Below are 44602 nucleotides of genomic sequence, written 5' to 3' on the forward strand. Positions count from 1 at the left end.
ATTAAGACACTGCAAGGCTTAGTTCGGGATCCACAAGCATGCTATTAAATTCGTGGGGATCCCTCAGACTCTGACCCCACATTTCCAGATTTGACTAAACGCATAACAAAAATGCCACGCGTTGCGAATCACTCTTAAACAGTTTGTTAACTAGCGCCCTTGCATTAACCAAGCTTCCAAGTTTGAGTTTGAGTTAACATAACCTTTAAACGGTTTATATGGTGCATATTGAGCATAAGCTTTAAAAGGTTTAAATTGTTTAAAGCCTTTAAAAGGTTCAAATGATGTAAAACCACAATAGCTACTTTTAGTAAAACCCACACGACAACCACTATGATCCCATAAGATATTGCTTTCAAACCAACCTAAATGTTTGCCATTAAAACCATAAACATTGTTATTACCATCGATATACGCAACTGGTAAACCATTAAACAAATAGATCACTTGCTCAGAGCCGTCTGATATATAAGCGACAGGTATTCCTTGCGCATTAAATAAACTAATATCATCTGTTTTAACACGCTTATCCAACGTAGAGTTAGACCGTTTCACTTCACTGATATCAAGAAAGAAAAGATCATCACTATCTGGTGATGAGAATGAACAGAATATTCTTACATTTTCTCCAAGCATGGTGAAAATATCACCAGATTGAGAAACAATGTTAGTAACAAAAGGGGCATTAATAATTTCATCTCGACTTCCAGCGGACGCAAAGTTAAAGAGGTTAAATACTTCTTGGCGTAAGTGCTCAGGTATATTCTGCATTTGAGAATTAAATTGGTGAGTAATTAATACGTTCATTTTTGCTCTTCCCCAAATAATTTCTTAAATGCATCCGTTTCAGCAACTAACTGATCAATTTTCCCTTCATTAATTAATTTTTTTGAACGTTTAGCAACGTTTTCAGCAACTCGATTTCGAATACACGCCTCATACTGTTTAGGTGTAAACCCTTTTAATAATTCATTGTCACGTTTAGTCAACTCGACCTGATAAGCACAAGCGACAATGACGCAAAAAAGCACAACATAAAATGATACTTTCTTAGGCATAGCAGACCAATCAATATCTTGACCGGCTGCTACTTCTACAATTAGGGCGCTACTTGCGACCCCAACAACCGTGGCACATAGTAACGGGATTAAAGCCCGCAGCCAAGGATTACTATAAATGCTATCTGGCATAAATCGACCGATTAAACCTAATAAAAACAAGGATATTATACCATAACTTCTAAAGTTTAAATCACTTAGCTAGCTAACATTTATATAGTGCGGATGCCACGTATTTGGCAAAAAACGCGCAGAAATGAGCAAAGTGAATATTGGTATTGATGTAGAATCGAAAGTAATTGGTGATTATAACTTATCGATTAGTAAAAGTAGGCCTAAAGGCTCTTCATTGCTCTATCCAGCTTATTCACTGTAACTATTAAAGGGCAAAAGTTAGTTACAAGACTCACAAAAAACACCAATCCCCCATCGGAGTTGCCGAGGTCATTGAAGAACAATCGCGTGAGCGAGTCATGGATGACGAGGTAGCTTTAGTAGAGCCATGGAAGGCGATTCTGAAGCGATAGCTATTTTCGAAAATGAGTGAGGATCAACAACTTCGTCGGGGCGTCATGGTGGATGCAAGGAGGATAAGGACGAGCAGTCCTCCTTGCCCGTGTGTGAGCTGGAAGCTCACGACGTTAGTCAGGCGCAGCCTGATGCATTACCAATGTGGGGCGAAGCGCCACGACTTTAGCTGTTAGACGCAGTCTAACTTAAGCTCAAGCGCAGCTTGGTAAAAACCAGTTTTAGACAACGTCTAAATAAACATCGCTATCATGCCACCCACAGTAGCAGCCGCCTTAACATATTGGCCTGCAGAATATGATGGGTCACCGTTCTCATCAATCTCTTCTGGGTGATCGAGACCTAACGCGCCAAATACAAACGACTCAAAATCTCCATCTTCATCAGCTTCGGCTTTTACAGCCTTAGCATCAGCGGCAGAACTATTCGCTTTGGCAACGCCTTGCTCTGTGATGAGCTTATCTTGTGCCGCCGTTGATAATACCACTGTGGTGCTGGCGCCTGTATTTGGGAGCGGCTTAGCTAAGGCGCTAGCAGAAGCTGCATTGGCAGCGATATCTGGCACGTGACTGGCTGTGGCTTGCTGAGTAGCCGAATCAGCTGCAACGTTGGAGGTGATTTTAGCCCCTACATTGATACTTGTACTATTGACTACACCACTGATAGAACTCATCAAACCATCCTCTAATTAGTCCCTTATACTACATAGGGACATACTTGAGCTGATAGTAAGCAGTATTTCTATATCCGCAAAGCAGTATCTGCTCAAAATATGATACAAAACGTATCGAGACTAACTGCTTCATTAAACACTACATTAGGGCATAGGTTTTATTGAGAAACCCCGATGTCAATTCCGACTGTTAAGCACTAAAAGTCAAACTCGGCTCGTTGTACCCAAAGGGGCTCATAATGCTGGCCTTGCATATAAATTACGTCCACATTCAGCTGAGTCAGATTTTCAAACAAACCAATAAACTCGCCGCCACCATGGCTAACCGTCAAGTTAGTGGTGTACAAAGATAGCTGACTATCGTTAGCAAACTGCTTGGCAAAAGTGGCTAATGTTTGTTGATATTCGAGTAAATAGTGTTGATCAATCCAGCGACCTCCCAAATAAATTGCTGAGCTTGAGGCTTTAGCAATAATAGTGACATTCGAATAAAGAGGCTCTGCACTTAGCGCCTGATTAATCTGCTCAAATGGCTCGTTATCATCTTCCAATATCAGCAGGTGTAAATCACCTCTAAACCCCGACAGTAACGACTCTACTTGCTCTACTGAGCGGTCTAAGATGACTAAGTTGGCGCTTTCTACTGAATTGGCTAACTCGCTGCTGATTATAGTGACTTTGGTTGACTGTGCCTCGGCCACGGCATCATTCACAAATAGTAGTAAACAGAGTAATAGCAGCCAACAGAGCGGCAACTCACGTATAAAAGCCATTGCCGATTTAGCCAGTGTCATTTTAAGCGAGATATCCTTAAAAACATCCATGTCAGTAAGGCTGTCATTAAAGGTGGTGTAGCGGCTTATCTGCTTAAGTGGATTCATAGCGATCACCGTGCTGCAAGACTGAATACACCGATGTTGCATAGAACAAACCAAGTTAAAGCATACAAGAAATAAAGTTAACTTATGACTTCAATTCAGTGGCTTGCAAATACCTAAAAACAGAGATCACTTTTTAACTCGATACAAGTCTTAATCTGCAATGCAATTTACCATGAATTTTGTGTGGCTTTAGTATTGTTTTGTGGATGCTTTGGAGGTGATTTGGGGTTGTTTTTGGGCTGTAACAGTCTTGATGTCAACATAAATAATCCTCCACGCGGATGCGGTAGAGGACTTTGTTTTACTCTAGCGATTGGACGAATGCTGAGCCTAAGCTTTAACTTAAGCTTTAACCTAGATCGTTAACTTTGCTGTTTAACTTAAGTTATTCGCCTAAGATCTGTCGATAGATCTCAACCACCCGATCTGTTTGGGATTTTATCGCTTCAATAGGTAACACACTTTTTTTCTGCTGCAGCGTCAATCTATGGCTTTCATCACGCAGATGGCAGTAGGCTTGAGTTAATGCCTGCGCACTCTCGAATGGTATCAACTCAAGCTCAGCAAGCTCGGCAAAAATTCGCACATTATCAGACCAAAATGACAACGCCTTATGCTTATGACTGTGTGCCAGTACTAAGTATTGAGCAATAAACTCAATGTCGGCAATTCCTCCACTACTTTGCTTAAGATCGAACATGCCCGCTTCAACGTTTAAAAGATGATCGCGCATCTTAAGCCGCATTTCTCTCACATCTTTGGCTAAGATTGATATATCACGCTGATTTTCTAGTACTTCTTCTCTGAGTTCATTAAAGCGCATAGAAAGTGCATTATCGCCAAATATAAAACGGGCTCTCACTAAGGCTTGATGCTCCCATGTCCAAGCCTCCTTGCGCTGGTAATCACCAAAGTGTTCTATCTCACTCACCAATAGCCCTGATGCGCCTGATGGCCTTAAGCGCATATCCACTTCATATAGCTCACCTGAGTTAGTGCGCGTTGAGAAAAAGTGCAACACACGCTGGGCAAGCTTTAGATAAAAGTGACCGATATCTATGGCTCTATCGCCATTGGTCTGACCGGCTTGGCTGCCATTATGTAAAAACACTAAGTCAAGATCTGAGCCGTAACCTAGCTCAATACCGCCCGCTTTTCCGTAACCCACAACCGCAAAGCCCATCTCATTATCTTTTAGGTTTTCAGGTACACCATGGCGGGCACTCACCTGTGTCCATGCATGATGCACTACCTGCTCGATAATCGCTTCGGCCAAGAAAGTTAAGTGATTGCTCACCTCCATCACTGGCAGCACACCTGTCACGTCGGCGGCGGCAATCTTTAACTGCTGTGACAATTTAAATTGTCGCAGTGCTTCCATCTGCTGCTCTAAATCATCTTCTGGCACTCGCAGTAGATACTGACGCAGTTCGCTGCCGTAGTCGTCTAACGATGTGGTGTCATACAACTGGGCTGGATCGATCAGCTCATCGAGCAGCATGGGGAATTTTGCCAGTTGCTGAGCAATCCATGGGCTGGCAAGACAGAGGCTAACGAGCTGTTGTCTTGCCCCTGGGTTTTCACACAAGAGCTCAAGATAGGTGGTTCGGGTTAAAATTTGATCCAGTACCTTTGACACTGGATCAAATGCCTTAGATGGATGGGGAAGATTGGTAAACTCGCACAACAACTTGGGCATTAGCTTATCTAAAGTCTCCCGCCCTCGCGGTCCGATAGTACGGCGCACCACTGTTTCGTGCCAACTGTTAAGCATCGGCCACAGTTTTTCATCATCGATCCCCTGCTCTTCTAGAATAGAGAGCGCATGCTCATCTTCATAGGCGTTCCATAGCTGCTGGGTCCAGGTCTCGTTTTGATCTTCATGCAGATTACCGCCAACAGTTTCCAGAAAATGGCTGTGGATCTGTCTCATTGCCGTTTCAATCTGCTCTCGCAGATCCATTTCAGTATCGGCATTGAGGGCATAACATAAACGCTGCCAATCTAGCACTTCGCTTGGTAATGTCTGAGTTTGCTCGTCGTTTATCGCCTGTAATAAGTTTTCAACCCGGCGCAGTAACACATAGCTATTTTTAAGCTCATCGACAGCCAGGTATTCCAACTGTCCTAACTGGTATAAGGTTTCTATGGCCGCAAACAGGCTCTGCTGCCTCAATGCGGGCTCTCGCCCACCACGAATAAGCTGAAAACTTTGCACCACGAATTCGACTTCTCGAATCCCGCCAGCACCGAGCTTAATATTGTCGGTGAGCTTACGGCGGCGTACTTCTTGAGTGATTAACCCTTTCATTTTGCGCAGTGATTCTATCGCTGAAAAATCTAAATAACGGCGATAAACAAACGGCCTAAGCAGATCATGTAGCTCATCAGAATCGGCTGTCCACGGCCCGAGTACGCGCGCCTTTACCATGGCATAGCGCTCCCAGTCACGCCCCTGCTCTTGATAGTAATCTTCTAGCCCGCTAAAGCTAACCACTAAGGGGCCGCTTTCGCCATAGGGGCGCAGACGCATATCGACCCGATACACAAAGCCGTCAACCGTCACTTGATGAAGCAGATTAACCAGTCGCTGACCCATGCGAATAAAGAACTGTTGGTTTTCAAGCGCACGCCTACCACCTAAGGTTTCACCATGCTCAGGGAAAGTGAAAATAAGGTCGATATCTGAAGAGAAGTTAAGCTCACGACCGCCGAGCTTACCCATGCCTAAGATGAGTAGTTTTTGCGGCTTACCTTGGCTATCACTTGGGGTGCCTAGTTGCGCGCACATCTCGCGATATAACCAGTCGCGCCCGGTAATCACTAACGCCTCGGCTAGCGCTGACAGATCGAGCAAGGACTCTTGTAATTCACTGTAGCCAAGAAAATCACGCCAGGCGATACACACCATCTGTCGGTTACGATATTGACGGAAAATACGTTTTGCCTGCTCTTCATCGGTCACAGGTTCAAGCAAGCTTGTCAGTTCGCTATCGAAGGTTTGACGCTCAATATTATGCAGTTCGCGCTCAAATAATGCGGGGATCCAGTGCGAGTGACGACACAGCTGGCTTGCAATAAAATCACTTAACCCAAAAACCAGTTTGAGTTCCTGTTGCTGCTCATCTGTCAACGCCGCTAGCACATCTGCTGCGCTATCGGTGAGTCTTTGCCAATATCGCTCTGCGGTCTCAGCCATTTGAGTGCTGACAAGCTTATTACCCTGTGTAGCCGTGCGCATAATAATCCCTAACAATTTTGTACATCGACATATTATGTCATTAATGATATAGATAGAGCGTGAACAAATGTGAGCAGCTTTGGTCGAGGATGTTGGTCAGTTGAGTAAATTTAATTACTCAAGGCCATGAAAACAGGATCATTGCTATTTTTATGCTCTAATAGGCAATACTATACTCAAGCAGTGATAATTACAGTAAGAGCAAAATTATTTCTCTTGCGAATTCAATGTTTCAGCAACTGAAAAATCTTGTATGCTGGATAAATATAAATCGCTATAAAGTATCATTAAGCATTATGGCAATATGTCTTTGTTACATTCGGCATTTGGCCACTAAAAAGTAACATAATCGAATTTGGAGAAACTATGGCAGGAATGCTAAAGCGCGTTCTCACCGTCATACTGGTTTTCACCCTCGCAGGATGTGGTGATGATAGGCCAGAGCAAATTGCAAAGTATCAGCAGCTGACTCAGCAACGCCTCGATACCCTAAGCACTATGTTGAGCGACGGTCAGGTACGTAATGCTAATTTGCTAAAACAATACACTCAAGTATTGGAAAGGCAAAAACCAGACCTAAGCCCACTGCTCACAGAGCTTGCCACCGATGCCACTAACCGCGGCCCGATGTTTACCTCACTGACGCGGCGTTTGACTGAAGCGCAAAACCCGGCCAATTTTGTCGATCTCGATCAGCAACTGGCTGAAGTCGAAAACCTGTATCAAGCCGCAGATCCTAGCCTCTATAACGATATGCTGTCAGATCCACTTAACGTGGTTGCTGATATGTCGGGCGGCGCGCTCGCTCGAGTGAACTCCATCAGCCGTGAAGCCGCAGCACTTGCTAATGGCGCCGAAGACTTTGGTGCCGGTAGCCAGCTAGTGGGTAACCCCTCTTACGGTAACTGGCAAACAGGCTCTAATGGCATGTCATTTTGGGCTTGGTACGGCATGTACTCGATGTTCTCCAACTTAACTCGCGGCCCAATTGGTTACGATCGTTGGTCAAGTCGACGTAACTATAGCTATTACAATGATGTGGGACGCTACCGTTATACCTCACCGAAACAGGCTAGAGCCCAAACTCAAACCTATGAGCGAACAAAAAAGCAATTTAACTCTCAAGGTAAAAAGTTTGATAGCCCGTATGCTAAGTCACGCACAGGCTCAAGTAGTCTTTCGAGACAAAGTAGCAGCACCCCAAAAGCCAGTTCAACAGGACGCACTGCGAGCAGCAAGAGCAAGTTCCGCTCTAACTACTCTAAGGACAGCAGCTTCCGTAATTCCAGCAGTCGTACTACTCGCGGTGTTCGCCGAGGCAAATAATTAAGGAACTTTTATGACATTTTTAGAAAACTATGGCCTCACACTCGATCTACTGATTATTTTGGCCATCGATATCGCCATTGCAGTCTTGCTATTAACATTGATGCGCTATCTGCAAGGCTGGACAATTAAAGTAAATAGTCGCCACGAACTGGCAGAAAACGATAACTTTGCCTTTGGTATTAGTACTGCGGGTGCAGTGATGGCACTGGGTATTGTGCTCACAGGTGCGATAACCGGTGAAGCCGCCGAGTCCTATTTGGTTGAAGCCATTGGCATGAGTGCTTATGGTTTGTTTGGCTTAGTACTGATTAAACTCGGTCGTTTTTTGCATGACAAGATTGCACTTAATGATATTGATAAGAACGCTTTAATCCTCAAGGGTAATGTCTCTGTCGCGATTGTTGATGCAACCGCTGCGATTGCCACTGCGATTATTATTCGCTCGGTATTAATGTGGGCTGAAGACCTTACCATTTACACCTTTATCGCCATCTTTAGTGCCTTTGCGATTTCACAGCTGATGTTAGTGCTGCTCACTCGTGGCCGCGAGAACCGCTACGCTAAGCGTAATCAAGGCGCATCGATGCAAGCGGCCATTGCTCAGGGACATGTAGCGCTGGCGATTCGTCATAGCGGCTATATGCTTGCCATGGCATTTAGTTTTAATGCTGCCAGCCATTTCATTATTTTTGACCCGCATGCCTATGTCGCTAACCTCATCGGCTGGCTTGTCTTCTCAGTGGTGATGCTAGTGACGCTATCACTGCTAATCACCCTGATTAAAAAGTTAGTGCTGGCCAAAATCAACCTCTGCGATGAAGTTGAAAAACAACATAATATTGGCCTTGCTTTCGTTGAGATGGCTATTAGCGTTTCTATCGCGATAATCCTCGCCGCCTTAATGGCTTAAGTAAGATTAAGGGAGCGGTCGATACGCTCCCTTTTCTATTTACTGCCATTAACATATATCCGAGTGTGGCTATCTCGAATAAAAAACTCTCCAAAAATAATCTCCACTAAATAAGCAACTGACACTCAATGCAAACCGACTCAAGCAGCACGACGACTCCAACCAAAAATGACACCATAGAATCGGGCAAACTCGGCTGGTTCGACGATATCTTATTGCTCGGCATTATGGCCGTGCTCGCAGGCTGCGGCCTGATTTATGAATACCTGTTATCACATTATGCTGGCCGTATTCTAGGGGCGCTCGAAGCCGCTATTTACACCATGATCGGTCTAATGATCGTCTCTATGGGAGTCGGCGCTTTTGCTGCCCGTAAAATTCGCTGCGCCTTTACCGGTTTTGCCGTATTAGAACTGTGTGTAGCCCTATGTGGCTCACTGGCAATTTTAATCACCGCTGCCGTTATCGGCTTTGGCCAGCAATTACCCTTAATCATTGCTGATACCTTAGGTCTACCGGCCGATCAGCTACCCAACGGTGGCTTTATTGGCACTTTGCAAAAGCTCAGTGAATACTTGCCTTACGTATGGGGCGTGTTACTCGGCCTGATGATTGGTATGGAGATCCCACTGATCGCGCGAGTACGCCAAGCCCTGTCTGAAGCGCACCTGATGCATAACGCGGGTACCATTTATGGCGCAGACTATGTTGGCGCCGGTATTGGTGCAGCTATCTGGGTTGGCTTTATGCTGGCGATCGATATCCAACTTGCCGCCGCCTTAACTGCAAGCTTTAATCTGCTAGCAGGTTTTATCTTTATCTGGCGCTTCTGGCACCAAATACGTCATGTAAAACTGCTATTAGTGGGTCACTTTATTGCGACTGGTATTTTGGTATTACTTGCACTGCACGGCCCTCAATGGGAGCAGAACTTTAATAACTTGCTGTATAAAGACAAGGTTGTTTATGCCAAGGCAACGCGCTTTCAACAACTGACCTTTACTGAGCGTTTAAGAGGCAATGGACTGGGGCCTGTGCATTCGCTTTATATCAATGGTCGATTACAGTTCTCCAGCAGTGATGAGCATATCTATCACTCATTTTTAGTGCATCCAACCATGGCGGCTAGCGCTCGTCATGACAAGGTGTTGATCATAGGCGGTGGGGATGGCCTTGGTTTAACTCAAGTGCTGCAGTGGCAACCTCAGCAAGTGACACTGATGGATCTTGATAAGGAACTGGTTGAACTATTTAAAAATCCTGCCAGTGATATGCCTGAGCATTTGAGCCGTGCATTATTAGCACTCAACCAAGATGCACTTAACGACCCACGCTTAAGAATTATGTATGACGATGCGTTTAATGGGGTCGATAAATTGCTGGCGAAAGAAGAAAAGTTCGATGTCATTATCGTTGATCTGCCCGACCCTAGCCATCCAGATCTCAATAAGCTTTATTCCGATGCTTTCTATCTTAAACTCAAGGAACTAATGAGTAATGACGCTGCCTTAACCATACAGTCAACGTCACCTTATCATGCGCCCAATGCCTTTATTTCTGTGGCTAACACCTTGGAATTGGCGGGCTTTAATGTCGATCAGTATCATCATAACGTGCCAAGTTTCGGCGAATGGGGCTGGAGCATTGCCACTTTAGGTGGCAAAAGCGCTCGAAGTAGGCTAGAAAATGTGCAACAACTGCCTGTAGATGATCCTTGGTTTACCTCAGGATTGATGCATGCAGCTTTTGAGTTCCCTGGGAATTTTTACCAGAACAAGGCTCAAATTAAACCCAATGTTTTAGGTTCAAGCCAGCTGTATCAATACCATCAGCAGGCTTGGTTAGAAAATCAGTAGAGTTTATTTTTGAATCGTAAAGATAGCACTTGACATATTATGTCGCGGTGTTATCTTTAATCACAGACATAATATGTCAATAAGGACAAATATGAATATCCACACAATTGCCAACCACCTAAATGAACTTGGCGACAATAGCCAAACTGGCTTTCAATTTGATTGTTATCCAATAGATGGTGACGTGGAAGTCTTACAAGTTAACGTTGTTGGCCGTGAAGAGATCCCGGTATTTGTATCGGTCACGGACAACCAAATCCTTTGCATCAGTTATTTATGGGGCGAGGATGAAGTGAATCAAGAGCGTCGTAGTGAAATGTTTGAGACCATGTTAGAGCTCAACATTCCAATGCCACTGTCATCGTTTGCAAAAATCGACGACAAATATGTGGTTTACGGCGCACTATCAGTACATTCAAGTATGCAAGAGATTGAGCAGGAACTGTCTGTTCTATCTGACAATTGTCTTGAAGTTATCGACGAACTCGTCGACTACCTTAAATAAAGGAGCCACATTATGGGCATTCTAAACAAAATTCTTACAGCTTTCCGTGGCGGTGCAACGGAAGTTGGTCAAGGCATCGTTGATGCAAACTCAACACGTATTTTTGAACAAGAAATCCGTGATGCTGAAAAACACCTAACTAAAGCTAAGCGCGACTTAACTGAAGTGATGGCAAAAGAGATGCAAGCAAGCCGTGAAGTTGATCGTCTTAAGCGCTCTATTGCAGAACATGAAGGTTACGTGACTCAAGCACTTGAGAAGGGTAATGAGCCATTAGCACTTGAAGTGGCTGAGAAAATTGCCGAGTTAGACCAAGAGCTTAACGATCAACAGTCGGCAAACGATAGCTTTAGCGCCCATGCAACTCGCTTAAAAGAGCTAGTCCGTAAAACTGAGCGCCAAGTGACAGATTACCAGCGCCAGTTAACGATGGTTAAAACCACTGAAAGCGTACAAAAAGCAACTGCGACGATTACCGACTCATTTGCAGGTAGCAACTCTAAGCTACTCAACGCTAAAGATTCATTAGAGCGCATCAAGGCGCGTCAGCAGTCATTTGACGACCGTCTAAAAGCTTCTGAAACCTTAGCAGAAGAGAACAGCGACAAAGCACTGCATGACAAACTTGCTGAAGCCGGTATTGGCGAGCAAAAGTCTAACGCAAATGCTGTACTTGATCGCATTAAAGCGCGTAAAGGCTAAAGGAGACTGACGTGGGATTTCTAAGCAGCCTATTTGGCAAAAAAGAGGAACCTAAACGTCAACTTGACCATCCATCAAAACTCAACAAGGGAGATATGATCTCCCTTGATGACAGTTTTGCCTTGCCACCACAACTGCGTGGTCAGCAACTGCGAGTTGAAGCGATCAATACTTATGAGTATCAGCGCAAGCAACAAACAGAATGGGTGTTAAAAGGCCACAGTGGCGATGCTATTTTTCTGAGTCTTGATGAAGATGACGAAACTTACTTAGCCCTCTCGATTAAGGTCAATCGAGGCCTAGTTGAACAGCTTTTCGATCTTGATCAATTTAGCGAAATTTTCGAAGAGGCAGGTAAAGCGGAGCTAGATACGCAAACACTGTCATCAGACTTGAATGATTATGAACAGTGGTTATCACCTCATTATCATCAGGTTACTTCAGGGAGTTTTGGCTACTTTCACCGCCAAGATTACCGTGGTCTAAGGCCACCACAAGACGCAGATGGTTCGACTGGTGACCCATTTGAGTCTTATCAGTTGCTAGACGATGACGAAGATAAGGCTGTTGATGTTGAGGTGTATGAGGGTGGCGAAACAGACGTTATGTTAACCCTATACCGCCCACTGACTGATATTCGAGAATATTGGCCAGGCGCATAAATGAATGGTTCTAGACGAAAATCTAGAACCATTTTTTTCAGCTCCGATGAGTGGTAGCATATACTTCTTGGTATTAAGCATACTCCGCACGTTCTTTTACGGATGAAAATATTTAGGTACCGCACGCATGACCAAACAAAAAAATCCCTTACCCGCGCAGTGGCAACAAAACCAGAAAGCAGCCAAAGCGACGCAAATTGCCTTCGATATGGATGAAAAGTTCCAGTATGCTATTCGCAAGGCAGCGCTCGATGCAGGGGTAAGCCCATCTGATCAGATCAGAGAAATATTGGGCTTAAGTGTGACTAAACGCCCTAAGCGCCCTCGCCTTACCGTATCGCTTAGCTTGAGTGATTATGAGATTTTAGCTGGAAAATATAACCTCTTGGCAGAGCAACAACTTGAAATCAAAAAGCATGTATTAGATGATTTAATCCAATTTAGCGCTGATAAATAGGCGCAAACCAAGGTGCCTCATAGGCACTCGCCGGCACCTCAATAGATGGACCTAAGCGATGGCAAATAAAAAGCGCTGGCTAATGCAGCCCGATACGCCTCCCACCCCAATCCAACTGGCAATGATGCTGCTATCACTGCTGTCGGTTATTGTAGTGCTCGTGCTCACCTTTGGCCGATTGGATGGCGAAACAAGACGCTTATTGTTTCTGATAGATACCAGTATCTGTCTCATCTTCATGTCTAATTTCTTTTTTGAACTGTTCAGGGCTGATGGCAAGGTCGACTATCTAAAACATCATTGGATTGATTTTGTGGCCAGTATTCCGGCCATTGAAGCCCTTAGAATGGCGCGCCTATTCCAAATATTACGAGTCGTGCGCCTTATCCGTATGACGCGCTCACTTCTTGTTCCTATGCTTAAACAGCGCCGACAAGCGACCGTTGCCAGCCTATTGGTCGCACTTGTAACCATTTTAACCTTCTCATCTGTACTGATGCTAATTGTTGAAAGCGGTGTTGAAGGGGCCAATATCGACACAGCAGAGAGCGCGTTATGGTGGGCACTGGTGACCATCTCTACAGTGGGCTATGGCGACTACTACCCAGTGACGACTGCAGGCCACATTATTGGCGGAGTCGTGATAGTCTGTGGCGTGAGCTTTTTTGGTGTCATTTCAGGTTATATGGCGTCTGTTTTTGTTTCTCCTGATGAAACGGAAAAACTCGATAGCCACGCCGAAGAGCTCCGCTCTGAACTCAATACCAGCTTGATTAGGATGGAGAAAAATCAACAGATGTTGCTCGAGGAAATTTCTGAGCTTAAACAAGCGCTAAAACAAGAGTCTAAGCAAGTCAGTCATAACAAGCCTGAGCAATTTAAGTAGGCAATCTGAGTAGGCTATTTTTATAAAACCACAATAAAAAAGAAGAAAAAAGCCCGCATCAAGTAGCAATGCCGTTAAGTTAAGCCAACATCTGATTTATAAACAAAAACAAAGAACCCAGCATTAGCTGGGCTCTTTGTTTTAAAAGCGATAAACCACGAAGTGTTCATTTCTTTAAACTGAATGGTACTTTTAAATTGATTACGATTAACGCCAATACGGTTGATTTTTCATCGCGCTGCGACGAGAGAACTCCATCGCTTGCACTAAACTTTGCTCTTTATTTTCTAGCCAGTCGGTAATATCTAGATAAGCAATTTCGCTAATGAGCTTTAACTGACGATAAGCCGCTAAGGTACGGATCCCTAAAGCTAAGTCTTGCCAAGGTGCTCTAAATTGATCACGTGATTTAACAGGGTAAAGATCGCCATAGGCCACGCCAACAAAAATGCTGTCATCGAGTGCCTTCGCAACCGACTGGTAATCCGAGCTGCTCAGGTCGCTATCTAATGGCATCACATCTAAAATTCGCTGCCAGGACTTTTCCTGCATCTGGTTAGCAAAGTGCTTAAGCTCCAATTGCTTATTGATGCTAACTTGGTCGTCACTTATCTGAGTTAACAGGTCGACTAAATGCACCTGCAATCGACCGTAGCAAATGTCAGCCAGTAATTGCTCCACTTGGCCAATAATATCCAGATGCTGCAATTTAACTAAGGCGACATCGACTAAAGCTTGTTGTTGCGGTAATTTGGCGATCAGTGCGGCGTCATCATCAATGATGCCATATAAACTTAACGCTTCTTCAATGAAGTTGAGTCGACGCTCAACACAATGAAAATCCGCTTGAAAAGTGTCTTCGAGCAGTTCGAACTGCTTTAGGGTGTTTTTAAGTAATCGAATACAAGCTCGTAAACGATAACTCAGAATGGGCAATGCCTCTAGGGATTGTTGGTGATCGAGCAGCATAGACTCAATGGTTTGCCAGCGTTCTAACCCCAGGGTGAGTAGGTTAACCACAACTTGCTTTAGGCTCTGCTGAGGTTCGATTTTTATAAACTCAAGTGCAGCAATTGTTTCAGGCGCTGACTGCCCAGCTAAACGATAGCCTCGCTGCGCTTTACTCGCTTGACCTAAACGCACAGGAATTTCTCGACTCACGATGCCAGCGAGAGTTAATAATGCACTGGTATCGCCCGCCAATAGCTCAAACTCTAGCTCACAAATCGGCTCAACGGCTTGTTCAACACAGATTTCACCAATATCTAAAGCCACTTCAACTAAACTGTCATCAATAAAAATATGCCAACGCTGACGCTCAAAATCAGTATTGAACAAACAGTAGAGTGCAGACTGTGTTTGGTCAATATTCACACCCTCAGGCCAAATTTTACTCGGGAACAAATTTAATTGCGGAAATTTTTGATCTATATCAACATTATACTCAGGCCGAGAATGGATCCCGCCTACAACCTGACCTTTTGTTTTAATTGTTTGCTCTAAATGTTGATTAATGCCCCGGATCCGCAGACCCATGTCCCATTTTCTTAAGGTAAGCGCATTTGTATCAAAGTAAGCATTCGTTAGCTTTTCAATACCTTTAGCTTCGCAATTTGGTAAGCTATCTAGTAGTTTTATAAGGCTTTTCTTTTGCTTTTCATTAAAGAAAAGCTTGAGTTCAATCTCAGCTTCCATCGATGTACCATTCACCTTGTCATCAAAATTTAATCAATCTGCCATTAAAGTTACACATTGTAATATTTCTGCAATAATATCGTCGTAGGATCCGCTTTGCAGTTAGGATATAACTAGCTAGAATAAAAAACTGTCTATTTAAATAGAAAAACACAGTTTTATTACGCGGCCGCTTGAGTTAACATGCGCCCGCTTTTTCCAATAGTGGAATAACCAAAATAGGTACACGGCAATGCCAGTAAACTCTATTTTAGGCGTGTTTGCAAAATCGCCAATTAAGCCTCTTCAAGAGCATATCGACAAAGTATACGATTGTGCGTTAATACTTGTCCCATTTTTTGAAGCAACTGTCGCAGGAGACTGGGACAAAGCAGTTCTATTGCGTAAGCAAATTAGCTCTGCAGAGCAAGAAGCTGACTCACTAAAACGTGAGATCCGTTTAACTCTGCCTGGCGGTCTGTTTATGCCTGTAGAACGCACTGACTTACTGGAGCTACTTACCCAGCAAGATAAAATTGCTAACAAAGCAAAAGACATTTCCGGCCGCGTCATTGGCCGACAACTAGAGCTACCTCAAGTAATTCAAGAGCCATTTATTGCTTATTTACAGCGCTGTATTGATGCAGTGTCACTGTCAAAAGAAGCAATTAACGAACTCGATGATCTGTTAGAAACAGGTTTTAGAGGGCGTGAAGTGGATCTTGTCGCTAAAATGATCGCAGAGCTAGATTCTATCGAAGAAGATACAGATGATTTACAGATTAAGATCCGTAGACAACTATACTCCATCGAATCTGAATTAAATCCTGTCGATGTAATGTTCCTCTACAAGATAATTGAGTGGGTTGGTGACTTGGCAGATCTTGCTGAACGAGTCGGTTCTCGCTTAGAGCTAATGTTAGCTCGCGTCTAATCAAAAGATTATCAAGGTAACAACATGGTTGATGTATTAGTAACCAACGGCCCAGTGCTTATTGGCATTGCGGCGCTATTTGGTTTTTTAATGGCATGGGGTATTGGCGCAAATGACGTAGCCAATGCAATGGGAACCTCTGTTGGTTCAAATGCGATTACAATTAAGCAAGCGATCATTATTGCTATGATCTTTGAGTTTGCTGGTGCGTATCTAGCTGGTGGTGAAGTAACCAGTACGATCCGTAAAGGCATTATTGACTCTGCTTATTTTATCAATTCACCTGAACTACTCGTTTACGGCATGATTTCAGCGCTTCTTGCTGCTGGTATCTGGCTAATTGCAGCTTCTGCATTAGGCTGGCCTGTTTCGACCACTCACTCTATTGTTGGCGCCATTGTTGGTTTCGCTGCGGTAGGTGTTGGTGCTGACGCTGTAGCATGGGGTAAAGTGGGCGGTATCGTTGGTTCTTGGGTTGTCACCCCGGCAATATCGGGCTTTATCGCCTTTATGATATTCCAGAGTGTACAAAAGCTGATTTTCAACACCGATAATCCACTAGAAAACGCTAAACGTTACGTGCCTTTCTACATGGCACTAGCGGGCTTTATGATGTCACTCGTGACAATCACTAAAGGTCTTAAGCATGTTGGTATAAACTTCAGCACTGTTGAGGCGTATGGCTTAGCAACATTGATTGCAATTACAGTTGGTTTTGGTGGCATGATTGCGATTAAGCGTCTTAAAATGGACACTAAAGCAGATCGTCAAACACAGTTTGGTAACGTAGAGAAAGTATTCGCTATCTTAATGGTTGTCACGGCATGTTGTATGGCATTTGCTCACGGTTCTAACGACGTAGCTAACGCGATTGGTCCATTGGCAGCTGTTGTTTCAGTTGTTGAAAGTGGCGGACAAATCAACAGCACTGCACCACTTGTTTGGTGGATTCTACCTTTAGGTGCTGTGGGTATCGTTCTAGGTCTTGCCATCTTTGGTAAGCGTGTAATGCAAACCATTGGTAAAAACATTACTCACCTAACACCAAGCCGTGGTTTTGCCGCTGAGCTTGCTGCAGCCTCAACAGTTGTTATTGCATCAGGCACAGGTCTACCAATCTCAACCACACAAACTTTAGTTGGTGCGGTTTTGGGTGTCGGTATGGCTCGTGGTATCGCCGCAATCAATATGGGCGTAGTGCGTAACATTGTTGTATCTTGGGTTGTCACCCTTCCTGCGGGTGCTGGTCTTTCAATTATATTCTTCTATATCATTAAGAGTATTTTCGAATAACCTTGAGCAACATTCGTTTTACAAAAACGACGTAATCTAAAGGGGAGTTTGATAATTTTTGTATCAAACTTCCCTTTTGCGTTTTATCACTCTTTTGCCACTTGCATTACCCCCTTTAAATCCCTAGCATGTGGGCTAAATTTCGTAGATGAGAATAGATTGGTGTTAAGAATTCTAATTATTGCGGGAATGATGCTACTTTCCCCTTCTTTGCTTGCAGCAAACCAAACGCGCTACATCTCAGATGATGTTTATATCTACCTTCATGGTGGGCCTGGAACACAATTCCGTATTTTAGGCAGCATCGAAGCAGGCCAACCAGTCACTTCGCTTAATGAGACTCAAGGTGATTACAGCAAGATTATTGACGGTAAAGACCGTGAAGGCTGGGTGCAAACAAAAATGCTCAGCGCAAAGACAAGCCTGCGTGTAAAGCTACCTGCGATTCAGGCAGAGCTTAAGCAGACTAAAGCCGATCTCGAAGCAGCATTAAGCAGCAGCGATAACAATGCCCAAGAGCTTAACCAGGTGAAATCTCAACTTGCTGCCGCTCAAAAAGCCTTAGATAGCGCTAGCAACGAACGCGATAGCGCTAAAGCTAAGTTAGCCAGTATCCAAAAGAACGAACGTTTTGAAATGTGGAAGCAAGGTGGCTTTATTGCCATCGGAGGCCTAATTTTAGGTATTGTTCTGGTTTATCTACCTAAGCCACAACGTAAACCGAAAAATCGCTGGTAATAAATCAGCTAAACCGCATATAAAGCCAGCGTTAACCATACGCTGGCTTTTTTATTACCTCCTTCCCGTAATCGCCAGCCAAATATGCCGGAAAGCTGCCAGTAATCATTCAGTAAAACCGCATGTAAAACAGCGTTAACCATACGCAGGCTTCTTTATTATCTCTTCCGTCTCATCACTAACAAAATATGCCTGAAAGTCGCTGGTAATCATTCAGTGAAACCGCATGCAAAACAACGTTAACCATACGCTGGCTTATTTATTATCTCTTCTCCGTAATCGCCAGCCAAATATGCCGGAAAGCTGCCAGTAATAATTCAGTAAAACCGCATATAAAGCCAGTTTGATTAAAACACTGCTTTTTTTATCGCCTCTCCACAGCCCTTATGATATAAGGGCTAGCGCACCTTAACGCCAACCACAATCAAACGCGGATCACAATAAATATTACAATATTGTCATAGGTCACACTTTGTGGTTATAATCGGCGCGCGGAGGCCTTCGATTGTATACAAAAGAATAACAACAGAGGTTTTGTCGCAACACCTTATCCAAGCAATCAGCCCCAGTGGCCTAGATGGAAGCGATTAATATGTTCAAAGCGAGTGAAGTACTAGCTGGTCATTACGATTCAGCCGACCTCAACGAACTGTTCCAAGCGATCAGCGATAACTATATTGTCGATGAAGAGCAATATTTATCTGATTTGATAAAGCTAGTTCCTTCGAGTGATGAAGAGATCAATCGTGTGACGAGCCGTGCACACGAGCTAGTTAGCAAAGTCCGTCAATATGACAAAAAAGGCCTTATGGTCGGTATTGATGCTTTCCTTCAGCAATATAGCTTAGAGACACAAGAAGGCATTATTTTAATGTGTCTTGCTGAAGCCCTGCTTCGTATTCCAGACTCAGATACTGCCGATGCCTTAATCGAAGACAAACTGTCTGGGGCCAAGTGGGATAAACATTTAAGTAAGAGCGATTCAATCTTAGTTAACGCGTCAACTTGGGGGTTAATGCTCACAGGTAAGATCGTTAAGCTTGACCACAATATTGACGGCAAGCCAAGCAGCCTACTAAACCGCTTGGTCAATAAGGTCGGTGAGCCTGTTATAAGACAATCTATGCTTGCAGCCATGAAGATCATGGGTAAGCAATTTGTATTAGGCCGCACCGTTAAAGAAGCACTGAAAAACAGTGTCGATAAGCGCAAACTTGGCTACACCCACAGTTACGACATGTTAGGTGAAGCGGCGTTAACTAAAAAAGATGCACAAAAGTACTTCGACGACTATTCGAGTGCGATTGCCACCTTAGGCGCGCAAGAATACGATACCAGCTATGCCCCTCGCCCAACTATCTCGATTAAGCTTTCAGCCCTGCATCCACGCTATGAAGTCGCCAATGAAGATAGAACGCTAACAGAGCTATATGAAACGCTTATCTTGCTTATCAAGCAAGCGCGTAGCCTTAATGTCGGTATCTCTATCGATGCAGAAGAGATGGACAGGCTAGAGCTGTCATTAAAGTTATTCCAACGCCTATATAACTCAGATGCAGCTAAAGGCTGGGGTCTATTAGGTATCGTCGTTCAAGCATACTCTAAGCGGGCACTACCTGTACTGTGCTGGTTAACGCGTTTATCCAAAGATCAAGGCGATGAAATCCCTCTGCGCTTAGTTAAAGGCGCATACTGGGACAGCGAGCTAAAATGGTCACAAGAAAATGGCGAAGCCGGTTACCCACTTTATACCCGCAAAGCAGGTACCGACGTCTCTTACCTAGCGTGTGCTAGATACTTGTTATCAGATGCGACTCGCGGTGCTATCTACCCACAATTCGCCAGCCATAACGCACAAACCGTTGCGAGCATTACCGATATGGCCGGCGATCGTGACTATGAATTCCAGCGCCTACACGGCATGGGAGAAGAGCTTTACGATACGCTTTTAGCAGAAAGTGGTGTTAAGACCGTACGTATCTATGCCCCCGTGGGCGCGCACAAAGACCTTCTGCCTTACCTAGTACGTCGTCTACTTGAAAACGGTGCTAACACTTCGTTCGTGCACAAGCTAGTTGACCCCAAAACCCCGATTGAGTCATTAGTGGTACACCCACTCACCACACTCAAAGGCTATAAAACCCTGGCTAACAATAGAATCGTCTTACCTGAAGATATCTTTGGTAAAGAACGTAAAAATTCCAAAGGGCTGAATATGAACATTATTTCTGAATCTGCACCATTTTTTGCCGCGATAGACAAGTACAAAGACACCACCTGGTCAGCAGGTCCTTTAGTTAACGGTGAGACCTTGTCTGGCGATACTAAAGAAGTGGTCAGCCCATTCGATACTAATTTAGTTGTCGGTAAGATTGCCTTTGCTAACAATCAAGCGATTGAGCAGGCACTATCAAGCGCTGAAGCTGCCTTCCCAAGTTGGTGTAACACCCCTGTCGAGGTTCGAGCCAATGCATTGCAAAAACTTGCCGACCTACTGGAAGAAAATCGTGAAGAGCTAATTGTCCTTTGCACTCGCGAAGCAGGTAAAAGCATTCAAGATGGTATAGATGAAGTTCGTGAAGCTGTGGACTTCTGCCGCTATTACGCAGTGCAAGCCAAAAAAATGATGGCTAAGCCTGAGTTGCTTCCTGGCCCTACAGGTGAGCTCAACGAGCTATATCTGGAAGGTCGCGGCATCTTTGTTTGTATTAGCCCGTGGAACTTCCCACTTGCCATCTTCTTAGGCCAAGTCACAGCGGCTCTCGCTGCAGGTAATACCGTTATTGCTAAACCTGCCGAGCAAACATCTATCGTCGGTTACAGAGCGACTCAGCTCGCCCACGAAGCGGGTATTCCTAAAGACGTACTGCAGTTCCTTCCGGGTACGGGCGCAACCGTTGGCGCTGCAATTACTTCCGATGAACGTATTGGTGGTGTGTGCTTTACAGGATCAACAGGCACAGCCAAGTTAATCAACCGTACATTAGCCATGCGTGAAGGGCCGATTATTCCATTGATTGCCGAAACGGGTGGCCAAAATGCCATGGTGGTTGATTCAACCTCACAACCTGAGCAGGTCGTTAATGATGTAGTGTCATCATCATTTACTAGCGCAGGTCAACGCTGCTCAGCATTGCGCGTATTGTTCCTGCAAGAAGATATTGCCGATCGCGTACTCGATGTCATGCAAGGCGCAATGGAAGAGTTGACGATTGGTAACCCTAATTCAATTAAAACCGATGTAGGTCCTGTTATTGATGCGACTGCGGCGGCAAACTTAAACGCGCATATCGATCATATCAAGCAAGTTGGTAAGCTCATTAAGCAGGTTGAGTTACCTAAAGGCACTGAAAATGGTTACTTTGTCGCACCGACAGCGGTTGAGATTGATTCAATCAAGGTGTTAGATAAAGAGCATTTTGGCCCTATTTTGCACGTTATTCGTTATAAGTCATCAGAGCTTGAAAGAGTCATTGCCGAGATTAATTCGACTAACTTTGGCCTGACCTTAGGTATCCATAGCCGTAACGAAGGTCATGCACTAAAACTTGCAGACAAAGTCAGAGCGGGTAACGTTTACATCAACCGCAACCAAATTGGTGCAGTGGTGGGCGTACAGCCGTTTGGTGGTCAAGGCCTATCAGGCACAGGACCAAAAGCGGGCGGTCCACACTACCTAACACGCTTTATTACTGAAAAAACCCACACCAATAACATTACCGCAATTGGTGGTAATGCGACTTTATTGTCATTGGGTGATAGTGACGAGTAGTCGCTAAACATTCAGCTGACGATCTTTTAGTTAACTATCTTTCAGTTGAACATATAGACAAGATATTTGTCTGCATAAGAGCCGATTGCCCCCAATCGGCTCTTATATTTCAAGCGTAAATCTCATTATATCTATCAATCAATTCTAGTAAAAAATTTGCATGTTCAGCTAAATATACAGCTGTACTTTCATCACTCTTTAATTAATTGTATATTATTTTAGATAACGCTCTCAAATATTGTAAAATTGATGTACTTAAATAAAATGCTTGCTCTATAATCCTGCTGTTTTCAAGCTGTCTTTTACTCCACCTTTTTAAATTTACTGGTCTAATCAGCTAGTTCTCCCTAATTTTACTAGTGATAAATAAAATGAATCTAACGATAAAACATAAAATTCAACTCGCAGTTTTACTCACTATTGTCGCAATAAGTGCCACTCTTGCTAGCATTTCTACACGCCAACTTAGCGATGATACCGAGGCCGCCATTGCAGCGCGATTCAAACTACAAGCTGAAGCTGTGAGTAATAATATTTTTAGCTGGTTAGACGATAAAAAGCAGGTTGTAAAAGCCAATGAGTCACGCATTCAGCAAGGCTTAGATAGCGACCGAGAATTATTGTTTACCATTAATGGTGGTGGCTTTATCGATGTCTATGCCGGTTTTGATACTGGCGATATCATCTCAGGGGATAAGTCTCAGCCATGGCCAGAAGATTACGATCCTCGCACACGCCCTTGGTATAAGCAGGCTTATACCAGTAGCGAAATGATCACCACGCCGCCCTATATCGATATCACAGGTCAAGCAGTTGTGACCTTGGCACAACGCTTTAATGGCGCAATGAACGGTGTACTTGCCGCTGACTTGAGTATTGGCTTCATTACTGAGCAAATTAACAACCTTAGTATCGACAACGCTGGTTTTGCTTTCTTGTTAGATGAAAATAACAAGATCCTCGCATACCGCGATAGTAGCTACGCCCAACAAGATGCCAGCCGTCTGGCTCAAACGTTAACCCCATCCAATATTGAATCAATCCGCAATGGCTCCGCTATCACCACTATCGAGTGGCAAGATGGTAAAGAGAAGCTAATTCGCTTAACGCATCTGAAGGGTACTAACTGGACCTTAGGTTTAGTTGAAGATAAAACACTTGCCTATCAAATGATTGAACAACAAGTTATCAACTTACTTATGGTAGTTGCTGTGCTTGCATTTATTATCTTAATTATTGCGTCTTTCATTGTTAACCACATGTTTAAGCCGCTGCAGCAATTAACCGATGCGATTGAAACGTTATCAAAAGGTGATGGCGATCTAACCCAACGTTTTGCCGCAAGCAAACAAGATGAAATAGGCCTACTTGAAGCCCATATGAACCGCTTCCTTGAGAGTTTGCAACAGATGGTGAAGGCCATTTCTAGCGATACCGAGCAGTTAATCAAGCAGATTAACGAATCATCAAATATCGCTGCCAAGGCGAGCGAAGGGGTAAATGGCCAGCATCAAGATGTCGATCAAATTGCAGCGGCGATTCATGAAATGTCAGCAACAGCAAACGAAGTCGCTAACCATGCCGAGATGACAGCCAATGCGGCGCAAGTATCGACTCAAGCCTGCATCGAAGGCAATGAGGTTATCGTTAAAAACAGTGACTCAATTGAACTGCTATCTGAGCAGCTTAATGACGCTTCTAAAGTCGTTTCAACACTTGAAGAAAACGCTACAGAGATCAACCAGATCCTATCAACCATTCAGGCCATTGCTGAACAAACGAATCTACTTGCCCTAAACGCGGCAATTGAAGCCGCTCGAGCTGGTGAGCAAGGCCGAGGCTTTGCCGTGGTCGCTGATGAAGTGCGAGTACTGAGTCACCGCACTCAAGATTCAACCGAAGAAATTAGAGCTATGATCGCCACTTTGCAGCAAAACAGCCAACACGCAGTATCATCTATGACGTCTAGCACCAATATTGCTCAGTCTAGTGTCGAATTTGCTAACCAAGCCAAACACAGCTTAGAGCGTATTACAGACTCAATTACAGAAATCAATGATATGGCGACTCAAATTGCCAGCGCCGCCGAAGAGCAACGCGCAGTATCAGAAGACATCAGTCGTAATACTCAAGCAATTAGTGACACCTCAAATGAGTTGTCATGTCAAACCCAAGAGGTCAGCGACAACGCTCAGATGATGCTACAAACCTCTAGTGAGCTAAGCGATCGAGTTTCACGCTTTAAGATTTAATCATCACAACGATAAAGCCCTGTCACATTCAGGGCTTTATCGTCTCGACTCATAGATACAATAATCCCACCAGCCCAGTGACTCCTGAGTGACTCATCAACCATAAAAACGGCTTAACACATCCTTGCACCTGCTATAAGTGTCAACTATAAGTGTCTGTTTTAAGTACCAGCTTTACTGCCTGCATTAATGCCAACTATTGGTGTTAGACATTACTGAAATCATTGGTGTTAGTTATTGATAATTTGAGACAAACTTCTCATCACTGATACATTTAAAATGCTCATTTAAATATCATCGCCTATAATCCGCGCACATTTAACAGGATTATGTCCCCCCAATTTTCGCTCAGCGTAAATGGGCCCTTGTCCGTCAATATAATAATAATGAACCTCAGCATTAAGCACAAAATCCAGCTCGCCGTTTTGGTCGTGATAATCACCATAACCGCAACTCTCGCCTTTATCGCAAGCAAGCAGCTCAACCTGCAAACCGATCAAGCTGTCTCGACTCGGTTCACACTGCAAGCCGAAGCGCTCAACAATAATATTTTTAGCTGGTTAGCAGATAAAAAACGCATCATCAATGCCAATGAGGCGCGCTTAAGCAGTGCACTTAGCGATGATGGTGAATTGGCGCTAAGTATCCAGGCCGGCGGCTTTATCAACCTGTATATGGGATTAGAAAATGGCTTAGTGATCTCTGGCGATAAAAGCGTTGAGATCCCTGCCGACTTTGATGGGCGTACTCGCCCTTGGTATCAAGATGCTTACAACACCCATGACATCATCACTACACAACCTTATGTGGATCTCTCTGGTGATACCGTTGTGACTCTAGCCAAACGCTTTAATGGCGACATTCATGGCGTACTGGCAGCAGATCTGAGTATCGCTTACATCACGCAGCAGATAGCCGATCTAAATATTGCCAATGCGGGTTTTGCTTTCTTACTCGATGAAAACAACAAAATACTGGCCTTTAGAGATAGCGGTTACGCCCAACAAGATGCCAGCCACTTTGCTCGCAGCCTGACTCAGTCAAACATCTCAACTCTGCTTAACAACGGTGACATCACGACCCTAGAGTGGCAAGACGGCGCAGACAAGCTGTTACGCTTGACCCCATTGCAGGGTACCAAATGGACATTAGGCTTAGTCGAAGATAAAGAGCTTGCCTATCAGGCGATAACAAAACAGCTCCAGCAGTGTCTTATTGCTGTGGTTATTCTCGCCTTAGTGATTTTGATTATCGCCTCGGTGATCATCAATCATATGTTTAAGCCGCTACAACAGCTCACCAGCGCCATTGAGTCGCTATCTAAAGGGGACGGTGACTTAACCCAGCGGTTTTCAGCTCACCGTCAAGATGAAATAGGCATGCTTGAGCGCCATATGAATCGGTTCCTAGAGAGCTTACAGCTGATGATTCAAGCCATTTATAATGATACCCAAATGCTAATCAAGCAGATCAATGAGTCATCAGACATTGCGGTGCAAGCCAGTAACGGTGTCAATGCTCAACATCAGGATGTGGATCAAATTGCCACTGCAATTCATCAAATGTCAGCGACTGCGAGCGAAGTCGCCAATCATGCAGAGATGACCGCCAATGCAGCTCAAATTTCAGCTAAGGCTTGTCAGGAAGGTAATGAGGTTATCGTTAAGAACAGTGATTCAATTGAACTGCTATCAGAGCAGCTCAGCGACGCATCGCAGGTTGTATCAGCACTTGAAGCGAATGCCACAGAGATTAATAAAATTCTCTCAACCATTCAGTCAATTGCCGAACAAACCAACCTACTGGCGCTCAATGCCGCAATTGAAGCGGCACGAGCCGGTGAGCAAGGTCGAGGCTTTGCCGTGGTCGCCGATGAAGTGCGGGTACTGAGTCATCGCACTCAAGATTCAACCGAAGAGATCCGTGCCATGATCGCCACCTTGCAGCAAAACAGTCAGCAAGCTGTCGCCTCAATGGCCTCCAGCACAGGTATTGCGGATAGCAGCGTCGAGTTTGCTAATCAGGCCAAACAAAGCTTACTGCGCATCACCGATTCAATCACCGAAATTACCGATATGGCAACACAGATAGCCAGTGCCGCTGAGGAGCAGCGTGCGGTATCTGACGATATTAGCCGTAATACTCAAGCGATAAGTGATACATCGCACCTATTGTCCTCTCAAACCCAAGAGGTCAGTGATAATGCACAGATGATGCTACAAACCTCTGGTGAGCTAAGCGATCGAGTATCACGCTTCAGGATTTAATCTTCGCAATAATTTAAGCCTTGCCAACAAAAAGCCCAGATCCACTGGGCTTTTTGTATTATTGACAGAGCTTTTCTACTTAGCTATTTTTCGCTACCAATTAACCTAAGCGCTTAAACAGGCTAGCGTAGTAAGCATCACTCTCAAGCAGTTCACTATGAACACCACTCATGCGAATTGCCCCCTGATCCATTAAATGAATCGCATCCATCTTATTCATCGCAGTAAGGCGGTGGCTAATCATCAACATGGTTTTACCTTCGGCAAACTCGAACAACAAGCGGAGGATTTCACGCTCGGTACGCTTATCCAGGCCCTCTGTTGGCTCATCTAACAGTAAGATTGGTGCATCGCGTAATAAGGCTCTTGCCACACCAATGCGGCGCTGTTCACCACCCGATAATTGACGTCCGCCCTCCCCGAACCAAACATCTAAAGGCTTTTCAGCTTGTAATAAACTCTGCAAACCCACCTTTTTCAGTACAGCAATCAACTTGTCATCATCTTTACGGGTCGCGCCAGGGATCGCTATGGCTAAGTTGTCACGCAGGCTGCCACTGAAGAGATAAATGCGCTGACTGACCACTGACATAGATTGCCGTAATTGCTGCTCGGTATACTCACTCGCATCAAGGCCATCAATACAGACTTGGCCTTTATTAGGTAACCATTCTCGAGTCAGTAATGATAATAGGCTCGATTTTCCACAGCCCGTTTGCCCAAGAAGCGCCACCTTTTGACCCGCTGGGATCTTGAGGTTTAATCCCTTTAGTACAGTTTGCTCATCAAGGTAGCCAAACTCAATGTCGTTAAACTCGATATTTCCAGCTGATATTTCTGCCGTTTGGCTTGATGTAAATGTGACGCTTGGCGTTTGTTCAACCACCTCATTTAACCTTGTTGCTGCTGAGCTACAAGCTGATAAATGCTGGAAAGCGCCAGCGAGCGGCATCATCATCTCAATGGTTGCCATGGTTAAAAATACCACCATGGCAAGCCTTGGGCCCGGCGGTACCGCACTGCCTACACCCGACGCGGCTAAGTACAGCATCAATAACACCGCAAAACCGTGGCACAAAATCAAACAGGCTTGGCTTAATGCCGTGACTCGATTCATCGCATTTTGGCTATTGATCATCATGCTTTGCGCTTGATTAAGCCTGTCTCTATAAGCCTTCTGCGCGCCAAATAGAGTCAGTTCAGCCTGACCTTGTAAGTACTCCAGTAACTGTACTCGTAGTACTCGCTTGGTTTCTAGCTGGGCAATGCCTGGCTTACGCCCAAGAAAATAAAAGGTCGTTGGCAGCAATAACCAAACAGCGAGCAACACGCCACATAAAGTGCGGGCAAGCTCAGGATCAAAGTGGCCCACGAAAAAGTACAACGCCAGCATCATCAACAGTGATGCCGCTAACGGTGTGATTAACCTAAGATACAAGTGATCTAAGGTATCGATATCAGCAACCAAGCGATTAAGCAGATCGCCTTGGCGCACGCCCTGTAGGTTCTTGGCGCTCAGCGGGAGTAACTTATTCCATACCCAGCAGCGTAAGTCGGTAAGTAAGCTAAAGGTGGCTTCGTGTGTTGCTAGGCGCTCACCATAACGGCTTGCTGTGCGCACAATCGATAAAAAGCGCACTCCACCAGCTGGAGTAAAGTAGTTAAACATCTGCGCCGTTAGCACTGTTAATCCGGCAACTGCCGCCGCAGATAAAAACCAACCCGATAACGACAATAATCCAATACCAGCCATTAAGGTTGTCACACTTAAAAATAGTCCAATAAACATCATGAACCATTGGCTTTTAAAACGCTTGATATAGGGAAAGAGTGCTCTCATGACTTGGCTCCCTCTGACATATTATTCACTAGCGCTGCAGCATCAAACTCGCTCACGCTACTGGCTTCATCAAGCATCTGTTTAAACGTGCCGGCCTGAGTGGCAAGCTCAGTATAATTACCTTGCTGGACTATTAAGCCGTTATCTATCACCAAAATGTTATCCATCGCACTCAAGTTCTCGAGTCTATGAGTGACCATCACACATACCACGCCTTGCATAGCTTGGGTCAGTGTAGATTGTACCGCTTGCTCACTTAAGCTATCTAAACTGGCCGTTGGCTCATCGAGGATATACAGCTTAGCTTGCTGACCCAGTGCACGAGCAAGGGCTATTCGCTGCGCCTGCCCCACCGATAATCCCGCCGTTTGTTCCTGGATTGGATACGCTAACCCTAGCGGTTGCTGCTCGACAAAATCGAGGATCTGCGCCTTTGCTAACAAGCTATAAATAGCCTCATCAGATAACTCACGACCCATGGCGACATTGTCACGCAAACTGCCATGAAACAGCTGCGGCTCTTGCCCGAGCCATGCCAACTGCTTGCGCCAATCCTCCAGGGCTAACTCACTTAACTGTGTACCAGAGATCCGCAGCTCCCCTTGATAGGGTAGAAAACCGAGCAAGGCATTGAGTAAACTGGTTTTGCCAGCGCCGCTCGGGCCCACGATGGCCACATGCTCGTTAGCTTTGATCTGGAAACTAACAGGCCCGAGTAACAAACTGCCATCTAGGCTATAAACAGATAAATCTTTAGCTTCAATCTCTATCTTGTCGTCAACTGGCTTATTACCACCAAACTGCTCGGTTGGGTGGTCGAGCAATGTCATCAACTCTTCTGCCGCACCGATAGCCTGTGCTTTAGCGTGATAATGAGTGCCCATATCTCTTAGTGGCTGGTAAAACTCAGGCGCCAAGATCAACACAAATAAACCGGTAAACAAACTGATTGAAACGCCATAATGACCAAAGTTCAAATGACCTAAATAGCTAAAACCAAAGTAAACCGCCATTACTGCAATAGATACTGCCGCAAAAAACTCCAGTACCGCTGAGCTTAAAAATGCCATTCGCAGCACAGCCATAGTGCGTTCACGAAACTCTTCCGACGCCTTGCGGATCACTCTTGCTTCTTTCTCACCTTGGTTAAATAACTTGAGCGTCGACAAACCTTTTAATCGGTCCATAAAATGGCCACTTAAACGTGCTAACGCGCTAAAATTTTTGCGATTCGCATCTGCAGCGCCCATGCCGACTAAAATCATAAACATAGGAATAAGCGGCGCGGTGGCCAATAAAATCAGACCAGCGGCCCAGTTAATAGGGAATACCGCCACGAGGATGATTAGTGGAATGAAACCGGCCAACACCACTTGTGGCAGATAACGTGCGTAGAAATCTTGTAGATCTTCGACTTGCTCAAGCACTATGCTAGCCCAGCTTCCCGCGGGTTTACCTTTAATAAAGGCAGGCCCGAGTAGCGCTAACTTATCAAGCACTGCTGCGCGCATCTGTATTCTTAACCTAGCGCCAGCCTGAAAACTGGCACGCTCGCGGGCAAAGGCAAGCACCCCACGCACAACCGTCAGCAGTAACAGAGCCAAAAAATGGTCGATAAAATCGGACTTGGGCAGCTCATCAATAATGATCCCTTGAAGAACCGTCGCGATAAGCCACGCCTGACACATCAAGCTTAGCCCGGTTAACACACCAAAAAAAACTGACAAATTTAAGTAAAATCCACAGGCTTTTTTCTGTAACTTTAGCCATTTAGTAAGCTTTTTCTCTACTGTTTTATCCATGTGATTCCAGACTAAAGACAACTTGGGGATGAGTGGATGCTTTGCTCTTTACTGTGGCAAACCCAACATAAGCACGTTATTAAAGACTTTAACGTATCGCCTAAGTTCAATCACCCTTGAGCAAAAAACGAGAATGCATCTCAATATTGCCTGAGTATCGCAGGCATTAATCGCAGAATAAAACATCTATGCTGTAAATGTTATCGGACTCACAAAAATTGAGCTAGATCAATAAACCAAGCAGAAGACGATAGATATAAATTGCGATTTAAATACAAAAAAACCGCACTAAGCTAGGCTCATTGCGGTTTAAAGGTTGATTTAGAACGAGCTAAATCAATTAACGATTAACATCGTTATCGATAGGAGATTAACGCTCTGCGTCAGACTCGTAATCTGAGTTATCGTCATCATAATCACTTTTAGGCGCAGCAGCTTCACGTGCACTGCGCCATACTTCTGCAGCTTGCTCTTTTGCATCAGCAGCTTCGTTACGCTCATCACGTGCCTTAGCCTTACGCTCGTTACGCTTGACTAAGTTTTCTAAGAATGACTTAAGCTCAGTCTCACCCCAAGCTTGCGCTTCAGCTTCTGTAGCAAAACCTTTCTTACTCTTAGAAACAACGATCTTTCTCGCTGTTTGACGACGAGTGATTTGGCCAGTCCACGTTGCGCCATCTGCTACTATGCGAAAATCATACTTCTTAGTTTGTGTCATGTTACTTTTTATCCTAACAATAATTCTAATACTTGAGCCAAACACACTGTTGGGCCGAATAAACCTATTAAATATAGATCAATTCGCCAACGATATTGGTGAGCTCAATCAATACGCAAGAACAACAACCTAAGCATCACTCTCACGTTCATAATTCTGTTTCTAAACCGCACTGCCAATGTTCACCTTACACTGCAATACGCTTTACTTCATTCCCAACTCTAATTCACACAGCTTACAATTAAGCTTATAACCAAGCATGGCATTTCTACCCTCTTGATCTGTCACCCAATCTCGCCGCTCCCATGGAGGACGATGACGAACATGCTGAGTATGACCGCAAGACAAATTGGCAACCCAATGATCTTCATCATCTTTATGATAACTCACGATAGGCTGCAGCATGACAAACCGCCGAATTAGGTAAAATAGTTACCTAGAATTTACTGGTAAAAATCGGTAGATGAACTTTCAGGGGCGCGAGATTAACACATGCAGCGCTGATACAACATCTTTTAATTGCCCAAAAATCACACAATCGACGTTTTTTTTCAAAATTAGCCCATTTCAGTGCGTAACAGTTATCAATCCAGCCCAATATCTCCAGCCTAGAATCAATTTAGTGCCATACTCTTTATAACGTGGTTATTTGGTCAGTGATTGCTTAATAATTAGCGCTTTTTAAGCAGATCCTGTAAGCTGCACGGCCGCCAGCATCCGCAGGCCCCCTAAAACCGCTGCCAGTCGTACTTTAACGCCTATTTCGCAGCCGAAATGAGACCTATCTATGAGTTTTGCCTCACTGGGCTTATCAGCCCAAATTTTGAAAGCCGTTGCCAACAAAGGTTATGACACTCCTTCACCTATTCAGGCACAAGCAATTCCAGCCGTACTTGAAGGTAAAGACGTGATGGCCGCTGCGCAGACCGGTACAGGTAAAACAGCAGGCTTTACCCTGCCATTGCTAGAGTTACTTTCAAAAGGCACTAAGGCACCAGCAAAACAAGTACGCGCATTGGTATTAACACCCACTCGTGAGCTAGCCGCTCAGATTGGTGAAAGTGTTGAAGTCTATGGCCAATTTTTACCTCTGAAATCTGCGGTAATATTTGGCGGTGTTGGCATTGGCCCACAAATTTCTAAACTTAACCGCGGCGTTGATATTCTGGTTGCGACACCAGGGCGTTTACTCGACTTATATAATCAACGTGCAGTGAGCTTTAGCCAGCTCGAAGTATTGGTACTTGATGAAGCCGATCGCATGTTAGACATGGGCTTTATTCACGACATCAAAAAGATCCTGGCGATTCTGCCGGCTAAGCGTCAAAACTTGATGTTCTCAGCCACTTTCTCTGATGAAATTCGTCAACTCGCTAAAGGCTTAGTGAACAATCCTGTAGAGATCTCGGTTACCCCACGTAACGCGACCGCTAACACGGTACAGCAGTGGATTTGCCCAGTCGATCAGGGTCAAAAAGCCGCTGTTTTAGTCCAGCTAGTTAAGCAGAACAATTGGCAACAAGTATTGGTATTTAGTCGTACTAAGCACGGTGCAAACCGTCTTGCCAAGAATCTTGAAGCAAAAGATATTACTGCTGCTGCTATTCATGGTAATAAGAGCCAAGGCGCAAGAACCAAAGCTTTGGCTGACTTTAAGAGTGGCGCTGTGCGAGTGCTTGTGGCCACCGACATCGCTGCACGTGGCCTTGATATTGACCAACTGCCGCAAGTGGTGAACTTTGACTTACCAAATGTGCCAGAAGATTATGTGCATCGTATTGGCCGAACAGGTCGTGCTGGCGCTTCTGGCCATGCTGTATCGCTCGTTAGCAGCGAAGAGATTAAGCTGCTACGTGACATTGAGTTACTGATCAAACAGAACTTAGAGCGACGCCCTGTTGAAGGTTTTGAACCCACTCATGGCTTGCCAGAAACAGACTTAACGGGTAAATCACATGGGCAAAACAAAGGCCCACGTAATGGTGGTCAAGGCCGAGGTAACGAACGTTCTCGCAGCCCACATAAAGGCGCTAACTCGGGCGGTGCTAGCAATAAATCACCAAACCCACGTCGTCAAGGCAATGCGCAAAGCAGCGAAGGTGTGAAGGTTGAGCATAAAGATGGTCAACGCAGCGGCGAAATGGCACGTGGCCACCAGCCAACCGAAAACAAACCTAGACGTCAGCGTCGCCCTAACGCTGGCAGCTCTGCTAATGGTAATCCAAGCAATGGCGGCCCAGAGCGCAGCCAAAGCAAGCCATCGGGTCAGCGTCGTTCTCATTCAAATAGAAGTGCTAATAAGCCAAGCCAAAATAGCTAATATTTAAACTGGCCAGCAACAGATACAATGACCAAGACTCTCCATCCGTGGGTCTTGGCATTAGCGCCTTTGGCATAAGTGCTCCAGGCACAAATACCAAGACTACCCATAGGTGTTCGTATTAGCGCCCTTAGCATAAGGCTCTTGGCATAAATACCAAGACTACCCATCGGTGTTCGTATTAGCGCCCTTGGCATTAGCGCCCTTGGCATAAGTGCTCCAGGCACAAATACCCAGACTACCCATCCATGGGTCTTGGCATAAGTGCTCCAGGCACAAAAAAGCAGCGCCTAAGCGCTGCTTTTTTTATACCTAAAGCCACACCCAAATGCGCTTAACGCATTTCCCATGCACGGTATGAACGGCCTTTTAGCTTACCGTTAGTAATTTTATGCAGGGCTTTTTTAGCCACTTTACGGTTAACCGCCACGTAAGCGCGCATATCGGTAATTTTGATTTTACCGACTTCAGAGCCCTCAATACCATCCTCGCCCGTTAATGCACCAAGAATATCACCAGGACGCAATTTCTGCTTTTTACCACCATCGATTTGCAAGGTGATCATCACAGGTTGTACCGGGAAGGTATCTAACAAGTGCTCTGATGGCAGCGCTTCATTAACGATATCACGCTCAAGATAATCTTCGAGCAATGCAATCTTGTAGCCATCTTCATCATTGTAAAATGTGTGCGCCGAACCTTTACTGCCCGCACGGCCTGTACGACCAATACGGTGAATATGTACTTCAGTGTCGTAAGCCACGTGATAGTTAATCACAGCGTCCAATGCGTCGATATCAAGGCCACGCGCCGCAACATCGGTTGCCACCATGATAGACACACTCTTATTGGCAAACTGCAATAAGGTTTGGTCTCTATCTCTTTGCTCTAAATCACCGTGTAGAGCAACAACGCTAAAGCCGTCATTCTTCAATTGCGCAGCAACATCTTTGGTTTCACGCTTGGTATTACAAAACACCACAGCACTTTCAGGGCGGTATTGCAGCAGCAATAACTTCAACGCTCGCATGCGGTCGTTGTTATTACCAACCTCATAGAAGTGTTGTTCGATGGTGCTTGTTGCATGAGTCGAAGCCACTTTAACCAATACGGGTTTGAACATGATCTTATCTGCAATAGACTGGATCTGCTCAGGGAATGTCGCACTAAACAGTAGCGTCTGGCGCTCTATCGGCATACGCTCCATGATGCCTTCAAGCTCAACCTGAAAGCCCATCTCTAACATACGGTCAGCTTCATCGAGCACTAAAGTATGTACATTGTCTAGATCTAAGCGGCCGCGATCTAAGTGATCGATAATACGGCCTGGCGTACCAACAATAATGTGCGCGCCATGTTCTAATGAGCCAATTTGTGGCCCCATTGGTACACCGCCACAAAGGGTCAGTACTTTAATGTTATGGATACCACGAGCAAGTGTACGGATCTCTTTTGCTACTTGGTCAGCAAGTTCACGAGTTGGGCATAAAACCAGTGCTTGAATGCGAAAACGTTTAACGTCTAATTTGTGCAGTAAGCCCAAACCGAACGCTGCTGTTTTGCCTGAGCCAGTCTTACCTTGGCCAATGACATCTTCGCCATTAAGAATGGCAGGTAAGCTTTGCGCCTGAATCGGTGTCATCGACTCATAACCCATCGTTTTTAGGTTATCGAGTAATTCAACCTTAAGGTTAAGGCTTGAGAATGGCGCTTGGCCATCGGTGTTTGGGACTGATTGAGTCAAAGTATCTTTCCTAAGTATTCACTGCTGTTTAGGGCCGTTTACCCTCTAGGACTCGATACCTTAATCAGGTTCATCAAATCGCGCTTGGCAGTGATAAAATCATGGTGACAAGGCTCCAAACCATCAGGAGCAAAAGTTGTCGTTTGCTATCGCTATAAATTATAGCGCGCTATTGTAGCAGTTATTCTTTTAGTTGCAGCATGTCGAATATAGGATAACTAATAAATATATCGCTATCGCAGCCTTTTACGGCCTTTAGCGCCGAGTTTGGTTAACTTGGTGCCTCTATTACCTCGGCCGCAATAGCCCTGATGTAAATGAGCAAGCTCCTAACAACAAAATCCTAGCCACAAAAAAGCTGGCTATGTTTGCCAGCTTAATATTAGTCGTATCGAGGATGATTGCCGCATCAAATTTGCCAAGAGTGCATAGATAGTGCAAACAACTAATGTCAGTTACAGATCCTCGCCGCGTAGTGTTGCGCTTAATCTATCAACCCACCAATCAACCGCATCTCTAGCATCGTCGGTTGAGTCAATCATGGTGCTAAAGTCTTTACCGCCCGCTTTTCGGTCAATCACAGCCACGATAGGCTTACCCGTTTGCGCATCGCTAAGCATAAGCTCTATCGTCGCACTACCCACATTGGTATGCTCGCCAGTCACTACCTTTGAAATACTTGAGATCCCAAGCCCAAAAGGCAAAATACTGCTAGTGACGGCTAAAATTGGATTCGGGGTTTCAATATTGGTTAACGCCACGCTGACTCTAAGTGTTTTAGGCGCTTCACCTTTAGCGAGGGTTTGCTCCAGTTCAGTTTGGTTGATGATCTTAAAACGCTGACTGGCTTTTTGCTTAATTTTACTGATTAGATAACGTGAAACCTCAACAACATCCTCATCATCTAAGTTGTCGTAACGGGTTTTATCATCTAAAACTAACCAAGCTTGGTCAACGATGACGCTATCGTACTGACTAAGGATTTGATTAAGGTCGCTAACACTTTTTATTTTAGGTTGCGCCCAAATAAGGTCACTTCCACCGTCAGGGCCGGGTCGAAAATCGTCAAATGAACTAAACATCTGCGATGTTTCTATAATCCTGGATGGTGCCACAACCCGTTAGCAATAAAGTCAAACCCAGCAAAAATAGTCGTGTCACAGTCATGGTCTTTACTCACTTTAAGTCGATGCTAACCCGCCTGTTAGCAAATAATGAGCAAAGTTTACACCAACACACCAATAAAACACAGTAGAGCACACAATATGACAAACAGCACAGTACACAACCGTACACTCGCATTCCCATCTAAAAAGGTTGATCTATGGTTCAGCGACTTCGATTAATCTGGATTAAATACACCAATAACTGCACCGCTGGCTTTTTTAGCCACTTTTTCTTCTGTCTGTTGCTCACGATAATCGCACTCAACACACTCTACGGTTTCAATACCATTTTCTTTAAATAACACGATTGATTCTTTTGCTTGGCACTTCGGGCATTTAGCACCTGCTACAAAACGTTTCTTCACTTTTTTAGTTGTTGTCGTTGTTGTCATGATTTAAATTCCTTTACACATATGCCTAACATTTTGCCACAAAAGCTGCGTCATGACCGTACTTTTCTAGGATTCACCATAGAAGTAACCATGGGTTCTAAGCTATTATCTGTCCCCAATATTTGCTGTTACTCTGACATAAAGCCGACCTCAATGATCACCATCACTCAAGCTCAACTCGTTCGTGGCTCGAAAACCTTGCTCGATGAAACTTCATTAACCGTCTACCCTGGCCACAAAGTCGGTCTGGTTGGAGCAAACGGCAGCGGAAAATCTTCATTACTTGCGCTTATCTTGGGCAAAATCCATCTTGATAAAGGTGAGTTTACTATGCCTAGCGGTTGGCAGATGGCCACTGTGGCGCAGGAAACACCCGCACTTGACGTCTCAGCCATTGAATATGTCATTGATGGCGATACAGAATACCGCGAACTTGAAGCACTGCTGCATGCTGCACAAGAGGCCGACGATGGCCATAAAATTGCGCTCTTGCATGGCAAAATTGATGCGATTGGCGGTTATGCCATTCATTCTCGCGCCGCAAGCTTACTCGCCGGCCTAGGCTTTAGTGAGCAAGAGCAGCGCAATCCAGTGAAGAGCTTCTCGGGTGGTTGGCGTATGCGCTTAAACTTAGCTCAAGCACTATTGTGCCGCTCAGACCTACTGCTTCTCGATGAGCCAACCAACCACTTGGACTTAGATACCATGTATTGGTTAGAGGGCTGGATTAAAGCTTATCAAGGTACGCTTATTCTTATCAGTCACGACCGCGACTTTATCGACGGCATTGTCGATGAAATCGTTCATGTCGAAAATACTAAGCTGAACTATTACAAAGGTAACTACACCTCCTTTGAGCGCGTGCGTGCAGAACGGATGGCGCAGCAACAAGTGGCATTTGAACGTCAGCAAAAAGAGCGCGCTCATATGCAGTCTTTTGTTGACCGTTTCCGTTATAAAGCCAGTAAAGCTAAGCAGGCTCAAAGCCGCTTAAAAGCGCTTGAGCGTATGGCCGAGCTCTTACCATCACAAGCTGATAGCCCTTTCCACATGGCTTTTAGAGAACCTGAAGCCCTACCCAATCCTCTGGTGACCATGGAGCAAGTCTCTATCGGTTACGGTGAAACTGAGATCCTAAAAAAGGTACATCTCAACCTTGTTCCTGGTGCTCGTATCGGTTTATTAGGTCGCAACGGTGCGGGTAAGTCGACTCTGGTAAAGCTACTGTCGGGTGAGCTGTCACCGATGAAAGGCAAATATGAGACAAACCCAGGCTTAAATATCGGCTATTTTGCCCAGCACCAGCTGGAATTTTTAAGCTTAGATGACTCACCACTGCAGCATATGGTGCGCCTAGCCCCAAATACCAAAGAGCAAGAGTTACGTAACTTTTTAGGAGGCTATGGCTTTAATGGTGATATGGCTTTAGCGCCAGTTAGACCTTTCTCTGGTGGTGAAAAGGCGCGTTTAGTATTAGCGCTTTTGGTTTGGCAACGTCCTAACCTATTGCTACTCGATGAACCGACCAACCACTTAGACTTAGAGATGCGTCATGCGCTAACCATGGCACTACAGACCTTCGAGGGCGCAATGATTATCGTCTCGCACGATAGACACTTATTACGCTTAAGCTGCAGCGACTATTACTTAGTCGACCAAGGCGAAGTAAAAAGCTTTGAAGGTGACTTAGATGATTACCATCAATGGTTGCTTGATGCGGCAAAAACCGCAGGCAAAGAGGAAGACAGCGACGCGAGCACGCCGATTCAAGATAAAAAGCAGCAAAAGCGCTTAGAAGCCGAACTTAGACAAAAGCTGTCGCCACTTAAAAAAGTGCAGACTAAGCTGGAGAAAGAGCAGCAAAAAGCCAACGACCGTTTAAAAGAACTTGAAGGGATGCTAGCTGACACCAGCCTTTATGATGCCGATAATAAGGCTAAGCTTACCCAAGTGTTAGCCGAACGAACCACGCTTACCCAAGGGTTAGAGGAAAGCGAAATGGAGTGGCTAGAGATCCAGGAAGAAATTGAAAGTATTGAACAAGGTGTTCGCACTGAAATCTAACAAGAACCATAATTAATACCATTGAGTATAAGGGAAGCATTGCTTCCCTTTTTATTTGTCATACCATAGGTATCAATCTTCAACGATTATTTAGGCAACTGAACTTAATGACATTAGTAGATAACCTTCCCCCCAGCTTGTGGAGCGATTGCGATGCCATCTATGAGCAACACCAAAGCCTGTGTTTGCAGTTACAAGATGCCCACCAGCTCAACGTCAATCTATTGCTATTAGCGATTTGGCTCGATAAACAGCAGCACACTCTTGCGTTACCTCATTGGGAGAGGCTGCAGCAAACGATGTTTACATGGGAACAAAAGCTCTTACTGCCCTTTCGAAAATTAAGACGCCTAGGTAAAAACCAGCTTGAGAGTTCGGAATACCAACAGATGCTAAGCGTAGAGTTAATGCTAGAGCGTAAGTCTCAGGCGATGATTTCTAACACACTGCAAGCTATGCCATTAGAGTCGAATGACACAGGCCAAGGCGCAAATAATGTAAGCGACTATCTGAGCATATTTAACCTCAAAAGCGCTCACTATCCCTCATTGCAACTCAAAAGCGAGTAATACTCGCCGTTTTACATAACATGGTAGTTATGTTGTTAATCTCTCAGCCAACCGCGTCGCGTTTCTTGCGGTCATACCGTAAATAGACAGCTGTGGATTCGCGCCTAAGCTCGTCGGGAATATTGAACCATCCATCACCGATAGATTATCGAAGTAGTGCGACTCACCAAAGCTGTTCACCATCGACATGTTAGGATCTTCTCCCATTGGGCAGCCCCCCATGACATGCGCTGAGGCGACAACCGTTTTCAGTGGTGCGAGATCCATATTCTTTATGGCTTTCTTGGCCTCATTCCAGCTCGAAAGATACGGCATGCCTTCACTAATAGGCAGTACTTGCTGCGCACCTGCGGCAAATTGCAGCTCTGCCATACTCGCGTAAGCTCGCCTTGCTGCACGCCAAAAAGCTTCTGTGAGCGGGTAATCGAGTGTAAAGCCATGCTCGGTCAATTTAACCTGCCCGCCTTGGCTGTTTTCATGATAACCATCGCGAACCAATGCGATGGTCACTTGCAGTTGATTGAACTTCTCCATTAAATCCGCGTGACTTTTGCCATAACCAATGGTTTTTGAAGCGATCAAAATTGGATGAATTGGCGGGACTTCAAGCTTATAACCGAGTTCACCATCCGCGCCATTTTGCCATACAAACTGATCTGAATAGATGGATTGTGGTGCACCGCTGTGGCCATTAATTGGATCGCTAAACACGGCCCCGCTCAATAAGGTCGGATGTAGGAAAGTACGTTTACCAATAATTTCATGGGGATCAGGCAACTTAGATCGCAACATGATGGCCGGAGTATGTATGGCTCCCGCCGACAAGATATAATGTTTTGCCTTAAACATCAGTTCAACCGGTAACGGCTGCATGTTGCTATCAACCGCTTGAGCTTTTACCGCAAAAATTTTGTCATTATGATGCTCAAGTTTCATCACTTTAGCTTGACTCACTAACGTCGCACCGCGATCGAGCGCCGCAGGTATGGTGGTGACCAACATCGACTGTTTAGCATTGACTGGGCACCCCATGCCGCAGTAACCTGTATTCCAACAGCCTTTAACATTGCGCTTTATGACGGTGTAGTCCCAACCGAGCGTTTCACATCCCTGCTTTAATGCTTGGTTATTACGGTTTGGATCATAGGCCCATTGACTAATGTTAAGCCGCCGCTCCATTTTCTCAAACCATGGATCGAGTTCCTGACGAGAAAGCCCCACCACAGATTTGGCTTGAGCCCAATATTCAAGTGCTGGTTCTGGCGTGCGGATAGACGTTGTCCAGTTAACCGTTGTTGAACCGCCTACTGCACGCCCCTGAAATATGCCAATAGCCTTATCGCTTGTCTTCATTCCAGCCGCTTGATGATACAGATCCGGATAGGCGACACGCTCTTCCATGACAAAGTCTTTCGAAGATTTAAGCGGGCCTCCTTCAACGATAATCACTGATAGGCCAGCCTCGGTGAGAATTTCTGCTGCGACCCCGCCGCCCGCGCCACTCCCCACAATCACAACGTCAGCTTCTAAAGTTTGGTTTTGAGTCAGCTTAGCCGCATTAATATGTGCCCAGCCAGACTCTAAGCCCGTTACAATAGGATCTTCAATGGCCACAAGCTACCCCTTACCCAGCGTGTTGATTAATAACATCAGTTCATATCCTCAAGGAAAGTTGGCTTGGCATAATGTAAGCGGCTCCAATGTTCTGGGTTGGAGTAATAACTCGCCATCACTAATTCTCGCAATCCTTGATAAGCTGTCACCATCATGTCGATGAAGCTTGTGCGCCAATTTTGTAGCATCTCAATCAACTCAGGCTGTTTACGTAACATCAAAGGAGTCATACTGCCGGTCAAAATCAATAGACCTAAGCGTCCTTCGAGCATTTCAAGTAGTTGTTCAAGTTCTGCCTGGCTTTCTTGAGGAAGAATAGAAATAGTGTGCTCGATGGCATCTAAGGTACGATTTATCGCGTCACGCTTTAGTGTGGCAACTTCAGGCAAGGCGCCATCTAAAAACACCGGCACTAGCACGCTAAATAACAATCGATGCTTGTCATCAAGTTCTTTATTAACGCGGACATAATCCGACGAGTAATAATTAACTCCCAGCGCTAAACAGGCTGTCCCTGCTAATGCGGTCGTGATAAAAGTACGTCGTTCCATCGCGCCCTCTATTGTTATTAAGTACTTATAATTACGTGCTTATCATTGAGTGATTCTGAGTGTTTTAGCGCTAAAATATCCTCACTTACGCTGTCATTTAGATGCTGATTTACCCCGTCACTAAACGAAAAACTAAACAAATAACTCCGCGAGTCACTTTAGCCAGTTATCAGCCTTACAGCTGGAAACAAAGTCGATAAATGGTCTGATTACAATCTATGCTACACTCTGCTCACAATAACAATTAAACACACGTTTTAATTTTCAGCAATAGCCAATTATTATGAAGCCAACTTTTTCACCCCCTTGGTGGGCTAAAAACCCCCATGTTCAGACGATTCTCCCGGTACTCACCAAAGTGGACAGACCACAGTTAGATCGCGAAAGATTAGAACTGAGCGACGGTGATTTTATCGATCTAGACTGGCAAGGTACACCTGAAAACCATCGAGCTATTCTGGTCATTATTCATGGCTTAGAGGGCAGTGCAGAGTCGCACTATGCACGTCGCATACTGACGGCCAGCAAGGCAATTGGTTTATGTGCGGTTGTGCATCATCACCGCAGCTGTTCAGGGGAGCTTAATAGACTCGCTCGTGGTTATCACAGTGGTGATACTCAAGATCTTCAAACCACTTTACAACATTTAAAAGCACACCATCCAAACAGCCCACTGCTAGCGGTAGGATATAGCTTAGGTGGAAATGTTTTAGTTAAGTATCAAGGTGAGCAACAGCAACAAAGTTTAATCGATAAGGCCGTTGCAATCTCTGCTCCACTGCAGCTCGGGTCTTGTGCGAACCGACTGGAAAAGGGCTTCTCCAAAGTTTACCAAAGCTACCTAATTAAACAGCTGCAACAGAAAATGCGCGGCAAGTTATCAAGACCAGAACTCGCAGCAGTGATGCCAATTAACCATAAAGATATTGAGCAGCTCAATACCTTTTATGCCTTTGACGATAAGATCACGGCGCCACTCCATGGCTTTAACGATGTCGAAGACTATTACACCCGCGCTAGCGGCTTACCTTATTTAAGTTTGATTGCGAAGCCAACGTTAGTTATACACGCTAAAGACGATCCGTTTATGACCGACGCTGTCATCCCAAGCAACAATCAATTGTCTAATCAAGTACAATATGAACTACACGATAATGGCGGCCATGTGGGCTTTATAAACGGTGGCAGCCCTTGGCGACCTAAATATTATCTTGAACAGCGTGTATTGAATTTTTTAACTTCAGCGGAAACCTCAAAATGTTAGTTCCTTACGAATCTTTGTCGCAGTTACCTAGCGATACCTTTGATAACCTCATCAAAGAATACCTTATCAGCCAAGTTGAAGATGGTAGCTTTTCCGGCGATGGTCAGCACAGCATGGAAAAGGCTATTGTTCAATGTAAAGCGGCCCTCAAACAAGGTATTTTAGTCGTAGAGTACAGCGAAGAAGAGGAGTCAATTGGCATTAGGCGTAAAGAGGATATTGTCATTCACGACATGAACTACCAGTAAGCTTAACCGTTGAACTTGCTTGAGCTTACTTTGACCTGAGTTTGACCTTAGCTAAGCTAAGCCGTATAACTGAAGATTCTAAGTACAGTATTCTTACCTGAGTCACTATGATTAGTCGCTGCTTTGGCTAACGTGCAGGTGATCGTTAACTATCTTTATTTTGGGTAAAAAAATGTCAGCGAAACATCCTATTATTGCCGTCACAGGTTCGTCAGGTGCAGGCACCACTACCACTACGACGGCATTCAATCATATCTTTAGACAGCTCGGCATTAATGCAGCAATTGTGGAAGGTGACAGTTTTCATCATTTTACTCGTCCAGAAATGGCGGTAATGATCCGCAAAGAGAAAACTGAAAATAGAAATATTAGTTACTTTGGTCCTGAAGCAAATGACTTTAATCGTCTCGAAAAGTGTTTTAGCGACTACAGTAATACTGGTCAAGGTGAAACTCGCGCGTACTTACATACCTTTGATGAAGCCGTGCCTTTTAACCAGATGCCAGGTACCTTTACCCAATGGCACCCGCTGCCTGAAAATACCGACATGCTCTACTATGAAGGCCTGCATGGCGGGGTCGCAACCGATGATTGCGATGTTGCGCAGCATGTCGATCTACTCATAGGTATGGTGCCAATCGTCAACCTTGAGTGGATCCAAAAAATCATCCGTGACACCTCTGAGCGTGGCCATAGCCGTGAAAAAGTCATGGACTCAATAGTGCGTAGCATGGATGACTATATCAATCATATGACGCCGCAGTTTTCCCGCACTCATATTAACTTTCAACGCGTACCAACCGTTGATACATCAAACCCATTTAGCGCTAAGAGTATTCCAACACTAGATGAAAGCTTTGTGGTGATCCGTTTTCGCGGTATTAAAAATGTCGACTTCCCCTATTACCTACGCATGATCCAAGGCTCATTTATGTCTCGGGTTAATACCCTTGTCGTGCCAGGTGGCAAAATGTCATTGGCGATGGAGCTCATTCTCACTCCACTAGTGAAAGATCTGATGGATAAGCGATTACAGTTAATCTCTCCAGAAAATGAGTAACTCAAAATTATATTAAGATTTGTTTAAGCCTCTCTAGGTAGACTGCTGCTTATCGGGATTTCAGGCGAAAGAACGATAAGTTAGCATTCCCTTGGAGGTAAATTCCCCCATCTTGATCTGTTTATTTCCTCGGGATTGCTAACTGCCCAATTTTCATGATTGATCTTCTTATTTCCTTTAAATCGCTAGCTACTTCCTCTAAAAATATTCCAAATAGTAAATTCCACCTTCATGCTTGATCTGTTTGTTTCTTTGGGATTGCTAACTGACCTTTCTACTCTATCTGCAAAAAAGTAAATTCCACATCCATGCTTGATCTGTTTATTTCCTCGGGCTTACCAACTGCCCTTTCCTAACTCTATCTTCCAAAAAATATATTTTTACCGCTTTCAACAAAACAACCAAAGTAAACTCCATATCCATGCTTGATCTGTTTACTTCCTCGGGATTGCTAACTGCCCTTTTCTTTCAATAAAAACATACAACACAAAATTCCTGATTCATGCCTACTCTGCTATTCTTGGTATTGTTCGGGTACAAAAAAAGCCCCTATTCAGGTAATGCCGTTCACTTAAGGTGAACGGCATTTTTATTTTTGGCATACCGTTGAGGCCTTGGTTTTACTGTTCTGG

36 protein-coding genes are annotated in these 44602 nt (G+C 44.8%); 20 read left to right on the plus strand and 16 right to left on the minus strand.

Going from position 1 to position 44602, the window contains the following annotated elements; all coding sequences use genetic code 11:
* Positions 1-150: 150 nt before the first annotated feature.
* The 5 genes from ACVBIO_RS15900 to glnE form a co-directional block, all read right to left on the minus strand.
* Entirely contained in the window at positions 151-807 is a 657-nt protein-coding gene (locus ACVBIO_RS15900) for a 4-fold beta flower protein (RefSeq protein ID WP_447172969.1), read from the minus strand.
* The gene (locus ACVBIO_RS15905; RefSeq protein WP_447172970.1) at positions 804-1190 is read right to left on the minus strand and encodes a hypothetical protein; all 387 of its coding nucleotides are present in this window, start codon (positions 1188-1190) and stop codon (positions 804-806) included. Before ACVBIO_RS15905 ends, ACVBIO_RS15900 begins: the two co-directional genes overlap by 4 nt.
* A gap of 628 nt (positions 1191-1818) precedes the next feature.
* Positions 1819-2259 (minus strand): hypothetical protein, encoded by a 441-nt coding sequence (locus ACVBIO_RS15910; RefSeq protein ID WP_447172971.1) that lies wholly within the window; start codon positions 2257-2259, stop codon positions 1819-1821.
* Positions 2260-2456: 197 nt separating this feature from the next.
* Positions 2457-3140, minus strand: a complete 684-nt coding sequence (locus ACVBIO_RS15915) for a DUF4347 domain-containing protein (RefSeq protein ID WP_447172972.1) — start codon at positions 3138-3140, stop codon at positions 2457-2459.
* Positions 3141-3525: 385 nt separating this feature from the next.
* On the minus strand, positions 3526-6381 hold the full coding sequence (gene glnE, locus ACVBIO_RS15920) for a bifunctional [glutamate--ammonia ligase]-adenylyl-L-tyrosine phosphorylase/[glutamate--ammonia-ligase] adenylyltransferase (RefSeq protein WP_447172973.1): 2856 nt from the start codon (positions 6379-6381) through the stop codon (positions 3526-3528).
* Between the two features lie 366 nt (positions 6382-6747).
* On the opposite strand from glnE, the gene ACVBIO_RS15925 reads away from it, so the two are divergent.
* The 8 genes from ACVBIO_RS15925 to ACVBIO_RS15960 all read left to right on the plus strand — a co-directional run bounded on the left by ACVBIO_RS15925 (position 6748) and on the right by ACVBIO_RS15960 (position 13688).
* Complete coding sequence (locus ACVBIO_RS15925; RefSeq protein WP_447159395.1) at positions 6748-7707, plus strand: hypothetical protein; 960 nt, start codon at positions 6748-6750, stop codon at positions 7705-7707.
* Between the two features lie 13 nt (positions 7708-7720).
* The gene (locus ACVBIO_RS15930; RefSeq protein ID WP_447159394.1) at positions 7721-8620 is read left to right on the plus strand and encodes a DUF350 domain-containing protein; all 900 of its coding nucleotides are present in this window, start codon (positions 7721-7723) and stop codon (positions 8618-8620) included.
* A gap of 128 nt (positions 8621-8748) precedes the next feature.
* Positions 8749-10476 (plus strand): polyamine aminopropyltransferase, encoded by a 1728-nt coding sequence (locus ACVBIO_RS15935; RefSeq protein ID WP_447172974.1) that lies wholly within the window; start codon positions 8749-8751, stop codon positions 10474-10476.
* 91 nt (positions 10477-10567) lie between these two features.
* Positions 10568-10981 (plus strand): YjfI family protein, encoded by a 414-nt coding sequence (locus ACVBIO_RS15940; RefSeq protein ID WP_447159392.1) that lies wholly within the window; start codon positions 10568-10570, stop codon positions 10979-10981.
* 12 nt (positions 10982-10993) lie between these two features.
* Positions 10994-11683 carry a PspA/IM30 family protein gene (locus ACVBIO_RS15945; protein ID WP_447172975.1) on the plus strand — a complete coding sequence of 230 codons (690 nt, stop codon included), beginning with the start codon at positions 10994-10996 and terminating at the stop codon, positions 11681-11683.
* 11 nt (positions 11684-11694) lie between these two features.
* Complete coding sequence (locus ACVBIO_RS15950) at positions 11695-12345, plus strand: hypothetical protein (RefSeq protein ID WP_447172976.1); 651 nt, start codon at positions 11695-11697, stop codon at positions 12343-12345.
* A 127-nt stretch (positions 12346-12472) separates the two neighbouring features.
* The gene (locus tag ACVBIO_RS15955; protein ID WP_447159389.1) at positions 12473-12802 is read left to right on the plus strand and encodes a hypothetical protein; all 330 of its coding nucleotides are present in this window, start codon (positions 12473-12475) and stop codon (positions 12800-12802) included.
* Between the two features lie 58 nt (positions 12803-12860).
* Positions 12861-13688, plus strand: coding sequence for a potassium channel family protein (locus ACVBIO_RS15960; protein WP_447172977.1), 828 nt, complete (start codon positions 12861-12863; stop codon positions 13686-13688).
* Between the two features lie 207 nt (positions 13689-13895).
* Here ACVBIO_RS15960 and ACVBIO_RS15965 read toward each other — a convergent pair whose 3' ends face one another.
* Positions 13896-15383 carry a CYTH domain-containing protein gene (locus ACVBIO_RS15965; RefSeq protein WP_447172978.1) on the minus strand — a complete coding sequence of 496 codons (1488 nt, stop codon included), beginning with the start codon at positions 15381-15383 and terminating at the stop codon, positions 13896-13898.
* A 232-nt stretch (positions 15384-15615) separates the two neighbouring features.
* On the opposite strand from ACVBIO_RS15965, the gene ACVBIO_RS15970 reads away from it, so the two are divergent.
* The 6 genes from ACVBIO_RS15970 to ACVBIO_RS15995 all read left to right on the plus strand — a co-directional run bounded on the left by ACVBIO_RS15970 (position 15616) and on the right by ACVBIO_RS15995 (position 26618).
* On the plus strand, positions 15616-16296 hold the full coding sequence (locus ACVBIO_RS15970) for a TIGR00153 family protein (protein ID WP_447159386.1): 681 nt from the start codon (positions 15616-15618) through the stop codon (positions 16294-16296).
* Positions 16297-16320: 24 nt separating this feature from the next.
* Entirely contained in the window at positions 16321-17589 is a 1269-nt protein-coding gene (locus tag ACVBIO_RS15975) for an inorganic phosphate transporter (RefSeq protein WP_447159385.1), read from the plus strand.
* Positions 17590-17751: 162 nt separating this feature from the next.
* On the plus strand, positions 17752-18327 hold the full coding sequence (locus ACVBIO_RS15980; protein WP_447159384.1) for a TIGR04211 family SH3 domain-containing protein: 576 nt from the start codon (positions 17752-17754) through the stop codon (positions 18325-18327).
* A gap of 577 nt (positions 18328-18904) precedes the next feature.
* On the plus strand, positions 18905-22099 hold the full coding sequence (gene putA, locus ACVBIO_RS15985; RefSeq protein ID WP_447163014.1) for a bifunctional proline dehydrogenase/L-glutamate gamma-semialdehyde dehydrogenase PutA: 3195 nt from the start codon (positions 18905-18907) through the stop codon (positions 22097-22099).
* A 371-nt stretch (positions 22100-22470) separates the two neighbouring features.
* Positions 22471-24351 (plus strand): methyl-accepting chemotaxis protein, encoded by a 1881-nt coding sequence (locus ACVBIO_RS15990; protein ID WP_447172979.1) that lies wholly within the window; start codon positions 22471-22473, stop codon positions 24349-24351.
* Between the two features lie 386 nt (positions 24352-24737).
* Entirely contained in the window at positions 24738-26618 is a 1881-nt protein-coding gene (locus tag ACVBIO_RS15995; RefSeq protein WP_447172980.1) for a methyl-accepting chemotaxis protein, read from the plus strand.
* A 100-nt stretch (positions 26619-26718) separates the two neighbouring features.
* Here ACVBIO_RS15995 and cydC read toward each other — a convergent pair whose 3' ends face one another.
* The 4 genes from cydC to ACVBIO_RS16015 all read right to left on the minus strand — a co-directional run bounded on the left by cydC (position 26719) and on the right by ACVBIO_RS16015 (position 31383).
* Positions 26719-28458, minus strand: a complete 1740-nt coding sequence (gene cydC, locus ACVBIO_RS16000) for a heme ABC transporter ATP-binding protein/permease CydC (RefSeq protein WP_447159380.1) — start codon at positions 28456-28458, stop codon at positions 26719-26721.
* Positions 28455-30260, minus strand: coding sequence for a heme ABC transporter permease/ATP-binding protein CydD (gene cydD, locus ACVBIO_RS16005; RefSeq protein ID WP_447169875.1), 1806 nt, complete (start codon positions 30258-30260; stop codon positions 28455-28457). Before cydD ends, cydC begins: the two co-directional genes overlap by 4 nt.
* Before the next feature lie 370 nt (positions 30261-30630).
* Positions 30631-30978, minus strand: a complete 348-nt coding sequence (locus ACVBIO_RS16010) for a DUF3622 domain-containing protein (protein WP_447159378.1) — start codon at positions 30976-30978, stop codon at positions 30631-30633.
* 204 nt (positions 30979-31182) lie between these two features.
* Positions 31183-31383: a DUF3565 domain-containing protein gene (locus ACVBIO_RS16015; protein WP_447172981.1), complete on the minus strand. Its 201-nt coding sequence runs from the start codon at positions 31381-31383 to the stop codon at positions 31183-31185.
* A 382-nt stretch (positions 31384-31765) separates the two neighbouring features.
* On the opposite strand from ACVBIO_RS16015, the gene ACVBIO_RS16020 reads away from it, so the two are divergent.
* Positions 31766-33298 carry a DEAD/DEAH box helicase gene (locus ACVBIO_RS16020; protein WP_447159376.1) on the plus strand — a complete coding sequence of 511 codons (1533 nt, stop codon included), beginning with the start codon at positions 31766-31768 and terminating at the stop codon, positions 33296-33298.
* On the opposite strand, the gene ACVBIO_RS16025 is transcribed toward ACVBIO_RS16020, so the two are convergent.
* From ACVBIO_RS16025 to ACVBIO_RS16040, 4 genes are all read right to left on the minus strand, one after another.
* Positions 33295-33510, minus strand: a complete 216-nt coding sequence (locus tag ACVBIO_RS16025) for a hypothetical protein (protein WP_447172982.1) — start codon at positions 33508-33510, stop codon at positions 33295-33297. The two genes, ACVBIO_RS16020 and ACVBIO_RS16025, sit on opposite strands and share 4 nt — an antisense overlap.
* A 122-nt stretch (positions 33511-33632) precedes the next feature.
* Positions 33633-35042, minus strand: a complete 1410-nt coding sequence (gene dbpA / locus ACVBIO_RS16030; RefSeq protein ID WP_447163020.1) for an ATP-dependent RNA helicase DbpA — start codon at positions 35040-35042, stop codon at positions 33633-33635.
* A 455-nt stretch (positions 35043-35497) separates the two neighbouring features.
* A complete protein-coding gene (locus ACVBIO_RS16035; RefSeq protein WP_447172983.1) occupies positions 35498-36124 on the minus strand; it encodes a DUF3313 domain-containing protein in 627 nt (208 codons plus the stop codon).
* A gap of 260 nt (positions 36125-36384) precedes the next feature.
* On the minus strand, positions 36385-36600 hold the full coding sequence (locus tag ACVBIO_RS16040) for a YheV family putative zinc ribbon protein (RefSeq protein WP_447159373.1): 216 nt from the start codon (positions 36598-36600) through the stop codon (positions 36385-36387).
* 153 nt (positions 36601-36753) lie between these two features.
* Here ACVBIO_RS16040 and ACVBIO_RS16045 point away from each other — a divergent pair, with 153 nt between their 5' ends.
* A complete protein-coding gene (locus tag ACVBIO_RS16045) occupies positions 36754-38664 on the plus strand; it encodes an ABC transporter ATP-binding protein (RefSeq protein ID WP_447159575.1) in 1911 nt (636 codons plus the stop codon).
* 107 nt (positions 38665-38771) lie between these two features.
* Positions 38772-39233: a TIGR02444 family protein gene (locus ACVBIO_RS16050; RefSeq protein WP_447159372.1), complete on the plus strand. Its 462-nt coding sequence runs from the start codon at positions 38772-38774 to the stop codon at positions 39231-39233.
* A 27-nt stretch (positions 39234-39260) separates the two neighbouring features.
* Here ACVBIO_RS16050 and ACVBIO_RS16055 read toward each other — a convergent pair whose 3' ends face one another.
* Both ACVBIO_RS16055 and ACVBIO_RS16060 read right to left on the minus strand, forming a co-directional pair.
* Positions 39261-40847 carry a GMC family oxidoreductase N-terminal domain-containing protein gene (locus ACVBIO_RS16055; RefSeq protein WP_447172984.1) on the minus strand — a complete coding sequence of 529 codons (1587 nt, stop codon included), beginning with the start codon at positions 40845-40847 and terminating at the stop codon, positions 39261-39263.
* A 35-nt stretch (positions 40848-40882) separates the two neighbouring features.
* Positions 40883-41398 (minus strand): TAT leader-containing periplasmic protein, encoded by a 516-nt coding sequence (locus ACVBIO_RS16060; protein ID WP_447159370.1) that lies wholly within the window; start codon positions 41396-41398, stop codon positions 40883-40885.
* 283 nt (positions 41399-41681) lie between these two features.
* Between ACVBIO_RS16060 and ACVBIO_RS16065 the strand changes: the two genes are divergently transcribed.
* The 3 genes from ACVBIO_RS16065 (at position 41682) to ACVBIO_RS16075 (ending at position 43970) form a co-directional block, all read left to right on the plus strand.
* The gene (locus ACVBIO_RS16065) at positions 41682-42662 is read left to right on the plus strand and encodes a hydrolase (RefSeq protein ID WP_447159369.1); all 981 of its coding nucleotides are present in this window, start codon (positions 41682-41684) and stop codon (positions 42660-42662) included.
* Entirely contained in the window at positions 42656-42910 is a 255-nt protein-coding gene (locus ACVBIO_RS16070) for a YheU family protein (protein WP_447172985.1), read from the plus strand. The genes ACVBIO_RS16065 and ACVBIO_RS16070 overlap by 7 nt, the downstream gene beginning before the upstream one ends.
* 172 nt (positions 42911-43082) lie before the next feature.
* Complete coding sequence (locus ACVBIO_RS16075) at positions 43083-43970, plus strand: phosphoribulokinase (RefSeq protein WP_447159367.1); 888 nt, start codon at positions 43083-43085, stop codon at positions 43968-43970.
* Positions 43971-44602: the final 632 nt, after the last annotated feature.

This window comes from Shewanella sp. 0m-8, assembly GCF_052977265.1.

Excerpts from the sequence above, each read along its gene's own strand:
- ACVBIO_RS15900 (WP_447172969.1), bottom strand. The coding sequence starts at position 807 with ATGAACGTATTAATTACTCACCAATTTAATTCTCAAATGCAGAATATA.
- ACVBIO_RS15905 (WP_447172970.1), bottom strand. The coding sequence starts at position 1,190 with ATGCCAGATAGCATTTATAGTAATCCTTGGCTGCGGGCTTTAATCCCG.
- ACVBIO_RS15910 (WP_447172971.1), bottom strand. The coding sequence starts at position 2,259 with ATGAGTTCTATCAGTGGTGTAGTCAATAGTACAAGTATCAATGTAGGG.
- ACVBIO_RS15915 (WP_447172972.1), bottom strand. The coding sequence starts at position 3,140 with ATGAATCCACTTAAGCAGATAAGCCGCTACACCACCTTTAATGACAGC.
- glnE (WP_447172973.1), bottom strand. The coding sequence starts at position 6,381 with ATGCGCACGGCTACACAGGGTAATAAGCTTGTCAGCACTCAAATGGCT.
- ACVBIO_RS15925 (WP_447159395.1), top strand. The coding sequence starts at position 6,748 with ATGGCAGGAATGCTAAAGCGCGTTCTCACCGTCATACTGGTTTTCACC.
- ACVBIO_RS15930 (WP_447159394.1), top strand. The coding sequence starts at position 7,721 with ATGACATTTTTAGAAAACTATGGCCTCACACTCGATCTACTGATTATT.
- ACVBIO_RS15935 (WP_447172974.1), top strand. The coding sequence starts at position 8,749 with ATGCAAACCGACTCAAGCAGCACGACGACTCCAACCAAAAATGACACC.
- ACVBIO_RS15940 (WP_447159392.1), top strand. The coding sequence starts at position 10,568 with ATGAATATCCACACAATTGCCAACCACCTAAATGAACTTGGCGACAAT.
- ACVBIO_RS15945 (WP_447172975.1), top strand. The coding sequence starts at position 10,994 with ATGGGCATTCTAAACAAAATTCTTACAGCTTTCCGTGGCGGTGCAACG.
- ACVBIO_RS15955 (WP_447159389.1), top strand. The coding sequence starts at position 12,473 with ATGACCAAACAAAAAAATCCCTTACCCGCGCAGTGGCAACAAAACCAG.
- ACVBIO_RS15960 (WP_447172977.1), top strand. The coding sequence starts at position 12,861 with ATGGCAAATAAAAAGCGCTGGCTAATGCAGCCCGATACGCCTCCCACC.
- ACVBIO_RS15965 (WP_447172978.1), bottom strand. The coding sequence starts at position 15,383 with ATGGAAGCTGAGATTGAACTCAAGCTTTTCTTTAATGAAAAGCAAAAG.
- ACVBIO_RS15970 (WP_447159386.1), top strand. The coding sequence starts at position 15,616 with ATGCCAGTAAACTCTATTTTAGGCGTGTTTGCAAAATCGCCAATTAAG.
- ACVBIO_RS15975 (WP_447159385.1), top strand. The coding sequence starts at position 16,321 with ATGGTTGATGTATTAGTAACCAACGGCCCAGTGCTTATTGGCATTGCG.
- putA (WP_447163014.1), top strand. The coding sequence starts at position 18,905 with ATGGAAGCGATTAATATGTTCAAAGCGAGTGAAGTACTAGCTGGTCAT.
- ACVBIO_RS15990 (WP_447172979.1), top strand. The coding sequence starts at position 22,471 with ATGAATCTAACGATAAAACATAAAATTCAACTCGCAGTTTTACTCACT.
- ACVBIO_RS15995 (WP_447172980.1), top strand. The coding sequence starts at position 24,738 with ATGAACCTCAGCATTAAGCACAAAATCCAGCTCGCCGTTTTGGTCGTG.
- cydC (WP_447159380.1), bottom strand. The coding sequence starts at position 28,458 with ATGAGAGCACTCTTTCCCTATATCAAGCGTTTTAAAAGCCAATGGTTC.
- cydD (WP_447169875.1), bottom strand. The coding sequence starts at position 30,260 with ATGGATAAAACAGTAGAGAAAAAGCTTACTAAATGGCTAAAGTTACAG.
- ACVBIO_RS16010 (WP_447159378.1), bottom strand. The coding sequence starts at position 30,978 with ATGACACAAACTAAGAAGTATGATTTTCGCATAGTAGCAGATGGCGCA.
- ACVBIO_RS16015 (WP_447172981.1), bottom strand. The coding sequence starts at position 31,383 with ATGCTGCAGCCTATCGTGAGTTATCATAAAGATGATGAAGATCATTGG.
- ACVBIO_RS16020 (WP_447159376.1), top strand. The coding sequence starts at position 31,766 with ATGAGTTTTGCCTCACTGGGCTTATCAGCCCAAATTTTGAAAGCCGTT.
- ACVBIO_RS16025 (WP_447172982.1), bottom strand. The coding sequence starts at position 33,510 with ATGCCAAGGGCGCTAATGCCAAGGGCGCTAATACGAACACCGATGGGT.
- ACVBIO_RS16035 (WP_447172983.1), bottom strand. The coding sequence starts at position 36,124 with ATGTTTAGTTCATTTGACGATTTTCGACCCGGCCCTGACGGTGGAAGT.
- ACVBIO_RS16040 (WP_447159373.1), bottom strand. The coding sequence starts at position 36,600 with ATGACAACAACGACAACAACTAAAAAAGTGAAGAAACGTTTTGTAGCA.
- ACVBIO_RS16045 (WP_447159575.1), top strand. The coding sequence starts at position 36,754 with ATGATCACCATCACTCAAGCTCAACTCGTTCGTGGCTCGAAAACCTTG.
- ACVBIO_RS16050 (WP_447159372.1), top strand. The coding sequence starts at position 38,772 with ATGACATTAGTAGATAACCTTCCCCCCAGCTTGTGGAGCGATTGCGAT.
- ACVBIO_RS16060 (WP_447159370.1), bottom strand. The coding sequence starts at position 41,398 with ATGGAACGACGTACTTTTATCACGACCGCATTAGCAGGGACAGCCTGT.
- ACVBIO_RS16065 (WP_447159369.1), top strand. The coding sequence starts at position 41,682 with ATGAAGCCAACTTTTTCACCCCCTTGGTGGGCTAAAAACCCCCATGTT.
- ACVBIO_RS16070 (WP_447172985.1), top strand. The coding sequence starts at position 42,656 with ATGTTAGTTCCTTACGAATCTTTGTCGCAGTTACCTAGCGATACCTTT.
- ACVBIO_RS16075 (WP_447159367.1), top strand. The coding sequence starts at position 43,083 with ATGTCAGCGAAACATCCTATTATTGCCGTCACAGGTTCGTCAGGTGCA.